A 57671-nucleotide genomic window follows, 5' to 3' on the forward strand; every position below is an offset into this window, starting at 1 on the left:
GCGATACGCCGGCCGGGAAGCAGCCCTCGGCCCGGCTATAGGCGCGGTCCCACCCATCGTCGGCGATGTCGTGCACGGTGTGCGGGGCGTGACGCAGCGGCGACGCCTCGATCGTCCAGCGGCCCTTCTCGACCTCTGCGATCTCGCCCCGGATCGCGATCATGGCGTCGCAGAAGCGGTCGATCTCGATCTTCGACTCCGACTCCGTCGGCTCGATCATCAGCGTGCCCGCGACCGGGAAACTCATGGTCGGAGCGTGGAAGCCGTAGTCGATCAGCCGCTTCGCGATGTCGTCGACGGTGACGCCGCTTGTCGTCTTCAGCGGCCGCGGGTCGACGATGCACTCATGCGCGACGCGGCCGCGGGCATTGCGGTACAGCACCGGGAAATGCGGCTTAAGCCGTTCCGCGATGTAGTTGGCGTTGAGGATTGCGACCTCGGTCGCGCGCGTCAGCCCTTCGCCGCCCATCATCAGGATGTAGATGTAGGAGATGGTCAGGATCGACGCCGATCCGAACGGCGCCGCCGACACCGGGCCGACCGGATGCACGGTCGCGCCGTCGGTCGCGGGATGGCCGGGCAGATAAGGCGCGAGGTGCGCCTTGACGCCGATCGGGCCCATGCCGGGGCCGCCGCCGCCATGCGGGATGCAGAAGGTCTTGTGCAGATTGAGATGGCTGACATCGGCGCCGTAATCGCCGGGCCGCGACAGCCCGACCTGCGCGTTCATGTTGGCGCCGTCGAGATACACCTGTCCACCATGCGCATGCACGATGTCGCAGATCTCGCTGATATGCTCCTCGAACACGCCATGCGTCGACGGATAGGTGATCATCACCGCGGCGAGATTGGCGGAATGCTTCTCGGCCTTGGCCCGCAGATCGTTCACGTCGACGTCGCCGCGCGCATCGCACGCCACCACCACGACCTCCATGCCGACCATCGCCGCCGAGGCCGGATTGGTGCCGTGCGCGGAGGAGGGGATCAGGCAGACCTTGCGGTGCGGCTCGCCGCGCGCGAGGTGATAGCCCCTGATCGCCAGCAGCCCGGCATATTCGCCCTGCGCGCCGGAGTTCGGCTGCAGCGACACCGCGTCATAGCCGGTGATGTCGCACAGCCACTGCTCCAACCGCTTGAACAGCGCATGATAGCCCTTGGCCTGATCCGCAGGCGCGAACGGATGCAGCTGGCCGAATGCCGGCCAGGTCAGCGGGATCATTTCCGTGGTGGCGTTGAGCTTCATCGTGCAGGAGCCGAGCGGGATCATCGCGCGGTCGAGCGCGAGGTCGCGGTCCGAGAGCTTGCGCATGTAGCGCAGCAGCTCGGTCTCCGAGCGATGGGTGTTGAACACCGGATGGGTGAGGAAGGCGCTGGTGCGCTTCAGCTCCTTCGGCAGCCCCTCGCGCGCGGTCGCCTCGATCTCGGCAAAGCTGAGCTTGCCGCCGAACACGCGCCACACCGCCTCGACGGTCTCGGGCGTCGTGGTCTCGTCGACCGCGATGCCGAGCGTGGTGTCGCCGATCCGCAGATTGATCCGCTCGGCCAGTGCGCGGGCGATCAGCTCGTTCCGCTTCGCGCCGGCCTCGACGGTCACGGTATCGAAGAAGGCTTCACTGGTCGGCGCAAAGCCGAGCTTGCGCAGGCCGGCGGCCAGCACCGCGGCGCGGCGATGCACGCTGCGCGCGATGTGGGTCAGGCCCTCGGGACCGTGATAGACCGCGTACATCGAGGCGATCACGGCGAGCAGCACCTGCGCGGTGCAGATGTTGGAGGTCGCCTTCTCGCGGCGGATGTGCTGCTCGCGGGTCTGCAGCGCAAGCCGATAGGCAGGCGCGCCGCGCGAATCGACCGACAGGCCGACGATGCGGCCGGGCAGCGAGCGCTTCAGCGCATCGCGCACCGCCATGTAGGCGGCGTGCGGTCCGCCGTAACCCATCGGCACGCCGAAGCGCTGCGCCGAGCCGACCGCGATGTCGGCGCCGAGTTCGCCGGGCGAGGTCAAGAGCGTCAGCGACAGCAAATCGGCGGCGACGATCGCCAGCGCGCCCTTGGCGTGGAGCGCGGCGATGGCCGGCCGCAGGTCGCGCACCGCGCCCGTCGTGCCCGGATATTGCAGCAGCGCGCCGACCACGTCGGCCTTGTCGAGTTCGGTGAGGGGATCGCCGACCACCAGCGCCCAGCCGAGCGGGGCGGCGCGGGTGCGCATCACCGCCAGCGTCTGCGGATGCACCTCCTTGTCGACGAAGAACAGTTTCGATTTCACCTGCGAGTGCCGCTCGGCGAGCGCCATCGCCTCGGCCGCCGCGGTCGCCTCGTCGAGCAGGGAGGCATTGGCGACATCGAGCCCGGTGAGATCGCAGATCATGGTCTGGAAGTTGAAAAGCGCCTCCAGCCGGCCCTGGCTGATCTCCGGCTGATACGGCGTGTAAGCCGTGTACCAGGCCGGGTTCTCCAGGATGTTGCGCTGGATCACCGCGGGCAGGATGGTGCCGGAATAGCCCTGGCCGATCAGCGAGGTGAACACCTGGTTCTGGCTCGCGAGCTCGGTCATGTGGGCGAGCGCTTCGGTCTCGCTCAGCGCGCGGCCGAGATCGAGCGGCGCTTTCTGGCGGATCGAGGACGGCAGCGTCTCGCCCATCAGCGCCGACAGGCTTGCGGCGCCCACCGTCTCCAGCATCGCGCCGATGTCGCGCGGCGACGGGCCGATGTGGCGGCGGACGAAATCGGTGGCGGCTTCGTTGCTCGGCTTGAAGGGCGCGTTCATGGCGTGATCCTCGTTTCTTACCGTCATACCCCGCGAAAGCGGGGTAGCCAGTACGCCGGGACATCAGCGCTCATGCCGAAGGGCCGCGGCGTACTGGGTCGCCCGGTCGAGCCGGGCGACGACAGCGGGGGTGTGGTCGCAATTTGCTTCATTCGCTCAGGCGGTGTGCGCGGCGTAGGCGGCCTCGTCCATCAGGCCGCCGAGCTCGCCCTTGTCCGCTATCTTCATCTTGAAGAACCAGGCCTTGCCGCCGGCATCAGAATTGACCAGCGCGGGCTCGGCCGCGAGCGCCTCGTTGACCTCGATCACCTCGCCGGTGATCGGGGCATAGACGTCGGAGGCGGCCTTGACGGATTCGACGACGGCGGCGGCTTCGGTCTTCTTCAGGCTGCGGCCGACCTTGGGCAGTTCGACGAACACGACGTCGCCGAGCTGCGATTGCGCGTAATCGGTGATGCCGATGGTGGCAACGTCACCCTCGATGCGGAGCCATTCGTGGTCGGATGTGTACAGCGTCGTCATGGAGAACCTCTAGCGTTTGTAGGTATTGGGGACGAAGGGCGTGGCGGCGACCTTGAGCGGCAGCCGCTGGCCGCGCACTTCGGCGAAAACGGTGGTGCCTGTGGCGGAAAGCGAGGTCGGCAGGTAGCCCATCGCAACCGGCGCATTGAGGCTCGGGCCGAAGCCGCCCGACGTCACCTTTCCAATCGGTTCGGCCGATGTCGGATCGGCAAACAGCACGGCGCCTTCGCGCACCGGCGCGCGGCCCTCCGGCCGCAGCCCAACGCGCCGGCGCGCCGCGCCCTGTGCGAATTGGGTGAGGATCTTGTCGGCACCCGGAAAGCCGCCGGCGCGGGCGCCGCCGCTGCGGCGGACCTTCTGCACCGACCATTCCAGCGCGCCCTCGACCGGCGTCGTCGTGGTGTCGATGTCGTGGCCGTACAGGCACAGCCCGGCCTCGAGCCGCAGGCTGTCGCGCGCGCCGAGCCCGATCGGCAGCACGTCGGGATCGTCGAGCAGCGCTGTCACCAGCGCCTCGGCCTTGTCCGATGGGACCGAAATCTCAAAACCGTCCTCGCCGGTATAGCCGGAGCGGGACACGAAGCAGTCGATGTCGGCGACGCGGCGCGGGCCGGCATCCATGAATTTCATCGAACCGATATCTGCGCAGAACTTCGCCAGCGCCGTTTCGGCCTTCGGTCCCTGCAGCGCGATCAGCGCGCGGTCGGCCAGCGACACGATCTCGCAAGTCTCGGAGAGATGCGCGCGCAAATGCGCCTCGTCTTCATCCTTGCAGGCGGCGTTGACCACCAGGAACAGATGATCGCCGAAATTCGCCACCATCAGGTCGTCGAGCAGGCCACCGTCGGCGTTGGTGAATTGCGCGTAGCGCTGCCGTCCCGGGGCGATTCCCAGAATGTCCTGCGGCACCAGCTTTTCCAGGGCGAGCGCCGCCTCTGCCATGTTGCCGGATCTGGCCTTCAGCGTGAGCTGGCCCATATGCGAGACGTCGAACAGCCCGGCATTGGCGCGAGTGTGCAGGTGCTCCTTCAGCACGCCGGCCGCGTATTGCACCGGCATGTCGTAGCCGGCGAACGGCACCATCTTGGCGCCGCGCGCCAGGTGCAGCGCATGCAGCGGGGTCTGTTTCAGCGGGGAGGTTTCGCGCGCAAGCATCACAGGGCCCTCGCGGTTCCCGTCGGGGACCCATTTCCCCTTGAGAAACCTGCAGAAAGCCCCATCTGTCGCTGTGCCTGAGAGTATTATCCCGTCGGCGGACGCATCGGGGAGAACCCCAGCGCCTCTTTCCAGATGTCAGACGTCACGCGGTCCTTTTGCCTGAGAGTTTCCGGGGCGGTTGCTCCTTCGGCGCCGGCCCAGGGCCGGTCTCTCCCGACGTGACTACTAGGTACAGGTAGGTAAGAAACACGGTGCCGCCAGCACTGTCAACGCAGCCGCAGCAACTATCCAACGGGCTTTGTGCTGCCGCGGCAAGCTTATGATTTGCCTGCACAGTTTCTGGACACCGTAGCTGGCCTTGTCTAAAAGCGTTCGGCCGGAAATGACGCCAATTTGCGCCTGACCGGCCCCTTTTTCCGGTTGGGTGAGCCATGAGCAGCGTCAACGACATCAGGTCGACATTTCTGAACTACTTCAAGGACAACGGCCACGAGATCGTGGCGTCGTCGCCGCTGGTGCCGCGCAACGACCCGACCTTGATGTTCACCAACGCCGGCATGGTCCAGTTCAAGAACGTCTTCACCGGGGTCGAGAAGCGTGCCTATCAGCGCGCCACGACGTCGCAGAAGTGCGTCCGCGCCGGCGGCAAGCACAACGACCTCGACAATGTCGGCTACACCGCGCGCCATCTCACCTTCTTCGAGATGCTCGGCAACTTCTCGTTCGGCGATTACTTCAAGGAGCGCGCGATCGAGCTTGCCTGGAACCTGATCACCAGGGAGTTCGGGCTGAAGAAGGACAAGCTGCTCGTCACCGTCTACCACGACGACGATGAGGCGGCGGGGCACTGGAAGAAGATCGCCGGCTTCCCGGACGACCGCATCATCCGCATCTCGACCTCGGACAATTTCTGGGCGATGGGCGACACCGGTCCGTGCGGTCCGTGCTCGGAAATCTTCATCGACCGCGGCGAGCACATCTGGGGCGGACCTCCGGGCACGCCGGAGGAGGACGGCGATCGCTTCCTCGAATTCTGGAACCTGGTGTTCATGCAGTACGAGCAGGTGACGAAGGAGCAGCGCGTGGCGCTGCCGCGTCCCTCGATCGACACCGGCATGGGACTGGAGCGCATGGCGTCCATCCTGCAGGGCGTCGAGAGCGTGTTCGAGACCGACCTGTTCCGCCATCTGATCGACGCCGCGTCGTCCGCAATCGGACACGGCCCGAATGAGCAGAACGTCGCCTCGTACCGCGTGATCGCGGATCATCTGCGCTCGTCCGCGTTCCTGATCGCCGACGGCGTGCTGCCCTCGAACGAGGGCCGCGGCTATGTGCTGCGCCGGATCATGCGCCGCGCGATGCGCCACGCGCAGCTGCTCGGTGCGAGCGAGCCGCTGATGCATCGGCTGGTCTGGGCGCTGGTCCGCGAGATGGGCCAAGCCTATCCGGACCTGGTGCGCGCCGAGAACCTGATCGAGGAGACGCTGCGGCTGGAAGAGACGCGCTTCCGCAAGACCTTGATGCGCGGACTATCGCTGCTCGACGAGAAGAGCGCCGGCCTCAAGAAGGGCGACATGTTCGACGGCGACACCGCCTTCACGCTGTATGACACGTACGGCTTCCCGCTCGACCTGACGCAGGACGCGCTGAAGTCGCGCGGCATCAGCGTCGACCAGGCGGCATTCACCGATGCGATGGAGCGCCAGCGCGAGAAAGCGCGCGAATCCTGGAAGGGGTCGGGCGAGGCCGCGAGCGAGGCGATCTGGTTCCCGCTGCACGAGAAACTCGGCGCGACCGAATTCCTGGGCTACGAGACCGAGAGCGCCGAGGGCGTGGTCGCGGCGCTGGTCAAGGACGGCGCCGAGGTCGACAGCCTTAAGGCTGGCGAGACTGGCGCGATCGTGCTGAACCAGACGCCGTTCTACGCGGAGTCCGGCGGCCAGGTCGGCGACATCGGCGTGCTGACCAGTGAGGGCGTCACCTTCCGCGTCACCGATACGCAGAAGAAAGCCGGCGATCTGTTCGTGCATCTCGGCACTGTCGAGCAGGGCATGCTGAAGGTCGGCGCCGCGCTGCAGCTCGAGGTCGATCACGCCAGGCGGGCGTCGATCCGCGCCCATCACTCGGCGACGCATCTGCTGCACGAGGCGCTGCGCCAGGTGCTCGGCGATCACATCGCGCAGCGCGGCTCGCTGGTCGCGCCGGACCGGCTGCGCTTCGACTTCGTGCATCCGAAGCCGATCACGCCGGAAGAGCTGGCGCGGGTCGAGGACATCGCCAACGACGTCGTGCTCGAAAATGCCGAGGTCACCACCCGCATCATGGCGGTGGACGACGCCCGCGAGGCCGGCGCCCGCGCGCTGTTCGGCGAGAAGTACGGCGACGAGGTTCGTGTCGTCTCGATGGGCAACTCCGCCCGTGAGCACGGCCAGAACGCGCTCGGCTGGTCGGTCGAATTGTGTGGCGGCACCCATGTGCGCCGCACCGGCGATATCGGCCTGATCTCGGTGACCGGCGAGAGTGCGGTGGCGTCGGGCGTGCGCCGCATCGAGGCGCTCACCGGCCGCTACGCGCGCAAGCACGCCAACGACACGATGGCGCTGGCCAAGACCGCGGCGCTGGAGCTGCGCACTACGGTCGAGGATGTGCCAGCGCGCATCGCCGCGCTGATGGAGGAGCGCAAGAAGCTCGAGCGCGACCTGTCGGATGCCCGCAAGAAGCTGGCGATGGGCGGTGGCGGCGGATCGAACGGCGCGGCCGCCGCGGTCCGCGAGGTCGGCAACGTCAAGCTGCTGGCGCGCGCGGTCGAGGGCGTCGAGACAAAGGACCTGAAGAGCCTCGTCGACGACGGCAAGAAGCAGATCGGCTCCGGCGTGGTCGCCATCGTCGGCGTCACCGAGGACGGCAAGGCCGGCATCGTGGTCGGCGTCACCGCCGATCTGACCTCGCGCTTCAACGCGGTCGAGCTGGTGCGCAAGGGCTCCGAAGCTCTCGGCGGCAAGGGCGGCGGCGGCCGGCCCGACATGGCGCAGGCCGGCGGCCCCGACGGCGCCAAGGCCAACGCTGCATTGTCCGCGATCGAAGAAGCGATGGCCGGCGCCTGACGGCGCGGTGCTCCCGTTCGCCGCGCTGCTCTATGCGATCGAGCACACGGTGCAGTCGGGAAAGTTCGCAGCATGCCGCAGGCGATGTGGTGGCGATCGTGACGCTCGGCACCGTCGGCTATGGCGATGTCGTCCCGGTGACGCCGCTGGGGCGGATCGTCACGGTGTTCGCCATCGTGGTCGGCTTTGCGATGATCGCGCTGCCGGTCGCAATCGTCTCGACCGCCTTTTGACGAGGAGGTGCGGCGCCGCGGTTTCGTCGTCACCAGGGGCATGCTGGCGCGGGTGCCGCTGTTCGCCCATCTCGGCGCGGCCGAGATCGCCGACATCATGCGGTTGTTGCGCTCGCAGACCATCGAGCATGGCGAGGTGCTGGTGCGGCGCGGCGAGGCCGCCTCGTCGATGTATTTCATCACCTCCGGCGAGGTCGAGATCGACCTGCCGAGCCAGCGGGTGCGGCTATCTGACGGCAGCTTCTTCGGCGAGATCGCGCTGCTCCGGCGGACCAGCGCTCCGGCACCGTGACGGCGACGTGCAAAACGCGGCTGCTGGCGCTCGATGCGCAGGATTTCCACGCTCTGATCGAGCGGATGCCGACGCTGGCGGCGCATTTGAAGGATACCGCGGAAGCCCGGCTCGCCGACACCGGCGCGGCCGGCGGCGATGTCGCGGCCGAAGAGATCGCGCAGGCGGCGCCGGCCGAAGTCGACGGCGGCAACCGGGATTAAGGCGGGATGGAATTAGGTTGAGCAGGCGCGGCAGCGGCGCTTCACCTCTCCATCGGGGTTTGCGGCGCAACAATCGTTCTACCGCTGCCCTGCGAACCTGTTTCTTGGTATATATCGGTCGATGCCGACACAGGCAGCTCGGCTTGTCGATGTATTGCTTCAACGGGGGGAGCGCGACCATGACGCTTCGATTCCGAAATGCAGTCGCAGCGCTGGCTCTGCTATCGGCCGAAGCGTCTGCGCAGGAGCAGCCGCGGCCGACGAATTGCGAGTCGGCGCCTCTGATGGCTGCATGGAATGAATTCGGCGAAAAAGGAAAAGTCGCGCAGTTCCTCGAGATTGCCGTCTCGCAGAAGATCGAGCCTTACAAGGCTTTCGATAACGTCTACTACGTTGGAATTTGTTGGGTCTCAGCCTGGCTTCTCACGTCGCCGCAGGGACATGTGCTGATCGATACCCTTTATGAACCGTACACCGAGCAACTCTTGGCGAATGTCCGTGCGCTCGGGCTCGACCCCAAGGACATCAAGCTTGTCGTCATCACGCACGGTCATTTTGACCATGCCGGCGGCGCAGCGCATCTTAAGTCCGTGCTGGAACCCGGGACGCGCTTCGCCATGTCGCGCGAGGGCTGGCGCGAGGCCGCAGAAGAGGCTGCACTGTCAGCCACCCGTCCCAGACCGTGGACGATGATAGAGCCTGACATCGTGCTTACGGATGGTCAGGTGGTCACCGGCGGCGACGTCACCATTCAGGCGTTCGAGACACCAGGTCATACAATGGGAACCGTCTCGTTCGCATTCGATGCGCGTGATGGCGCTCGCACCTACCGCGCGTTCACGGTCGGCGGCCTCGGGCTCAATCGCATACGTGGGCCTGATCAAGTGGAAGCGTACATCGCCAGTGTAAAGCGAATCCGCGCCCTCACGCAGGATGGCGACCGTCCCGTAGAGTTGCACATTGCCACACATGGCTTCTCGACGGGGCTCACCGAAGCGAAAGATCGGCTGAAGACGCGCAAACCTACGGATCCGCATCCTCTCGTAGACTTGCCCGGTTTCCGCGAGCAGCTCGACAATTTGCAGGCCAATGCCGAGAAGCGGCTCGTTGTCGAGCGTGAGAAGAAAGCGAACTGATGTCGATGCCGCCTATCAAAGGCCTTCAGAGATCGGGGGCGCATCAAGGGACAGGACCAATGCCCGATTGAGCATTTCTGGCGGAGATGCTGCATCTGCTCGCGGCTGCACCTGCCCCTTAGCCGACATGACCAAGCGCGCCATTTTGTCAGCTCCCATTCGTTATGCCGACGTTCGTCCAGCAGGCGGAGTTATGGATTAGACACCCCAGCTAAAGCGCGATGAGATTTGGTTGAATCGTCATCGCTTTAGCTCTTTTTGCGCATGATCTGTTCGGAAAACCGCTTCGCACTTTTCCGGATCATGCTTTAGTGTCCGTCGTTCTTGCGCAGGAAGACGTAGTCGGCGGAGTAGGGGGCGGCTTTCAGCGCGCCGGCCTTGTCGCAGGGACCCTCGAGCTGGCCGCCGGAGGTGTTGATCCGCTGCACGGTGGTGACGGCGGACAGCACGCCCTCGCCGCGGCGGGAGATCACGGATAGCTTCAGCCAGGGAACATCGGAGGCGGCGGCGCCCGCCGCGGAGCCTGCGGTGCGGCCGGTGATGGCGCTGCCGTCGACATGCTCCCAGTTCGGGCCGGCATAGTGCCGGCCGACGGTCCGGCCGCCCTCGATCAGGGTGGCGACCGGCTCTCGGAACGACCAGGCGAGCTTGCCGTCGGTGACCGGCTTGCACTCGTAGACCTGCGCCCCCAGCGCGTGGACGGTGAGCACCGCGGTCTCGCTCGACGCCGCGATCGCTTCGGGCAGCGGATCGGCAGCGAACGCCGCCGATCCCGTCAGCAACATCGATGCGAGCGTGACGGCTCTGGAATGGATCATGGTCACGCTCGCTGCTGTAGTCCGGTAGCGACAGCCGTCAGGCCATCGCCTTCACGAGATTGTCGGAGACCTTGTCGAGGAATCCGGTGGTCGAGAGCCAGCGCTGGTCGGCGCCGACCAGGAGCGCGAGGTCCTTGGTCATGTAGCCTTCCTCGACGGTCGAGACGCAGACCTTCTCCAGCGTCGAGGCGAACTTCGCCAGCTCCGGATTGTTGTCGAGCTTGGCGCGGTGGGCGAGGCCTCTCGTCCAGGCGAAGATCGATGCGATCGAGTTGGTCGAGGTCTCCTTGCCCTTCTGGTGCTCGCGGTAGTGGCGGGTCACCGTGCCGTGGGCGGCCTCGGCTTCCACCGTCTTGCCGTCCGGGGTCAGCAGCACCGAGGTCATCAGGCCGAGCGAGCCGTAGCCCTGCGCCACGGTGTCGGACTGCACGTCGCCGTCATAGTTCTTGCAGGCCCAAACATAGCCGCCGGACCACTTCAGCGCCGAGGCGACCATGTCGTCGATCAGGCGGTGCTCGTAGGTCAGGCCCTTGGCGTCGAATTCCTTCTTGAACTCGCGGTCGAACACGTCCTGGAAGATGTCCTTGAAGCGGCCGTCATAGACCTTGAGGATGGTGTTCTTGGTCGACAGATAGACCGGATAGTTGCGCATCAGGCCGTAGTTGAACGAGGCGCGGGCGAAGTCGACGATGGAGTCATCGAGATTGTACATTTCCATGGCGACGCCGGCGCCGGGGGTCTTGAAGACCTCCTTCTCGATCACCGTGCCGTCCTCGCCGACGAACTTCAGCGTCAGCGTGCCCTTGCCGGGGAAGCGGATGTCGGTGGCGCGGTACTGGTCGCCATAGGCGTGGCGGCCGATGATAATCGGCTTGGTCCAGCCGGGAACCAGCCGCGGCACGTTCTTGCAGATGATCGGTTCGCGGAAGATCACGCCGCCGAGGATGTTGCGGATGGTGCCGTTCGGCGACTTCCACATCTCCTTCAGGCCGAATTCCTTCACCCGGGCCTCGTCCGGGGTGATGGTGGCGCATTTGACGCCGACTCCGACCTTCTTGATGGCGTTGGCGGCGTCGATGGTCACCTGGTCATTGGTCTTGTCGCGGTATTCCATCCCGAGGTCGAAATAGAGCAGCTCGACATCCAGGAACGGGTTGATCAGCTTGTCCTTGATGTACTGCCAGATGATCCGGGTCATCTCGTCGCCATCGAGTTCGACGACGGGGTTGGACACCTTGATTTTTGCCATGACGGAGAGGCCCTCTTGGGAACAGCGCGCTTTTGACGGCGGGGGTGGATTCCCCCGCGCTATAGCACCGCCCGGGGGCGGGCGGAAGCGGACCGGTTATGCAGTTTCGCCCATCTTTTAGCCTGGAAAGGGGACTTGCGTCGCGGTCCCGGCGACGATGTACCAGGTCACGAGCAGGCCGGAGATCAGGGCGCCCGGCAGGCTCGATCCGGTCCGCCGCCAGGTGAAGGTCGCGATCACCGCGACGATGGCGAGCAGCGGCACGAACTGGATCGCGACGATGGTCGAGAGCGGGACGAAGCCGGGGTCGGGGACCGGGTTGAACAGCTTGCCGGTCAGCCACATGGTCCCGTATTGCAGCACCAGCAGCACGATGAAGCCGAAGGTCAGCGCGAAGATGTTGGTGAGGTAGAGCGCGCCGCGCGGGGCGTCCATGGTCGAGAAATTGCGGTGCAGGACGTGTAGCGCCACGACGAAATACGCCGTGAACGGAATCAGATAGATCAGGAAGATAAGGAATTGCTTCGCGCTCATCAGCTTCAACGCGACGATCCAGAACCTGAAGTCGATCTTGAAGGCGAGGTAGGCCAGCCACAGCGCGGCATAGCCGACCGCCACCGCGGCCAGCGCGATTACGACGGACTGCCCGATAAGGCCGCCGCGGCTGGCTCGCTTCGGTGCGAGGCGCATCAGGACCAGCGTGATCAGGCCGTTGACGATGGCCCAGACCAGGATCTGATTGGTGATGCCCTGCGGCAGCACGGCTGACGGCGTGACGAAGGTGCCGCCCAGCGCGAAGGCCGGATAGTAGGTCAGCGCCGGAAGGAACGCGGTCAGGATGAAGGCCGCGGTCCAGCGCCGGCCAGTGGCCGCCTCGTGCGGCGGCATGGTGCCGTCGGCGACCGCCGGCAATCTGAGGCGGGAGAACGCCGGCGCCTCGAGCAATCCGTCGAACGTGCCGATGACCAGCGCGATGAAGCCGAGCAGCGCAAGCAGCGTGCCGAGCTCCTTGCGGAACCAGATCTGGTCGTCGACCGGGCGCGGCGTGCCGCCCTTCAGCGTGGTGGCGAACCAGTCGAGCGCATAGCCGATCGCCTCGGAGGAGATGTGCTCGGCCGGATGGGTGATCGCGGGCGTGTAGAGCACCCGGGCGGTGCCGGCGGCCGGATCGCCATAGACCTTGCCCGGCTCGACCGCGCTCTGGGTGCCGAACAGCGCCCACAGCTTCGGGCTTGCGGTGACATCGCGGGCGCGCTGGACACCCCACATCAGGTCGGGAAATTCCTCGTACTGCGCGAACACCAGCGCGGTGTTGCGCGGCCAGCTCGTGGTGCCCTCGGCGGCGAACGGTTTTCCGGTCGAGGAGCCCTCCAGCACCATCGATTTGTAGTCGTTCGGCATCGCCGCGGCGGCAGCCAGCACCGTCCAGCCACCCATCGAATGGCCCTCGAGGCCGATGTTCTCCTTGTCGACGATCTCGAGGCTGCGGAGATAGGCGAGGCCGTCGGGCCCGCCAAAGCCGTTGGCGAAGGACGGCGGATCGCTGTAGCCGTGGCCGGTCTGGTCGAGCGCCAGCACGACATAGCCGCGGCGGGCGAACTCGATGGCGAAGCCGTCCTGGGTCTCGCGCGAATTGATGTAGCCGTGGACGGCGAGGATGCCGGGCACCGGAATCTGCGGCGTCGCGTTCGGCGGGATGTAGAGCAGGGCGCTCATGGTGTTGCCCTTGGCGCCCTTGAAGCGGACGTCCTGGATCCGGATGCCGCCAGCCGTCTGGGTGACGTAAGCGAGCAGTCCGCCCGCCACGATCAAGACGATCCCCAGCATCGCCAGCGTCCATCTGCCCCGCATCGTCGTCACTCCCCAGCACCTTGCCGTTCGACCGGCGTCGCAAGCGTGCCTTTACAGCTTCGCTTTGGTTGTGGTTGATAGCCTATCCGAGGGCAAAGCGCGCGCAAGGCGCGGTCCTGCGCGGGCTCCATTGCGATTCCGGTTGAGGATTCGCAAACGCCGCTAACCCTGTTATCTCCTTGGAGAAATTGCCTGTGGGCAAGTCCGGTGCGGAGCCGGTGCCCGCAAGCCTGCATGAGGTGTTGAATCAGTTTCCTCGGAAGCTGATTCAAAGTCTTCAGATGTTGAATCAGAAAGTGAAGTGAGATGTCCGGCACCGACAAGACCAAGACAGGGCACGACCTTGCCGGTCCCGTCGTCATCCTGGTCGAGCCGCAGCTTGGCGAGAACATCGGCATGGCCGCGCGCGCGATGGGCAATTTTGCGCTGACCCGGATGCGCATCGTCAACCCGCGCGACGGCTGGCCGAACATCGCCGCGCAGCGCGCCGCCGCCGGCGCCGATCACATCGTCGGTTCCGTCGAGCTGTTCGACACCGTCGAGCAGGCGATCGCCGACCTGACCCTCGTGTTCGCCACCACCGCTCGCGCCCACGACCAGGCCAAACCGGTGGTCGGCCCGGAGGCCGCGGCAAGCGAGATCGTCCGCCACGTCGCCGCCGGCGGCGGGGCGGGCATCCTGTTCGGGCGGGAACGCTCCGGGCTGACCAACGAGGAGGTGGCGCTCGCCAACCGCATCATTACTTACCCCGTCAATCCGGGTTTCGCCTCGCTCAACCTCGCGCAGGCGGTGCTGCTGATGGGGTACGAGTGGTTCAAGCTCTCGACCGCGGGCGCGCTGCCGTTCGCGATGCCGGAAAGGTCCGAGCCGGCCTCCCAGCACCAGATGCAGGCGTTCTTCGATAATCTCGTCGCCGAACTCGACAAGGTCGAGTTCCTGCGCCCGGCGGAGAAGCGCGACACCATGCTGGTGAACCTCCGCAACATCTTCACCCGGATGGACCCGACCAAGCAGGACATGCACACGCTGCACGGCGTGGTGATGGCGATCGCCGAGGGCCGCAAGGGTCCGGCCAAGGGCGGCGTGCTCGACGGCGCCCAGGCCACCCGCCTGCGGGCGCTGCTCGCCGAGCAGGGCCAGGGCGGCGCCACCGCCGACAACAGCTCGACCGTCCGCGGCCTCGCCCGGCTGCTCCGCCGCAATCCCACCGACGCCGAGCGGATGCTGTGGCAGGCGCTGACAAAAGACCGCCGCTTCGCCGGCCTGTTCAAGCGCCAGACCCCGGTCGGCCGCCACATCCCGGATTTCGTCTCCTTCGTTCACCGCCTCGCGATCGAGCTGGTCAATCCCGGCGAGAGCGATGCCATCGCCGCCGACCGCGCCAAGCGCCGCGCCTGGCTCGAGGCGCGCGACTATCGCGTGGTCGACATCCAGGTGGCCGACGTCGAGCGCGATCTCGACGGCGAGCTGGTGCGGCTGGAGGCGGGACTGACGCGGGGGCGGTGAGCTTTCGATGGGAGGCAGCTTTTTGCGCGAGATGCGCAACTGCCGAATCCGTCACCCTGAGAGAAAGTGAATGTATTCACCGTCGTCCTGGCGAAAGTCAGGACCCATTACCCCAATCGCTTGCGGCGCTGGAGTCACTATCCCGCTCTCAATCGAATTCGGTGGTTATGGGTCCTGGCGTTCGCCAGGACGACGACGTGGGCAAGGCTGTTCGCTACAATTCTCACACCGTCATCGTGCGAGGGCGTGAAGCTTTGTCCTCACCCACCGCTGTCATTGCCCCGGCCTGTGCGCAATTGCGCACATGGACCGGGCGACCCAGTACGCCGCGGCCTATCGGCTCAATCACGACTGTCTCTGGAATACTGGATCGCCGGTCGAGCCGGGCGATGACACCGACCATACCCTGAGGGCGCGCATGGCGCGGAGGGACTAGACCGCGGCGAGTTCTGCCGCGCTGCCCGCGCGCTTCGCTTTCCTCGCCTTCGCCGGCGCAAGCAGATTGCTGGCGGCGAGCCCCGCAGTGTCGGCGACATCCGGGTCGCAGGACACCATTGCGGCGACGATGGCGCCGTCGATCAGCAGTGCGAGCTGATGCGCAAGCACCGCGGGCTCGGCGGCGCCCATCTCGCCTGCGAGCTTCTCGATATGCGCCAGCACCACCTTCTTGTGCTTCATCGCGATATTGCGAAACTGCTTGGCATCCTTGTCGTGCTCGGCGACCGCATTGATGAAGGGGCAGCCGTAGAAGCGTTCTTCCGCGAACCAGCTCTTGAGCGCCGGGAAAATGCGCGACAGCTTGGTCTGGGCGTCGCCGCCGCCGGCCTCGATCGCGCCGATGAACCAGTCCCGCCACTGCCTGCCTTCGCTTTCCAGCACCGCGTGGACGAGGTTGGTCTTCGAGCCGAACAGCTTGTAGAGCGTGGTCTTCGCGGTGCCGGCCTCGTTGATGATCGCATCGATTCCTGTCGCGTTGATGCCGTTCTTGCAGAACAGCCGGGTCGCCGCGTTCAACAGGCGCCCGCGCGCCGATTCATCGTCGCCGGCGGAAAATGCCGCGGCAGGTTTTTTCTTCGCAGGCGATTTGCTCATGCGCGGCAGTAAATCGAACCGCGGCACAATCATCAAGCCGCATCTTCACGGCGCCGGCGATCGGCCAGTCTTGCGCTCAAAATAATCGTGTCCTCGCGGCAGATGCATCGCGCTTGAGCAGTGGTGCAGTGGTCAATCGGTGGGCAGCCCAGGCTAAGCGCCTGCGCGCCTTCGCCTTTTGAATCGGCCGAAATCTGGCACGGCTTATGCAGGAAACAGACCGTTCGGTATCCTGAAATCCACCGCTCCAAGGGAGAAAACTGATGACTGCTGTCGCTCAAAAAACCGCTCTGACCGGCTGCCTCGCGCCGATCGACAAAGGCGGGCTCGAGCAGCTCATTGCCAACGGCAAGGCCAACCCGAAGGTGATCAAGACCCTGAAGTGCAAGACGGTGGCCGAGGGCAAGTTCCGTCACGCCAACTACATTCGCAACCTCGCGCCCTACATCGTCGACGAGCCGCCGGGCCTGCTCGGCGACGACACCGCGCCCAATCCGTCCGAAGCCTCGCTCGCCGCGCTCGGCTCCTGCCTTGCGGTCGGCCTGCATGCCAACGCCGTGCACCGTGGCTGGATCGTCAACAAGCTCGAGCTGGAGCTTGAAGGCGATCTCAACATCACGGCGGTGTGGGGCACTGGAGATGTCAGCGAGAAGCCGGTCGGCTTCACCGACGTCCGCGTCAAGGTCGACATGGAATGCGAGGGCATCTCGCAGGGCGAGATCAACGCGCTGGTGGCTCACGTGAAGAAGTGGTCGCCGGTCGCGAACACCTTCACCCGTCCGGTCAATCTCGAGGTCGGCGCGTAGCGTTCGACCGGCAATTCAAGGTGCGGAGATCATCCATGAGTTCACTGGCTCTATCGCGGATCGCAGCTCAAGATCCCGCACCGACCATTGCGGACGAGGTCGCCCGCCTCGCGCGTCAGGAGCTGGCGCCGCTCGCATCCGCGATCGATGCCGGCGAGGTCTATCCCAGCGACTTTCTGCGCCGGCTCGGCAAGGTCGGCGCGTGGAGCAGCCACGTGCCGCAGGAGGGCCCGGCGGACCTGCGGTGGGCCATCCAGTCGATGGTTGCAATCGGCGAGGTCTGCGGCGCCACCGCCTTCATGGCCTGGTGCCAGAACACGCTGGTCTGGTACGTCGCCAATTCCACCAACATGAAGCTCGCCGCGCGCTTCGGCAACTGCTTCTCCAGCGGACGTGCGCTCGGCGGCACCGGGCTTTCCAACCCGATGAAGAGCTTGTTCGGCATCGAGCGGCTGAAATTGAAGGGACGCAAGGTCGAGGGCGGCTACATCGTCCGCGGCACGCTGCCCTGGGTGTCGAATCTGGGGCCTGACCACTACTTCGGCACGATCTTCGAGTGCCAGGACGACGGCGCCAAAGGCGAGGCGGGCGCTACCGTCATGTTCCTCGCAGATTGCTCCGATCCCGCGATCACACTAACGCCATGCAAGCCGTTCCTGGCGATGGACGGCACCGGCACCTATGGCGTCCAGTTCCGCGACGCGTTCGTGCCGGACGAATTGATCCTGGCCGCCCCGGCCGCGCCGTTCGTCAAGAAGATTCGCGCCGGCTTCATCCTGCTGCAGGCCGGCATGGGCCTCGGCCTGATGAAGGATTGCATCAACATCATGGACGAGGTCCATGCGCCGCTCGGCCACGTCAACCGCTATCTGCCGCAACAGCCGCAGCAATTCCGCGAGCTCTATGCCGAGCTCGAGAAGGAAGCGATGGCGCTGGCAAGCGATCCCTACAACGCCGATGACAGCTATTGGCGGCGCGTCGTCGCGCTGCGCCTGCGCATCGGCGACGCCAGCGTCGCGGTCGCGCATGCCGCGATGCTCCATTGCGGCGCGCGCGGCTACCTGGTGAGCCACCGCGCCCAGCGCCGGCTGCGCGAGGCGTATTTCGTCGCCATCGTCACGCCCGCCACCAAGCAGCTGCGCAAGATGCTGGCGGACGGCTGAGGAGTTCGGAACCACCAAGACTGCAACCACAGACAGGAGAGGCTGCCATGACGGACGTTCTGATCACCGCCGGCGAACTTGCCGAGCTCGTCACGAAAGAACCATGTGTCATCATCGATACGCGGAATCCGGATGCCTATGCGGCGGGACATCTGCCCGGCGCCGTCAACGTGCATGACGTCTTCACCTACCTCGCGACCTCGACGCCCGAGGGCATGCACGAGCTGAAGACCAAGTTCGCCGACGCGTTCGGCGCCGCCGGTCTCTCCGGCAAGGAGACCGCCGTGATCTACGAGCAGTCGATGAACTCCGGCTTCGGCCAGTCCTGCCGCGGCTACTATCTGCTCACGATGCTCGGCTATCCCAAGATCAAGGTACTGCATGGCGGCTTCGACGCCTGGAAGGCGGCCGACCTGCCTGTCACGACCGAAGTGCCGGTGCCGGCGAAGGCGGCGTTCGCGATCGTGCCGGAAGCCGGCGACATCATGATCGATGCCAAGGCAATGCTGGCCGCGGTAGGCAAGCCCGGGGTCGCGATCCTCGATGTGCGCGATGTCGACGAGTGGATCGGCGAAAGCTCCTCGCCCTACGGCAAGGATTTCTGTCCGCGCAAGGGCCGCATCCCCGGTGCGGTCTGGCTGGAATGGTACCGCATGATGAAGCCGACCGCGGAAGGCCAGCGCTTCAAGTCGAAGGACGAAATCCTTGCGGAATGCGCCACCGTCGGCATCTCGCAGACCACGCCGGTCTATCTCTACTGCTTCAAGGGGGCCCGCGCCTCGAACACCTTCCTGGCGCTGAAGAACGCCGGCGTGAAGGATGTGCGGATGTATTTCGGCTCTTGGAACGAGTGGTCGCGCGATCCGGCGCTGCCGATCGATGAAGGGTTGCCCACCGCTGCCGTCGTAACAGGCAAAGCGGCATAGAACCTGCATGCATGTCACCATCCGGCGGCGCAAAACGCGGCCGGATGGTGATCAATTGACCGGATCGCAGCGTGCTCTGCGGCTCGGTGCGACAATGGGGCGCAGCATGTCCACCTTCGACGATCCGTTCGATGCCGACCGCGAACTCACCCGATCGGCTTGCGTGTGCGGTCGGCACCGCTCCACTGCCGAGCACGAGCATGCCGAGCGCGTGCTGCGCTGCGAACCGGTCGCGGTGAGTGAGGAGCAACGCTACGAGGGCGTCGTCGCCTCCGCCGTGATGCGCGCCGTGTTTCCGCAGGACGCCGCGCGCCGCGCGTTCCTGAAATCGGTCGGCGCGTCGACGGCGCTCGCCGCGCTCTCGCAATTCTTCCCGCTGAAGAGTGCGACGGAAGCCTTTGCCGACGCCGGGCCGCCCGAGAAGAAGGACCTCAAGGTCGGCTTCATTCCGATCACCTGCGCGACCCCGATCATCATGGCGGCGCCGCTCGGCTTCTACGCCAGGCAGGGATTGAACGTCGAGGTCGTGAAGACCGCCGGCTGGGCCGTGATCCGCGACAAGACCATCAACAAGGAATACGACGCCGCCCACATGCTGGCACCGATGCCGATCGCGATCTCGCTCGGGCTCGGCGCCAATGCGATCCCGTTCACGGTGCCGGCGATCGAGAATATCAACGGACAGGGCATCACGCTCGCCATCAAGCACAAGGACAAGCGCGATCCGAAGGACTGGAAGGGCATGAAGTTTGCCATTCCGTTCGACTATTCCATGCACAACTACCTGCTCCGCTATTATCTCGCCGAGCACGGGCTCGATCCGGATACCGACGTGCAGCTCCGCTCGGTGCCGCCGCCGGAGATGGTCGCGAACCTGCGCGCCGACAACATCGACGGCTTCCTCGCGCCCGACAATATCTGCCAGCGCGCGATCTATGACGGCGTCGGCTTCCTGCACATCCTGTCCAAGGAGATCTGGGACGGACATCCGTGCTGCAGCTTTGCCGCCAGCCGCGAGTTCATCACCACGGCGCCGAATTCGTTCGCCGCCCTGACCCGCGCCATCGTGGACGCGACGGGCCATGCGGCGAAGGCCGAGAACCGCAAGCAGATCGCGGAAGCAATCGCGCCGGCCAACTACATCAACGCCCCGGTGACGGTGCTGGAGCAGGTGCTGACCGGGACCTATGCCGACGGCCTCGGCGGCGTGAAGACCGATGCCAGGCGGGTCGATTTCGATCCGTTCCCCTGGCAGTCCTTTGCAGTGTGGATGCTGACGCAGATGAAGCGCTGGGGCCAGATCAAGGGTGATGTCGACTACAAGGCCGTGGCCGAACAGGTCTATCTCGCCACCGATACCAGGAAGGTGATGGCCGAGATGGGGCTGACGCCGCCGGCGACAAGCTACAAATCGTTCGCGGTGATGGGCAAGACCTTCGATCCGGAGAAACCCGACGATTATCTCGCGGGCTTCAAGATCAGGAAGTCGTCGTGATGGGAGAGGCCGCTGTCTCTTTGCCTCGCCCCGCTTGCGGGGAGAGCAGTAGGCCGCCTTCGGCGGCCTACTTTAAGAACGCCGAAGCGCTGCTTCGGCTATGTCGCACCGCACGATGCGATACGGGTGAGGGGGAGCCTCCGCGAGTCCGACTCCCTGCGTTCTCGCGGAGAGCCCCCCTCACCCCGACCTTCTCCCCGCAAGCGGGGCGAGGGAGATGAGCATGCCCCTCCGCCTGCGCGCGGCGATCGTCTCCCTCGTGCTGCTCGCCGTCTTCCTCGGCGCCTGGCATCTCGCCACCCGCAGCACGGGCACGGCCGCCAGCATGAGCCCGGAATATGCAAGGCTGATGGGGCTGACGGCGACCCAGGGCAAGTCGGCGATGCCGGGTCCGCTCGATGTCGGTGCCAAGCTGTGGGAGCATCTGAAGCGGCCGTTCTACGACAACGGGCCGAACGACAAGGGACTGGGCATCCAGCTCGCGTATTCGATCGGGCGCGTCGGGCTCGGCTACCTCATCGCCGTCGTCGTCGCGATCCCGCTCGGTTTTTTGATCGGCATGTCGCCGCTGATCAGCAAAGCGCTCGATCCATTCATCCAGGTGCTGAAGCCGATCTCGCCGCTAGCCTGGATGCCGCTGGCGCTCTACACCATCAAGGATTCCTCTGTTTCGGCGATCTTCGTGATCTTCATCTGCTCGGTATGGCCGATGCTGCTCAACACCGCGTTCGGGGTCGCCGGCGTGCGGAAAGAATGGATCAACGTCGCACGGACGCTCGAGGTCGGCACGGTCAGGCGCGCCTTCACGGTGATCCTGCCGGCGGCGGCGCCGACCATCCTGACCGGCATGCGGATCTCGATCGGCATCGCCTGGCTGGTGATCGTCGCTGCCGAGATGCTGGTCGGCGGCACCGGCATCGGCTACTTCGTCTGGAACGAGTGGAATAATCTGTCGATCACCAACGTGATCATCGCGATCCTGCTGATCGGCATCGTCGGCATGCTGCTCGACCAGGTGCTGGCGCGCATCACGCGCCTGGTGACGTTTCCGGAGTGATGATGTTGTTCACAAGTGTCGCCGTGTCTTCACCTCGCCCCGCTTGCGGGGAGCGGTCGATCGCGCAGCGATCGGGTGAGGGGGGCTCTCCGCGAGTCCAACTCTCACCGACATTGCGGAGAGTCCCCCTCACCCCGACCCTCTGCCCGCAAGCGGGGAGAGGGGGAAGGGGGCGTCCGCGATGACCGACAGGTTCATCTCGATCGAAGCCATCGCGCGGCGCTATCCGGCGGCGGGCGGCGGCAGCACCACGATCTTCGAGAACCTCTGGCTGTCGATGGCGCGCGGCGAGTTCGGCTGCGTGATCGGTCATTCCGGCTGCGGCAAGACCACGGTGCTGAACATCCTCGCCGGGCTCGACGAGCCGAGCGAGGGGACGGTGATCGTCGACGGGCAGGCTATCGACGGCACCAGCCTCGACCGCGCCGTGATCTTCCAGAGCCACGCTCTGCTGCCGTGGCGCACTGTGCTCGGCAACGTCGCCTACGCCGTCAGCTCGAAATGGCGCAAATGGGACCGGGCAAGGGTGAAGGCCCACGCGCAGAAATTCATCGATCTGGTCGGGCTGGCCGGCGCCGAGCACAAGTATCCCTCCGAATTGTCGGGCGGCATGAAGCAGCGTGTCGGCATCGCGCGGGCGCTGTCGATCACGCCGAAGATCATGCTGATGGACGAGCCGTTCTCCGCGCTCGACGCGCTGACGCGCGGCACGCTGCAGGACGAGGTACGGCGCATCTGCCTGGAGACCGGCCAGACCACGTTCATGATCACCCACGACGTGGACGAAGCGATCTTCCTCGCCGACAAGATCTTCCTGATGACCAACGGCCCCGGCGCGGTGCTGGCCGAGATCGTCGAGAATCCGCTGCCCAAGGAGCGCGGCCGGATCGATCTGCACCGCCATCCCTACTACTATGCGCTGCGCAACCACATCGTCGATTTCCTGGTCAGCCGCAGCAGAAGCTTTGCCAGCGACGTGACCGATCGCGATCCGCGCCACGTGCCGACGGTACGGCCCGGCGTCGGCGAGCCCGTCATCGTCTCACCGCCGCGCGTCGTCGACCCCAATCCCGCGCAGAGTGCTGCGCGCTGAAACCTCAAGAAGGAACCACATGAAACGCGAAGACCTCACCGAGAAGCTGCTCGACATCAAGCGCGAGAAGGGCTGGAGCTGGAAATACATCTGCGAACGGATCGGCGGCTATTCCGAGGTCTTGATCGTGGGCGCGATCCTCGGCCAGATGAAGCTGACGAAGCCGCAGGCGGCCAATGCCGGTGAACTGTTCGCGCTGTCGAAGGCCGAGACCGCGATGCTGAACGAGGTGCCGATGCGCGGCACCGGCACGCCGATGCCGCCGACCGATCCGCTGATCTACCGCTTCTACGAGATGGTGATGGTCAACGGTCCGGCCTGGAAGGCGCTGATCGAGGAAGAGTTCGGCGACGGCATCATGTCGGCGATCGACTTCGACATGGGAATCGAGCGCGTCGCCAATCCGAAAGGCGATCGCGTCAAGATCACGATGTCGGGCAAATTCCTGCCCTACAAATACTACGGCGCCAGCGGCAACGTGCCGGAGTACGGATTCAAGGAAGAGTGAGAGCGCGAATAGCGAGTGGCGAGTAGCGAATCGGATCACTTCTCTACTCGCCATTCCCTATTCGCTACTCCCTATTCGCTCCTTGCTGCCGCGAACGCTTCGCGCACCTCCTTCACCGGCGCCATGTCGCGGACGAAGCTGAATCTGCCCTGATCCTTCATCTCGTGGGCACAGCGCAGAAACGCCACCAGCGCGTGGCGCTGCATCGCGCCGCCGACACTGATGCGCTTGACGCCGGCGGCCGAGAGCTGCTCAAGCGTCAGGGTCGGGTCGGCAAAGCCCATCACGAGGTTGAAGGGCTTGTTCAGCGACGACACCACGGTGCGGATGGTCTCGATGTCGTACAGGCCGGGCGAATACAGCACGTCGGCGCCCGCGGCCTCGAACGCCTGCAACCGCCGGATCGTGTCGTCGAGATCCTTGCGGCCCCAGAGAAAATTCTCGGCCCGCGCCGTCAGCGTGAACGGAAAGGGTAGCGCCCGCGCGGCCTCGACTGCGGCCTGCACGCGCTCGAGCGCATGCTGGAATTCGTAGATCGGCTGCCGCGGATCGCCGGTGGAATCCTCGATCGAGCCGCCGACGGCCCCGGCCTCGGCGGCGCGCGCGATCGCCTTCGCCGCGGTCTTCGGATCGTCGGCGCCGCAATTCTCGAGGTCGGCATTGACGGGCAGATCGGTGGCCGCAGCGATCGCCCGGCAGTTCTCGATGATGGCATCGAGGCTGACGCTGCTCTGTCCGAGCGTATTGGCGAGCCCGAGACTCGTGGTGGCGAGCGCTTCAAAGCCCATCGCCGCGAGCAGCCTTGCGGTGCCGGCGTCCCACGGATTTGGAATGATGAAGGCGCCGCGTCTTTGATGCAGTTCGCGAAACCGTGCCGCCTTGTCCGCCTGGGTGCGCATGTGAACTCCTGTTGTGGCGCAATCGACGGTCTTGGAGGGTAGGGTGGTTTCGCCCATCAGCCAAATCTGTTATTTCTCTCGACAGCATCAGTTTTTTGCATGGACGGAAATGGACAGCGACGCGCTCAACACCTTCCTGGTGGTGCACCGTCTTGGCGGCATTTCGAGCGCCGCGAGGGCGCTGCACCGCTCGCAGCCGGCGATCTCCCGCCGCATCGCGCTGCTCGAGCAGGAGCTAGGCGTGCCGCTGTTCGAATGGATCGCCGGCAAGACCCGGCTGAGCGATGCGGGGCGGGTGATGGTGCCCTATGCCGAGCGCGCGGTGGCGGCGGCGCAGGATGCCGAGCACGCGGTGCGCGCGCTTCTGCGCGACCATTCCGGCCCGGTGGCGCTGGCGGTGACCGGCACGCTTGCCGGCATGCAGCTCTCGAAGGTGCTGAAGCGCTTCGCCCGCCAGCATCCGGATGTCGAGCTGTCGCTGCGCACCGCGACCAGCGCCGAGGTCAGCGACCTCGTCCGGCGCGGCGAGGCGACGATCGGACTGCGCTACGATCGCGACCGCTCGCGCGAGCTCGACTGCGAGCTGCTGTTCGCCGAGCCGCTTGCCGTGGTCTGCGCGCCGGATCATCCGCTGGCGCGACGGCGGGTCGCGAAGCTGGCGCGGTTGCGCGACGAGCGCTGGATCGCATTCCCGATCGTGCCGGGACGCCGCGAGATCACCGCATCGCATGTCTTCGCGCTGTTTCAGACCCACGGGTTGGGCGAGGCGTCCTGGACGCCGGTCGACAGCCTGACCGCGCAGAAGCGCCTGGTCGAAGCCGGATTCGGCATCGCGCTGCTGTCGGAAAGCAATGCGGCCGAAGAACTCGGCCGCTCCACGATTTCAACCATCGCCGTCGGCGATCTCGCCGCGAGCCACGACGTCGTGACGGTGACGCGACGCGGCGGCTTTCTGAGCGCGGCATCGCGGCTGTTGCTGGAGATGATCCGTGCCGAACTTGGTAGTTCGAAGCCAGGGGCTCGGTAACGAGATCGGGAAGGCCCAAGGAGTTTCTCGCGAAGCGGGCGCCGCGGTATTAGCTGGACCTGTAGCGCATCAACCCCGTCATCCTGAAGGTGCGAGCTCTTGCGAGCCTCGAAGGATCGACGGCCACCAGCCGGGCCAACGCATCCTTCGGAGGCTCGCAAGAGCTCGCACCTCAGGATGACGGAACTGATAGCAAGCTCTGTTAGCGAACCGAGCGCCGACGCCGGCCTACGCCCACAAACGAGGCGCGCCGGAACGGTGTCCGGCGCGCCTCGTCGAGTTCGATATGGATCTTGCGAGACGTTGACGTTCCAGCCCTTACGTCCCCGCCTTGACTTGGGCCGCGGCCACCGCCAGCAGCTCGTCCATCTTGGCGCGGATGTCGCGTTCGGTGACGGACTGGCCCTTGGCGGTGAGGTCGCTCAATACCTTCTTGAGCACGTCGCTGTCGCCGGCTTCCTCGAAGTCGGCGGCCACCACTTCCTTGGCATAAGTGTTGGCGGCATCGCCCGAGAGGCCGAGCTTCTCGGCCGCCCACAGGCCGAGCAGCTTGTTGCGGCGAGCCTCGGCCTTGAACTTCTGCTCCTCGTCGAGGGCGAACTTCTTCTCGAAACCTTCCTCGCGCTTGTTGAATTCGCTCATGCCGAAGTTCCAATCCCCTGGTGAATGGTAAGCTGTGGTCTAAGGCCTTGATGTAACGCCTTGACGTCGGTTGCGGTCGTCCGATCACTGCCTAGATAAGTAGACGGAAACGGCAAGACAACGAGCCGTTAAGCCGCAGTCGAAATCGGCCAAATCCGGCCCCGGCTCTCCCTGGCGATAGGGCCGGTATAAGTGCCCGCAAAGGGGCGGTATCGATTGTGCTGGATAGGCCAATCGGATAGGTTGCCGTCAGGCGTGGTTCTTGTTCTGTTTCCAATTGGGATTCTGAAGGTTCCAGGCCTCCGCGGCAGCTCCGTCGTGGGTCGTAACCCAAGTCATCCGGAGCACCCAAATCCATGGATTTCAACAAAACACGGTACATCCCAATGAGCCGTCGACGCCGTATCTATGAAGGCAAGGCCAAGGTGCTTTACGAAGGCCCCGAGCCGGGAACCCTGATCCAGCACTTCAAGGACGACGCGACCGCGTTCAATGCCAAGAAACACCAGGTGATCGAGGGTAAGGGCGTCCTCAACAACCGGATTTCGGAGTACCTGTTTCAGCACCTCAACGATATCGGGGTGCCGACCCATTTCATCCGCCGCCTCAACATGCGCGAGCAGCTGATTCGCGAGGTCGAGATCGTGCCGCTCGAGGTGGTGGTGCGCAACGTCGCCGCCGGCTCGCTGTCGCAGCGCCTCGGCATCGAGGAGGGCACCCAGCTGCCGCGCTCGATCATCGAATTCTATTACAAGAACGACCAGCTCAACGACCCCATGGTGTCGGAAGAGCACATCACCGCCTTCGGCTGGGCCACGCCGCAGGAGATCGACGACATCATGGCGCTGGCCATTCGTGTCAACGACTTCCTCACCGGCCTCTTCCTCGGCATCGGCATCCGCCTCGTCGACTTCAAGATGGAATGCGGCCGGCTGTTCGAGAACGAGATGATGCGGATCATCGTCGCCGACGAGATCTCGCCGGACAGCTGCCGTCTGTGGGACATCAAGTCGAACGAGAAGCTCGACAAGGACCGCTTCCGGCGGGATCTCGGCGGCCTGCTGGAGGCCTACACCGAAGTCGCCAAGCGGCTCGGCATTCTGATCGAAAATGAGCGGCCGGCCGGCAGCGGCCCGGTGCTGGTGAAGAGCTAGACCTGAGGGGCTGTCGTGAAGGCACGTGTGACTGTGACGTTGAAGACCGGCATCCTCGATCCGCAGGGCAAGGCGATCGAGGGTGCGCTGAAATCGCTCGGCGTCGATGGCGTCGCCAGCGTTCGCCAGGGCAAGGTGTTCGACATCGAACTCGCGGCGACCGACAAGGCCAAGGCGGAGGCGGCACTGAAGGCCGCCGCCGACAAGCTGCTGGCGAACACCGTGATCGAGAACTACCGGGTCGAACTGCTCTAGGCCGCATCACCATGAAATCAGCCGTCCTCGTCTTCCCCGGCATCAACCGCGAGCGCGACATGGCGCGCGCGCTCAAGCTGGCGTCGGGCAACGACGCCGCGATGGTCTGGCACGCCGACACCGCGCTGCCGTCAGGCACCGACCTCGTGGTGGTGCCCGGCGGCTTCTCCTATGGCGACTACCTGCGCTGCGGCGCGATCGCCGCGCGGGCGCCGGTCATGGACGCGGTGCGCGATTTCGCCGCCAAGGGCGGGCTCGTGCTCGGCGTCTGCAACGGCTTTCAGATTCTCTGCGAGTCCGGGCTCCTGCCGGGCGTCTTGATGCGCAATGCGCAGCTCAAGTTCGTCTGCCGCGACGTGCACATGAAGGTCGAGCGCTCCGACACCCCGTTCACCCGCGGCTACAATGCCGGCCAGGTGATCCGCGTGCCGGTGGCCCATGGCGAAGGCAATTACGAGGCCGATGGGGAGACGCTGAAGCGCCTCGAAGGCGAGGGGCGGGTGCTCTACCGCTATTGCTCGCCGGAGGGCGTGGTCGATGAGGCCTCCAATTTCAACGGCGCCGCCAATTCGATCGCCGGCATCGTCAACGAGCGCGGCAACGTGCTCGGCATGATGCCGCATCCGGAAAACCACGTCGAAGAGATCATGGGCTGCACCGACGGCCGCGGCCTGTTCGCGGGTCTGGCTCAGCATCTGAAGGCGGCGTGAGGCATCGCGTTTTCAAGCGAAGTGGGGGCCGGTTCGCGTGAAGAAAACGCGCCAAAACAGTAATGCGCTGGTTCGTTGGTTTGCCGCAACCGCGGCGCTCCTGCTTGCGACGGCAGCCCAGGCGCAGGACTTCCCGAAACGCCCGATCACGATGATCGTGCCGTTCGCGGCCGGCGGCACGTCGGACGTGATCGCCCGCGCGGTGGCCGACCAGATGGGCATAGCGCTCGGCCAGAGCATCATCATCGAGAACGTCGCCGGCGCCGGCGGCTCCACCGCGCTGACGCGCGCGGCGCGCGCCGAGCCGGACGGCTACACCATCGCGATCGGCAATGCCGGCACCAATGCCGCCACCTACACGATCTATCCGAAGCTTGCGTTCACGCCCGACTCCTTCGCGCCGATCGCTGTCGTCGCCAAGACCTTCGGCATCGTCGCGTTGCGCAAGGATTTTCCGGCCAAGGACCTGAAAGAATTCATCGACTACGCGAAGAGGAATCCCGGCAAGGTCAATCTCGGCCATGCCGGCGTCGGCTCCTCGAATTACCTGATCTGCAAGAGCTTCGTTCATGCCGCCGGCGTCGACGTGACGCTGGTCGGCTATCGCGGCGCGGCGCCGGCGCTGACGGACGCGATCGGCGGCCAGATCGACGGCGTCTGCGATGCCGCTGCCTCGGTGTCGCAGGCGATCGACGACAAGCTGGTGAAGGCCGTCGTGGTCGGCTCGACCGTGCGGCTTGCGAGCCTGCCGGAGCTGCCGACCTCGGCCGAAGCGGGCCTGCCGGAGTTCGAGGCGCAGGGCTGGAACGGCCTGTTCGCGCCCAAGGGCACGCCGGCGGAGATCATCGCCAAGCTGAACGCGGCGGCGCGCAGCGCGGTCGCGAGCGAGCCGGTGAAGAAAAGGTTCGCCGATCTGTCGACAGTCGCGCCCGACGCGAACGAGCTGCAGCCCGAGGTGCTGCAGCAGCTCGTCACGCGCGACGTCGCGAAATACCGGACGCTGCTGGCGGACGACAAGAAATAGCGCGTCGCGACGTGCCCTCAGGGAATTCGGACCGTGAACCTGATCCGCTCCGAGCGAGACCAATGCGGTGTAGCCGCTGCCGTTTTACGATCGCTTCACGCTAGCATCGGTCCCATCGCTACCGGGGATTGTCGCAGCGCATAGGGCGCGTTATGACGGAGGCGATTTGGATGATCCGTCCGGTTCGCAGGGGTCCGCATGCCCGTCGCGTTGGTCGTGTTGCTGCTCGACATCACCCTGATCTACCACGCCGCGCGCACCGGGCGATTGCAGCCATGGGCCTTCATCATCTTGATGGTGCCGCTGATCGGCGCGCTCGCCTATATCGTCGTCGAACTGGTGCCGGAATGGTGGGGCGGGCCGGGCGGTGCGCAGGCGCGCAAGCGGGCCGCCAACCGGCTTGATCCGGAGAAGCAGTATCGCGACCTGTCGGATCGCCTTGCCACGTCGGACACCATCGCCAATCGCGTGACGCTGGCCGCGGAGTGCCAGAACGTCGGCCGCTACGAAGAAGCGGAGAACCACTACGACCATGTCATGCGGCAGCCGCAGGGTGACGATCCGGCCTATGCGCTCGCCAAGGCGCAGGCCCAGTTTGCCCGCAAGCGGCCCGACGACGCGCTGGCGACCCTCGATGCCTTGCGCGAGCGCTGGCCCGATTTCCAGTCTGCCGACGGGCATCTGCTCTATGCGCGCGCGCTCGCCGAAGCCGGCCGGATCGACGAGGCGCTGGAGGAATATCAGGCGGTCTCGCAATATTTTCCCGGCGCGGAGGCGCGCGTCCGCTATGGCCTGCTGCTGCAGGTGGTCGGCCGCAGCGCCGAAGCGCGCATGGTGTTCAACGAACTCCTGATCCAGATGCGCCGCGCCCCGCGCTATCTGCGCAACGCGCAGGCCGAGTGGCTCTCGATCGCCGAGAAGCAGCTGTCGGCGTGAGCGGTGCGGGCCGTCCGGCAACGATTCTGTTTCACTTCGTCCAGATCGACTGGCTGCCTTGCCAGCGTAAGGAGCGCGCTGGCGGAAGGGGTCCTTCCGGAACGTTAGGGAGAGGGGTGGCGCGCGATGCGCTCTCTCGATGCGATCGCCGATGGCGCGATATCGAAATTGCGAGCACGGCGCCTTCAATTGATCATCTCGCCCCGGGGCCTACCCCTCTCCCCAGTCCTCCCCCTCAAGGGGGGAGGGAGCTCTACCGGCGCGTTCACCTTACGTGGCTGCGCTATCGCTTGCGCATCCGACTCACCGCGCGCTTGAATGCCTCGCCAGGCACGGTCATCGCGGCGACGCCGGCCATGACCAGCAAGAGGCCGAGCGCGAGGTTCGACGGCACGGCTTCGCCGAGCAGCAGCACCGATAGCGCGACGCCGATCGGAATGCGCAAATAGCCCTGCGCGTTGGTGGTCAGCGTGCCGAGCCGCGTCAGGCACATGTAGAACAGCATCAGGCCGAACGCGCTGGAGAAGATGCCCATCGTGACGGTCGCGGCCAGTGCCTGCGGCGTCGGATGCAGCGTCCAGGGCCGATCGACGATCAACGCGAGCGGCAGCAGCACGGTGCCGCCGAACAGGAGCGAGCCGGCCGCGACCACCATCGGATCATAGTCCGACAGCCGCAGCCCGAAGATCGTGGCGCAGGCGAACGAGATCGTTGCCAGCAGGATCGCGATCTCGGCGAAGATCTCCTTGCCGAAACCTGCGAGCGCATCGAGGCCGATGATCGCGACCGTGCCCGCAAGGCCGAGGATCGCGCCGGCCAGCTTGAGCAGAGAGGCCGGCTCGTGCCGCGTGATCGCCCAGGTGATCAGGAAGGCGAAAATGGGCGTCGTCGAGGCCAGCACCACGGTGTTGGACGCCGGCACGTAGAGCTGCGCCCAGGTGATCACCAGGAATGGGATCGTCGAGTTGATGGTCTGCTGGACCGCGAACAGCTTCCATGCCTTGATGTCGGTCGGGATGCGCAGGCCGCGGATGCGCAGCACGATCAGCAGGAAGGCGGCGGCGACAAGCGAGCGCGCCGAGATGAAGGTGATCGGCGGGATCGAGCCCAGCCCGATCTTGGTCAGCGGATAGGTCGAGCTCCAGCAGCAGGCCAGCGCCAGCAGCAAGGCATAATCGCGCCAGCTCCGCGCGCCCGGCGCGGTGGATGGAGTGGGCGTCTGCACGGCAGCCATCACGCCACCCGTCTTCGCTGTGCTCTTCGGCACCTTGTCTGGTTCTCCCCGCGCATCGGCGCACGATGGCGAATGTAACGTGGCAGCGCGGCGAAAGGCTAGGGCGTCGCATTGATGTGTTTGCTCAGCGATGCCGTGTTGCGGAATTTCCGGCGCGGAAGCGACATGCGGGAGCGGAGTCGGTTGACGAATCGGCCCTGGGTGTCGCTTCGCTCATCCGGGCCACGTTCTGGGTCAACGCGTGGACTCATCAACGCGATGCGTCCACGCCCTAACCCGGCAAGCGCTCAGTAGTCCCAGTACACCGGCACCCAGCGGAAGTTGTCACCGTCGGCCGCCACATGGCCGACCGATGGGAACGGCAGGTGAGTGGCCACCAGCAGCCCGCCAGTCGTCGCCACTTCCCGCAACAGCTTGACGCGAACGCGGGCCGCCTCCTCGGGGTCGTGCTCGAAGCCGTTGTACCACTCGGGGTGTTCGAACCCGACCTGGAAGACGAGATCCCCCGCGAACGTCAGGCGATCACTCCCGGACACAACGCGGACCACGCTGTGCCCGGGGGTATGGCCGCCGGTGCGCGAGACGATCACGCCCGGCGCGACCTCGTGCTCCTCGTCGAACAGCCGCAGGTGGCTCTGGTACTCTTTCCTGAAACGCTTGGCAGCCGATCGCAGCGCGTCCGGGAATCCCGGCGGCATCGAGACGTGGGAGAAGTCGGGCGACTCCCAGAACTTGACCTCGGCGGCCGCCACGTGGATCCGCAGGTCCGGACTCAACTGCTCCTTCACGCCGTCGACCAACAGGCCGCCGACATGGTCCATGTGCATGTGGGTCAGCACCACGTCGGTCACCGACCCGAGATCGATGCCGGCGGCCTCGAGGCGCTTGATCAGCTGCCCGGCGCGCGGCAAGTGCAAATCCGGGTCGAGGCCCAGCCCGGCGTCGACCAGGATGGTCTGGCTGCCGCTGCGCACCACGACCACGTTGAGCGCCCAATCGAACGCGTCCGGCGGCAGGAACATGTCCTTCAGCCAGGTCGCCCGGACCGACGGGTCGACGTTATGCGCCAGCATCGCGGTCGGCAGCGGCAGCACGCCATCGCTGACCACCATGACGTCGATCTCACCGATCTTCAGCGCGTAGCGCGACGGAACCAGCTCGTCGGGCTGCGACCGGCCAGCGTGTACGGTGTTGTCCTGTCTCGTGGCAGGGTTTGTGGCAATCATCGTTTGTCTCCATCCGTGGTGAGGATGGCGATGGTGTAACGGATCGGCTCTGCGGCTGCCCCAGCGCGGTTGCCGTCGCTATAGAGCAATTGCTGCGAACGCAAGTCCCCCAAGTGTATCGATCAGTGCGTAGCCCGCATGAACGCAGCGACATGCGGGAACGGCGGCGGCGGCTAGAGCGGTCCCGGACATCGCTACCCTCATCCGGGCTGCGTGGGCCGATGTCCGTCAGTAGGGCAATGCAGTCTCGAGATCGGCGAAGCCGAGCGGCCGCCAGCCAGGCAGACCCCAGACGCTACTTGAATCCGATCACCATCGAATCCGGACCAACGAGAGGCTCGAGCTGCGTCCTCGAGAATCCGGCTTCACGCATCCAGGCTTGACAGTCCGCGCCCGTATAGTCGAACCCACCTTCGGTTTCGATCAGCATATTCAGGCTCATCAAGAGACCAAACGCGTTTTCGCGGCGGTCATCATCGATGATGGCGTCATAGACAATCACCGCGCCACCCTTCGGCAGCGCAGCAAATGCCTTGGCGAGCAGCGCCTTCTTCTCGGCGAGGTTCCAATCATGCAGGATGTGACCCATGATGATGACGTCGGCCTGCGGCAGCGGGTCCTCGAAGAAATTCCCGCCGCGAAACTTCACGCGATCCTGCACGCCGCGCTGCGCGATAAACTCCTCGAAGACCGGCTTGACCACCGGAAGGTCGAAGCCGATGCCGATGAGGTGCGGATGGGCAGATGCGAGCGTGGCAGGAACCATGCCTTGCGCCGACCCGAGATCCATGAAAGTCTTGTAGTCGCGCCATGGAAACTTGCCGGCAATGGCCTGGGCCGCACCGGCGCTGATCGCGCTCATTGCGGCCAGAAAGCCGCGCAAACGTGCCGGATCGGCATAGAGCGCGGCAAAGAAGTTTTCGCCGCCCTTGCCCTCGTTCTGCAACTCGCCGCTGCGCAGCGCCTCGGTGAGTGAACCCCAGAAGCGATAGAGCCGGGCATTTGCCATCTCCAGGATGCCGCCGATATAGGACGGCTTGGCGCTATCGAGATAGAGATCGGTCTCGGCGGTGTTGCGGTAGATGCCGTTGTCGCGCTCCAAGAGCTTGAGCGCCACCAGTGTATCGAGGAAGTCGCGGGCCGATCGCGGATGCAGCGCAAGCTTCTTCTGCAGTGTCGGCAGGTCGGCGCCGCCATTGGCCAAGGTGCTGAACACGCCGAGCTCGACGGCGCTCAGCAGCGTCTTGGAAGCCCAGAAGCCCATGCCGATCTGCATGATATGGTCGGGTGTTGCTGTGCTCATGATGTGATCCCAAATTGGCTGTCGCCGCTGTTGCAGCGTATGAAAATTTCGATCTGGATTCGGACCTGTACGCCGGAAGGTGGCAGGGACGTGCCACGGCGTCATTTCAAATAACGGCAAACAAATTTGATCGTAACATGTTGAACCGGTGAACGCCATCGGCGAAAAACCAGCGAAATAAATGATCGATGGATGCCAGTCCGGCATCCATCGATCATGTTTGGCTAAAGCGCGATGAGATTTGGTTGAATCGTCATCGCGCTTCAGCTCTTTATTTGAGCATGGTCTTTTCGGAACTCCGCTCCGCACTTTTTCCGGATCATGCCTTAGCGCAGGACCTCGCGCAGCACGTCGCCGTCGACCTGATGCGGTGCGGCGCCCAGGATCCGCATGATGGTCGGCGCCACGTCGATATTGCGCATCCGCCGCACCACCGTGTTCTGGCGGATCTGCGGCCCGGCGGCGATGAACGTCGCGCTCATCACCGGGAGCTCCGGATCGTGGCCATGGGCGCCATAGAAGTTCGGCATCGACAGCGTGGTGGTGGCCGCGTTGAATGCGGCGTCCCCCTTGCGCGCGACGCCGGGATTCTGCACGCCGTCGAAATTGTAGCCGGGAGCCATCAGCGCGAACACGTCGCCATAGTCCTGGCCGATGGTCTTGCTGAGGCACTGGCCGGTGCCGGCGTCGCATTGCAGCGGCCGGGTCTCGACGACAGTGAAGATGCGCTGGTCATTGAGCGAATAGTTGAAGCGCACATTGGGGTCGACCGCGTTCTTCACCGCATCGGTAATCTGCGTGACGAGGGCCCGGTAGGTCGCCAGATCGACGGTGCCGCCGAGCTCGCGGTTCTGCAGGTTGACATAGATGTCCGCAGCCGGACCTGAGGTGCGGATCGCGATCTTGCTGGTATCGATGCCAGCGTTGCGCAGGATGTTGGTGAGATTGACCGAGGTGTGGAACGGCGCGAAGCCGTGATCCGACACCACGATCACGTTGCTGTCGCGGCCCGCCGCATCGGCGATCCGCTTCACCGCCTTGTCGGCGGTCTGGTAGGCGAAGCGGATGTAGGAGGCGTAGCGCTTGACCTTGTCAGCATCCTGGTTGGCGCCGATCGAATTCGGGTCGGCGGGGTTGGTGCCCTGGCGGGGATCGGTCAGCAGGAACTGGTGCTCGGAGCCGTCGGGTTGTTCGATATAGACCATGACCAGATCGGCGTCGGGGTGGGTCTTGATCGCGCGCTCGCCGATGTCAGCCTGGTAGCGCACGAAGGTCTTCACCATGTCCTCGTACATCGTCTCGATCTCGATATCCGGGAAATTGGTGAACCCCGGGCTCAGGCGCTCCGGGATGCGGAAGTCGGCCTGCGGACGCCAGAACCCGATGTTGTTGTTGATGTCGTCGACATCGGCGAGAACCGGCGTGTTGCGCGGAATGAAGTTGGCACCGTAGCGGGCGAAGCGCACCGTCGAGAGGTCGGGCGCCAGCGCCGAGACGAAATACGCGGCACCGACCTTCGCGCCGCTGCCTTCGAAGAAGAACGGCGCGTTCTCACCGCCGAACTTGGCATAGGCCGGTCCGGTCGACGGCGCGTGGAACGGTCCCGCGGTGATGCCTCTGATAGCATCGAAGAACACCAGCGTGTCGTAGTTGACCTTGCGGTCATTGGTGGTGTCGATCGCCGCGACGCGGATCGAATATTTGACGTCGAGCGTCGAGGCGTTGGTGCAGGTCGCGGTCGCCGCCGAGGAGCAGGAGAACGTCTCGATCGGATTTGTCGTCACCAGCACCGGGCTGTAGGAGAAGCGGCCCGCAGCCTGCAGCGCCGTCACAATGCCCGGATCGTTCGTGAAGTCGCTGCGCGACAGCGAGAAACCCTGGGCCCCGATGCCGCCGAACGCACCGAACGGCACGGTGAAGTCGGTGGTGCGGATCGGCTGTGCCGCCTGCACCACGGTGTTGTTGATGGAGATGGTGGCGCCGTCGCCGCGCCGCTGATGCTGCCGGAGATCGGCCCGACGATCGGCTGGAACGTGTTCGAGGGGATGTCGTTATGGACCGCCGTCGAACCAGTCGCGATCGCGATGTGCGACACCGCGGTGAGCGACGGCGATGCCGTCACGTTCTGCAGCGCCACTGCGCCGCGGCGAGAGAGCCGGGCGAGGCCGCCGTCACGCGGCAGCACGCCTTCCTCGATGTATTTCTGGATGAAATCGGGCTTTGCGCCATCGAGCGAGATCATCACCACGCGCGGCTTGCGGCCGTGATGGCCGCCGTCATGGTCCTGATCGTGATCATGACCGCGGGAATCGCCGCCGCGATCACCATTGTCGCCGTCCTGGCCGGCGCACGCCGGAGTTGCAACGCACGCCAGGGATGCGACAAGCGACATCGCCGACGTGATGGAAAGGAATGTCTTCAAGTTCATCAGAAAGCCCCTCGTGGTCGCTGCGCAAATGCGGAAATGCTCAGCAATCTTCGAGGGCCTGGCTGACGCGCATGTGACGCGCGTGCGACGAGGCAACGACAGGGCGTCGTTGTGTCACACGCGCCATGTGGGCTCACGCGAAGAACCTTCGTGAACACAATGCGCTAGTGCATGATGCGGAAAACTGTGAAGCGGGTGTCGCTCGCGACAAACGCAAAGTGTTTGCGCGGAGACCAGGTTCAAAGAGCGGGCCCAAGCGCGATGACGATGGTTCATCGCGCATTTCAACCTGTGTTTTCGTATCGAGTCGGCCGATGTAACGGCTGGATGACGACGCGTTACGGCGTCGGTGCCGGCGCCTTCCGCCGCACTCGCTTGATGGTGCCGGAGAAAGAGAACAGCGGCCGCGTGCCCGACATCAGCATGCCGCGCACGAAGATCAGCGACATGCCGGCACGCATGACTTCGCCCACACATTCGATCAGCTCGCCCTTGCGGGCGGCGTCGAGGAATTCCGAGGCGAACGACACCGTGACGCCGGAACCCTGCAGCACCGGGGTGGCGAGGGCGAACAAGCAGTAATCGGCGAATGTCATAAAGCAGCCGCCATGGACGTTGCCGGAGCCGTTGAGGTGCTTCTCGACGACCCGGAACGCGCAGGTCACGCGGCCGTTCTCGTCGACCCGATGGTAGAACGGCCCGGTATGGGTCTCGAAATTGTCGCGCCGCCAGGTTCGCCAGCCGGCGAATTCGCCGTCGGTTTCGATCTGGATGCCGTATTTGTCGAGGGATGCAGTCTGGGACAGGTCGTTCACGAAAATGGGCCTTCAATCCGGAGTTTCGGTCCTTAAATCCGATCCGTCCTCAATGTGCAAATCCGGCGCCCGGTGGCGGGCGGCCGCAAAGCTCTGGACAGGGGCAAAATGCCCCCTAAAAGGCCTTTTCGCCCCCGTTCGATCTACCTATTAAGGGTCCCATGACCGCGCCCAAGAATGAGCCCCAGATCACCCCCGAACTCGTCGCCGCCCACGGGCTGAAGCCGGACGAGTACGAGCGCATCCTGAAGCTGATCGGGCGGGTTCCGACCTTCACCGAGCTCGGCATCTTCTCGGCGATGTGGAACGAGCACTGCTCGTACAAGTCCTCGCGCATCCATTTGCGCGGGCTGCCGACCAAGGCGCCCTGGGTGATCCAGGGCCCCGGCGAGAATGCCGGCGTGATCGATATCGGCGACGGCCAGGCGGTGGTCTTCAAGATGGAGAGCCACAACCACCCGAGCTACATCGAGCCCTATCAGGGCGCGACGACAGGCGTCGGCGGCATTTTGCGCGACGTCTTCACGATGGGCGCGCGTCCGATCGCCTGTCTCAACGCGCTGAGCTTCGGCGCGCCGGAGCATCCGAAAACCCGGCACCTCGTGTCCGGCGTGGTCGCGGGCGTCGGCGGCTACGGCAATTCGTTCGGCGTGCCGACGGTCGGCGGCCAGGTGCGCTTCCACACCCGCTACGACGGCAACATCCTGGTCAACGCGATGGCGGTCGGCCTCGCCGACGCCGACAAGATCTTCTACGCCGCGGCTTCCGGCGTGAACATGCCGATCGTCTATCTCGGCTCCAAGACCGGCCGCGACGGCATTCACGGCGCCTCGATGGCCTCGGCCGAATTCGACGACGCCTCCGAGGAGAAGCGCCCGACCGTGCAGGTCGGCGATCCCTTCGCTGAAAAACTGCTGTTGGAAGCCTGCCTCGAGACGATGGAGCAGGGCTGCGTGATCGCGATCCAGGACATGGGCGCGGCGGGCCTGACCTGCTCGGCGGTCGAGATGGGCGCCAAGGGCGATCTCGGCGTCGAGCTCGACCTCGACACGGTGCCCACGCGCGAGACCGGCATGAGCGCCTACGAGATGATGCTCTCGGAGAGCCAGGAGCGCATGCTGATGGTGCTCAAGCCCGAGAAGGAGAAGCAGGCCGAGGCGATCTTCCGCAAATGGGGGCTCGATTTCGCCATCGTCGGCTACACCACGCCGACCAAGCGCTTCGTCGTCAAGCATGGCGGCGACGTGATGGCCGATCTGCCGATCAAGGAGCTCGGCGACGAGGCGCCGGTCTATGACCGCCCGCACGTCGCCTCGAACGCCCTGCCTGTGATCCGCGGGCAGGACGTCAAGCCGCCGTTCGGCATCGCGGAGGCGCTGCTGAAGCTGATCGGCACGCCCGAACTGTGCTCGAAGCGCTGGGTCTGGGAGCAGTACGACCACGTCATCCTCGGCAATACCGTGCAGCGGCCCGGCGGCGATGCCGCGGTGGTGCGCGTCGAGGACGGGCCGAAGGGACTCGCGCTCACCGTCGACGTCACGCCGCGCTATTGCGAGGCCGATCCGTTCGAGGGCGGCAAGCAGGCGGTGGCGGAAGCCTGGCGCAACATCACCGCGGTCGGCGGCCGGCCGCTCGCGATCACCGACAATCTCAATTTCGGCAACCCCGAGCGCCCCGAGATCATGGGCCAGTTCGTCGGCTGCCTGAAGGGCATTTCGGAAGCCTGCCGCGCGCTGGATTTCCCGGTCGTCTCCGGCAACGTCTCGCTCTACAACGAGACGAACGGCCGCGGCATTTTGCCCACGCCCTCGATCGGCGGGGTCGGCCTGCTCGACGACTTTACGAAGTCGGCGACGCTGGCGTTCAAGGCGGCGGGCGAGGCGATCCTCCTGATCGGCGATGCCCAGGGCTGGCTCGGCCAGTCGGTCTATCTGCGCGACGTCTGCGGCCGCGAAGAGGGCGCTCCGCCGCCTGTCGATCTCGCCGCCGAGAAGCGCAACGGCGATGTTGTCAGAGGCATGATCCATGCCGGCACCGCGACCGCGGTGCATGACGTTTCCGACGGCGGCCTCCTGATCGCGCTTGCCGAGATGGCGATCGCCAGCGGTATCGGCGCGCAGCTGCTCGCCGCACCCTCGTCGATCGTGCCGCATGCCTACTGGTTCGGCGAGGATCAGGGCCGCTACATCGTCACCGTGCCGGCGGCCGACGCGGGTCTCGTGCTGGCGAAGATGAAGGGCGCGGGCGTGCCCTGTGCGCGCATCGGCACCACCGGTGGCGATGCGATCGCGGTCGCCGGCGAAAAGCCGGTCGCGATCGAAGACCTCTCCCGCGCCTTCGAGCACTGGCTGCCGAATTATATGCGCGGCGCCGCCGCCTGATCCGGCAGGAATTTACCTCGCCCCGCTCACGCGGAAGGGAGTATCGACCGCTTTATCTGCCGCGGATGGCGCGCCACAGGAAGATGATGATGCAGGCGCCGATGAAGCCGGCGACCAGGTAGGCGATCCAGCCGCCGCCGAGCGACACGCCGATCAGGGCCAGCAGCCAGTTCGCCAGCGCCGCGCCGACGATGCCGAGGATGATGTTCATGAGGATACCGGTTCCGGACTTCATGAACATCTCGGCAAACCAGCCAGCCAATCCTCCGACGATGATGGCGGCGATCCATCCGATTTGCGGGTCGTTCATCTGACACTCCCTGGGTCAAGCAGTATCGAGAGCATAACCGAGAATCACCGACCGGCATGTGTCAATCGTCACCTGTCCCCCGCTTGTCGGGCGTGGCCGGCTTGATTCGTTGCGCCGAATCGGGACGCGCGAGGCTGGGTCTCAGCGCTGCCGCTTGCGGGCGCGCCTCCGCTCGGCGGCGGTGATCAGGATGCGCGGGCCCGCGCCCTGCGCCCCGAGCCTGTCGTCGGCGTTGCGCAGCGGGCAATCGGTGACCGACAGGCAGCCGCAGCCGATGCACTTGAACAGCTTGTCGCGGAGGTCGGTGAGGTCGTCGATCCGCTGTTGCAGCGTCTCGGTCCAGGCGCTCATGGCGCGCGACCATTCGCGCATGGTCGGGGCGCGGTCGAGCGGGATCGCCGCGAAGGTCCGCCTGATCTCCTCCAGGGGAATTCCGGCGCGCTGTGCGATTCTGATCACGGCGATCCGGCGCAGCACACCGCGCATGTAACGCCGCTGATTGCCGCTGGTGCGCCGGCTCGCGATCAGTCCCTTGCTCTCGTAGAAGTGAAGCGTGGAGACCGCGAGCCCGCTGCGCCGCGCCACTTCGCCGACCGAAAGCTCCGCTGCCAACGCCATTGTTAGAAGTCCTGCAAGCCGCCCGCCTTGACCTCAACTATACTTGAGGTTCTATATCATCGGCCGGCTTGCAGGGGCAAGCTTCCGGCGGCATTCCGTCGGGTTCGCTGTTCTGGATTGGAAATGCCGTCCGCATCATCAGATTCGCGCGGGTCGCTGCGCGCTCGCGCAATGCCGTTCGGCATTGTTCTCGTGTTGATCATCGCAGCCGCGGCCGCGCTGTTCGCCTCGCGCGGCGACCGCGCCGCGGCCACGACGACCGCCGAGCCGCCGCCGACACCGGTCGCGGCGATGATGGTGCGCAGCGAAGCCTTGCCGCGCTCGATCGAGGCGATCGGCTCGCTGCAGGCGGTGCGCCAGGTGACGCTGGCGCCCGAGGTGGCCGGACGCGTCACCGCGATCAATTTCGAGGCGGGCACCGATGTCGCCGCCGGCACCGCGCTGGTGCAGCTCTATGACGCGCCGCTGCGTGCCTCCCGCACCGTTGCGGTCTCGAAGGGACGCTTCGCGCAGTTGCAGGAGAAGCGTTCGCAGGGGCTCGCGCCGTCGGGCTTCGTCACCCAAGAGGTGTTGCAGCAGCGGCAGGAGGATCTCAAGCAGGCCGACGCCAGCGTCGAGCAGCTCGATGCGCAGATCGCGCAACTGACGATCCGGGCGCCGTTCGCCGGCCAGATCGGCCTGCGCAAGGTCAATCTCGGGCAATACGTCAATGCCGGCGACGCGCTCGCCACGCTGACCGCGCTCGACCAGCTCTACGTCAATTTCACCGTTCCGCAGCAGCGCCTGTCAAATCTGAAGGTGGGAGGCGCGGTGACGATCCGTACCGACGCTTTCCCCGATCGGGAGTTCGAGGCGAAAATCAATGCCATCGAACCGCAGGTCGCCGAGGACACCCGCAATGTCCTCGTGCAGGCCCTGTTCGACAATCCCGACCGGCTGCTGCGGCCGGGCCTGTTCGTGATGGTCAATGTCGTGCTGCCGCCGCAGCCTGACGCGATCGTGGTGCCGGTCACAGCGATCCAGACCTCAGCATCCGGCGAGAGCGTGCTGGTGGTGCGCGACAGCAAGGCGGTCGCCGTCGCGGTCAGGACCGGCCAGCGCATCGGCGAGCGCGTCGTGGTCGAGCAGGGGCTGTCGGCGGGCGACCATATCGTCACTGCCGGCCAGCTCCGCGTCATGCCCGGCGCGACCGTGCAGATGACGATGGCCGAGGAGAAGGGGCGCTGACATCAGCGCCGGGTCAGCATCATGCATTTCACCGACATCTTCATCCGGCGGCCGATCCTGGCGACCGTCGTCAGCCTAATGATCCTCTTGATCGGCTCGGCGGCATTGCTGTCGCTGCCGGTGCGGCAATATCCCAGCATGGAGAGCGCGACCATCCAGGTCGACGTCTCGTTCCCCGGCGCGACCCAGGATGTCATGCAGGGCTTTGTCACCTCTGTCATCGCGCAGTCGATCGCGACCGCCAACGGCATCGAGTACATGACGTCGAACTCGACGCTCGGCCTCAGCCAGATCAAGGCCAAGCTGGTGCTCAACGCCAATGCCGACCGCGCCATGACCGAAGTGCTGGCCAAGGTGCAGCAGGTCAAGTACCGGATGCCGGCCGGCGTGTTCGATCCCGTCATCACCAAGATCACCGACGGCGCCTCCGCGGTGCAGTACATCGCCTTCACCAGCGACACGCTGACGCCGGCGCAGATCACCGATTTTGCCACCCGCGTGGCGCAGCCGCTCTTGACCTCGGTGCCCGGCGTGGCGTCGGCCGATACTTCGGGCGGATCGTCATTGGCGATGCGGGTGTGGATCGATCCGTTCAAGCTCGCCGCGCGCGGCCTGATCCCGGCCGACGTCGCGGCTGCTCTGCGCTCCAACAACGTGCAGGCCGCCCCTGGGCGGCTGCGCGGCGAGATGACCGTCACCAACATCACCGCGGCGACCGACCTGCGCAATCTCGATGACTTCCGCCGGATGGTGATCAAGACCAGCGCGGGCAGCGGCGGCCTGGTGCGGCTCGGCGACGTCGCAACGCTCGAGATCGGTGGCGAGAACTACGATTCCAATGCGCGCGACAGCGGCAAGCCGACGGTCTACATCGCGGTGCAGCCGACGCCCGACGGCAATCCGCTGGAGATCGTCGCCGCCACCGGCAAGGTGATCGAGGACCTCAACCGCGTGGCGCCGCCCGGCCTGAAGATTGCCGACGTCTTCAACATCGTGCATTTCGTCAAGGCGTCGATCTCCGAGGTGCAGCACTCGCTGGTCGAGGCGATCGTGATCGTCGTGGTGGTGATCCTGCTGTTCCTGGGCTCGTTCCGCTCGGTGCTGATCCCTGTCGTCACCGTGCCGCTGTCGCTGGTCGGCACCGCCGCGATGATGCTGGGGCTCGGCTTCTCCATCAACCTTTTGACCTTGCTCGCCATGGTGCTGGCGATCGGGCTCGTGGTCGACGACGCCATCGTCGTGGTCGAGAACATCCATCGCCACATCGAGGAGGGCCTTCGCCCCGGCGAGGCGGCGCTGATCGGCGCCCGCGAGATCGTAGGTCCTGTCATCGCGATGACGATCACGCTCGCCGCGGTCTATGCGCCGATCGGCCTGATGGGCGGGCTGACCGGCAGCCTGTTCCGCGAATTCGCCTTCACGCTGGCCGGCTCGGTGGTGGTGTCGGGTGTCGTCGCGCTGACGCTGTCGCCGATGATGAGCGCGCAGCTGCTCGGGGAGGCGAGCACGCATGGCCGCTTCGCCCGCTTGGTCGAGCACCAGTTCTCGAGGCTGTCGCGCGGCTACAGCCGGCTGCTGGCGGCGACGCTGAAGATGCGCGCCGCGGTGCTGCTGGTCGCCGTCAGCGTGCTGGGGGCGATCGTGGTGCTGTTCTTCGGCAGCCAGCGCGAGCTCGCGCCACAGGAGGACCAGGGCTATGTGTTCACCGTGCTGCGCGCGCCGCAATATGCCAGCGTCGACTACACCACGCGCTATACCGACCAGATCGAACAGCTCTATCGCTCGTTTCCGGAATATCATGCGAGCTGGGTCGTCAACGGCACCGACGGCCAGAACCATGCGTTCGGCGGCATCACCCTGACCGATTGGGACAAGCGCAAGCGCTCCGCCAACGACATCCAGAACCAGCTCTACGGCATGTCCTACGGCGTGCTCGGCGCGTCGGTGACGCCGTTCCAGCCGGCGGCGCTGCCGGCGGCGACCGGGGGCCTGCCGTTCCAGATGGTGGTGCGCTCGGCCGGCAGCTTCGCCAGCATCTATCAGGAGGTCGAGGGCCTGAAGCAGGCCGCCTGGAAGAGCGGGCTGTTCGCCTTCGTCGACAGCGATCTCGCATTCGACAGCCCGACCGCGCGGATCACTATCGATCACGCCAAGGCCGCCGAATCCGGCGTCAGCATGCAGACTATCGCCGACACGCTCGCGGTGCTGGTCGGCGAGAACTACGTCAACCGCTTCAACTTCTTCGAGCGCTCCTATTCGGTGATCCCGCAGGTGCGGCAGGCCGACCGCGTGACGCCGGAAAATCTCGGCAGCTTCAACGTGCGCTCGAGCGCGGGGCGGATGTTCCCGCTGTCGACGGTGATCAAGGTCAACGTCAAGCCCGAGCCGAACCGGCTGCCGCAGTTCAACCAGATGAATGCGGCGACGCTCTCGGCGGTGCTGAAACCCGGCGTGACGATGGGGCAGGCGGTCGCCTTCATGCAGGGGCAAAAGCTGTCGCCGGGCATGACGATCGACTGGCTGTCGGACAGCCGGCAATACGTCCAGGAGGGCAACCGCCTGATCGTGACCTTCGGCATGGCCTTGATCGTGATCTTCCTGGTGCTGGCGGCGCAGTTCGAAAGCTTTCGCGATCCGCTGGTCATCATGGTCACGGTGCCGCTCGCGGTCTGCGGCGCGCTGCTGCCGCTCTATTTCGGTTTCACCACGCTGAACATCTACACCCAGATCGGCCTCGTCACGCTGATCGGGCTGATCTCCAAGCACGGCATCCTGATGGTCAGCTTCGCCAACGAGATCCAGCACAATGAGGGACTCGACCGCGTCGCCGCGATCCAGAAGGCCGCCGCGGTGCGGATGCGCCCGGTCCTGATGACGACGGCCGCAATGGTCGCGGGTCTGGCGCCGCTGCTCTATGCCGACGGCGCCGGCGCAGCGAGCCGCTTCGCGATCGGCATCGTGGTGGTGATGGGCATGCTGATCGGCACGCTGTTCACGCTATTCGTGCTGCCGACTTTCTACATCCTGATCGCCCGCGACCACCGCGCCGCAGCTGCCCCGAAGCTGGAGCGCGTGACGGCGCGGGGCGAGATCGCGGCGTAGACTACAGCACGTATTTGGCGCCCGGAATCTTGCGCAGCACGGCGGTGGCGGCCCAGCTCAGCGCCACCGTGGCGAAGAACGCGATCGCCGCCTTGGCGATCGCCGGCAGATCCATATCGAACAGCCAGTATTGCAGCCACAGCACGATCGGATAGTGCACCAGGAACATGCCGTAGGCATCGGCCTGCATGCGGTCCAGCAGGGTTGGGCCGGATGCCTTCGATTGCAGGAAATAGGCCAGGATCGCGAACAGGATCGAGGCGCTGAACAGCACGAAGAAGGTACCGTAGATCGCGAGATACCAGGACGGCAGCGGATCCGGATTACCGATCACCTGGCGCTTGACGTAGATCATGACCCACATCATGGCGTAGGGGATCAGCGTGACGCCGGTCCAGAACCAGCGCCGCTCGGTCAGCCGTCCGTGCGCGCTGAGCACGCCGCTCTCGAGCTGTGCCGCGCCGATGCCGGCACCGATGAAGAAATAGGACGCGTACAGCAGCACGCGGCTCGCCTGCACCGAGAACGGCCCGAATTCGAACCAGCGGTTCTGGCCGAAATAAACCAGCAGCGGCAAATAAAGCAGCGCGCTGCCCACCACGAGAAACAGCCAGAACTTCGAGGGACGTTCGAATCCCTTCAACGAGAGGCGGTTGATCGGATCGAGCAGGCGCGGCGAGATGCGGTAGAGCAGGCTCGCGGTGACGTCGAACGCCATCAGCACCCAGACGAACCAGATCGGTCCGGCCGGCCAGGGACCGACGGTCATGGTCTTGCGCCAGAACTCGCCGAAGCTGGTGCCCGGCGTGTGGCGCAGCTCGATCGCCCAATAGGCGAGCGGGATCACGGTGACGGCGCAGACCACGAACGGCAGGCCGAGCCGCAGCAGCCGGTCGCGCAGGAAGATCAGCCACGGCTTGTGGCCAAGCCCGGGCCAGACGAACAGCCCAGACAGGAAGAAGAACATCGCCATGAAGAAGCTGTCGGTCGCCAGCACCACGCCGTCGAAGCCGATCCAGGACGTCGGGTCGGTGTGGCCGAAATAGGTGTAGGGGATCACCGCGTGGTGGAGCAGCACGACCAGTGTCAGGAAGGTGCGCGCCCGGTCCAGCGCTACGTTGCGCTTGTGGAGCTTCGGTGCTGCCTGGACGTCGACGTCCGGTGCCGCATGCGCAATCGATTTCATGGTGTCCCCAGCCGGGTCCGCAGCCGGATGTTGCAATCGGGCGCCGGATTCAGCAAGGCCCAATCGTCCCGCTTGGCGGGCATCGAGGTCGAGGTTGGTCATTCCGCGGGTCTGGTTCGTTTTGGAACTGTGGTTGGTAACGGGCGTTATCGGAGGAATTGGCAACGCGCGGGGCGCGGCCACGAGGAGCAAGCAATGACGATTCTGAAATGGGCGCTGATCTTCCTTGTCGTGTCCATTATTGCGGGCCTGCTCGGCTTCACCGGCATCTCAGCCGCCTCTGCCGACATCGCGCGCTTCCTGTTCTATGTGTTCGTCGTGATCTTCCTGGTGCTCCTGATCCTCGGGCTCACAATATTCCGGGCCTAGCGGGAGACCGCGCTCAGCTCCCTTCTTAGTGCCCGGCTGCCCCGGGCACCCAGGTCCAGATCGAGCGGCGTGGAGGGCCGGGACGCCCCGTCGTAACAGCAATAAGCGAGGTCTGACCCTAGGCCACTTCCTCGATCTTCACCTTGTCCGGATAGAACGCCAGGTGACCTGTGATCTCGGCCATCGCCGGGAAAGGCGTCTCATAGGTCCAGATCGCGTTGTCCAGCGTCTTGCCGTTGGCCTTGACGCTGAAATAGTTCGCATCGCCCTTGTAGGGGCAGTGCGTGGTCCGCTCCGTGCGGACCAGCAGCTCCATCTTGGCATCCTGGCGCGGCACGTACTGCACCGCCGGATAGCTCGCTTCCTTCAGGGTCAGCGCGTGCGTGGTCTCGGCGATCACGACGCCGTCGGCGGTGACGCGGACGCGCTTCGGATTGGGGGTGATGGTGATCGGATGATCGGGGCCGGGGAGCTTCATCGGGCTGCGCCTTTTCTGGTCATTTCGGCGTGAATACTTGTGACCGATTGATGCAGGTTTCAATCGCTGCGAATGGGCATATAGTGACGCCCGGGATGACCTAGAAGACCGCAGGGACTAGGTTTTATCCTGTCACGGCCGCGTGAGCGGGCCCGTGATTCGCATGGCTTGATGGAGGTTGACTGGGATGCCGATGGACGCCCGTGATATCGAATCGATGATCAAGGCCGCGATCCCGGATGCCGAGGTAACGATCCGCGATCTGGCCGGCGACGGCGACCACTATGCGGCCACTGTCATATCCGAGTCCTTCCGCGGCAAGTCCCGCGTCCAGCAGCACCAGATCGTCTACCAATCGCTGAAGGGGCAGATGGGCGGGGTGCTGCACGCGCTGGCATTGCAGACCGGGGTGCCGGGAGGCTAGCCCCCGGCAAGCTGAGGGGCTGGGCGATGGCGGACAATCCGCGCGGCGCGATGTTTCGCGTCATCGTGCCGAACCAGCACAGCCGGGTCACCAACGCCGAGCTGTTCTTCGACCTCGTCTTCGTCTTTGCCGTCACGCAGCTGTCGCACACGCTGCTGCACCATTTTACCCCGCTCGGCGCCGTCCAGGTCACGGTGCTGTTCCTGGCGGTATGGTGGGTGTGGGTCTTCACCACCTGGGTCACCAACTGGCTCAATCCCGAGCTCACGCCGGTCCGCCTCCTGCTGTTCGTGCTGATGCTGGGCGGATTGCTGCTGTCGACCTCGATCCCGGCCGCATTCGAGGGGCGTGGCCTGTGGTTCGCCGCGACCTATGCGGCGATGCAGACCGGCCGCACCCTGTTCTGGCTGCTGGCGACGCCGCGGCGGCGGACGGCGGTGCGTCACAATGCGATCCGGATCCTGACCTGGCTCTGCTGCTCGGCCGTGCTCTGGATATCAGGCGGCCTCGCCGAGCACGAGACGCGGCTGTGGCTCTGGATCGCGGCGCTGACCATCGAATACATCGCGCCGGCGGCGCGGTTCTGGACACCGCGGCTCGGCCCGTCCTCGATCGAGGCCTGGTCGGTCGAGGGCGGCCACATGGCCGAGCGCTGCTCGCTGTTTGTCATCATCGCGCTCGGTGAGACCATCGTCGTCGACGGCGCGACCTTCGCCGAATTGACCTGGACGCCGGAAAACATGGCTGCGTTCGTCTGCGCTCTGGTCGGCAGCATCGCGATGTGGTGGATCTATTTCCACAAGGGCGCCGAGGCCGGCTCGGAGATGATCTCGAAGTCCGAAGAATCCGGCCGCGTGGCGCGGCTCGCCTATACCTATCTGCACATGCCGATCGTCGGTGGCATCATCCTCACCGCGGTGGCCGACGAACTGGTGCTGAAACACCCGGGCGGACATGCCGACCTCAAGACGATCGTCAGCTCGGTCGGCGGCCCGATGTTGTTTCTGGTCGGGACCATCCTGTTCAAATACGTGATCCGCAATTTCCTGCAGCTCTCGCACGGCGTCGGCATCATCGCGCTGGCGGCGGCGGCCTGGTTCGCCAGCGAGATGTCGCCGCTGATGCTCTCGCTAGTGACGACCACGATAATGATCGTGGTCGCAGCGTGGGAATCGCTCTCGCTGCGGTCAGGTACGGTCGAGGAATAGCGGCGCAACTCCATCCACGTCATTGCGAGGAGCGAAAGCGACGAAGCAATCCATCTGTCCGCGCATGTGGAACGATGGATTGCTTCGCTTCGCTCGCAATGACTGCGGAGAGACCTGCGCTGCTACTCCGCCGTCAGCGCATGCACCGAGAACATCCCATCCGCGTCGGTCCAGCTCTCGCGTACCGACCATCCGGCGCTGCGGGCCAGCGCAGTGAAACGCTCGAGCGAATATTTGTAGCTGTTCTCGGTATGAATGCTCTCGCCGGGGCGGAACGCGAAGGTGTTGCCGAGGATGCGCACGGTCTGCGCCTTGCGGCTGATCAGGTGCATCTCGATGCGATGCCGGTCGCGGTTGTAGATCGAGCGGTGCATGAAGCCCGAGAGATCAAAGTTGCCGCCGAGCTCGCGGTTGATGCGCGCCAGCACATTGAGGTTGAAGCGCGCGGTGACGCCGGCGGCGTCGTTATAGGCGTCGTACAGCACGCGCTCGTCCTTCTCGAGGTCGACGCCGATGATCATCTGGGCACCGTGACCGAGGATGTTGCGCGCGCTGCGCAGGAACGCGGCGGCCTCGTTCGGCTCGAAATTGCCGAGCGTCGAGCCCGGGAAGAAGCCGACCTTCGGCATGGCGGCGACAGCCTCGGGCAGCGCGAACGGCGCCGTGAAATCGGCGGCGACCGGATAGATACCGAGAGCGGGGAAATCCTTGCGCAGGCCGTCGGCCTGAGCCTTGAGGAAATCGCCTGAGATATCGACCGGCACGTAGGCGCCGAACTCGCAGTGCTCGAGCAGGAGGCGCACCTTAGTGGTGGCGCCGGCGCCGAACTCGACCAGCGCCGCGCCTTCCGGAATGATCGCGGCGATCTCGGCTGCGCGATCGCGCAGGATGCCGAGCTCGGTGCGCGTCGGATAGTATTCCGGCAGCACGGTGATCTGCTCGAACAGCTCCGAGCCGGCGGCGTCGTAGAAATATTTCGGCGACAGCCGTTTCGGATGACGTGCGAGATCGCCGATCACGTCGCCGGCAAACGCCGAAGTCGCCTCGTCGAACGGATACGCTTTGGTCAAAGCGGCGGCATGCACATTCATGATACTCTCCCGAACGCGCTTACCGGCGCGCTATTGATGTCGACAGGGCTCAATCAGGCGTAGTCTGCGAGGCGTAACCCCGTGAATTGCCAGCGATGGAACGGATAAAAGAAATTGCGATAGGTGACACGGCTATGACCTTCCGGCGTCGCCAGCGATGAGCCGCGCAGCACCAGCTGGTTGACCATGAACTTGCCGTTGTATTCGCCGAGCGCGCCCTCGATGGCGCGATAGCCCGGATAGGGCGAATAGGAGCTGCGGGTCCACTGCCAGACGATGCCGTAGGCGTCGTTGAGTAGGCCGGCGCGCGCGGCGACCTCCCATTCCGTCTCGGTCGGCAGATGCTTGCCGGCCCAGCGGGCGAAGGCGTCGGCCTCGTAATAGCTGACGTGACAGACCGGTGCCGACGGGTCGATCGGCTGCAAACCGCCCAGCGTCATGATCTTCCATTCGCCGTCGATCTCGCGCCAGTGGCCGGGCGACTGCCAGCCTTCATTGGTGACGGCGCCGAAGCCGTCCATCAGCCACAGCGTCGCGGTGGAGTAGCCGCCGTCCTTCATGAAGGCGAGCCATTCGGCATTGGTGACGAGATTTTTCGCCAGCTTGACCGGTCCAACGAGGGCGCGATGCGCCGGCTTCTCATTGTCGAAATGGAAGCTGTCGTCGCCATGCCCGACGGTGTGGATGCCTTCGTTGAGCGTCACCCATTCCTCGCCGCCGCGATGCGAGGCCGGGAAGCGCCACGCCGGATCGTAGGCCGGCGGAATCGGATTCTGCGCAAAGGCGTGCAGGATGTCGGTGTACATCAGTTCCTGATGCTGCTGCTCGTGATTGAGGCCGACCTCGACCAGCGACACCAGCGCCTGGAGCTTCTCTTCACCCGCAGTCTGGAAGAATTTCACCACCTCGGCGTCGACATGGCGGCGGTAGGTAGTGACCTCGTCGGCACTCGGACGCGTCAGATGGCCGCGCTGATGGCGGGCATGCCGCGGGCCGGCGCTGACGTAATAGGAATTGAACAGATAGGCGTAGTCCGGATGGAAGGGCGTGTAGCCGGCGACATGCTCGCCGAGCAGAAACTGCTCGAAGAACCAGGTGGTATGGGCGCGGTGCCATTTGGCGGGGCTCGCATCCGGCATCGACTGGATCAGCTGGTCTTCCGCCGACAGCGGTGCGGCGCGGCGCTCCGTCTCTCCGCGGACCGCGAGATAGGCATCCATCAGCCGCTGGGCGAGCGGGCCGGATACGGAGGGGCGTGACGGGGAAGCGGTGGCCATGGCGGCCGCGGCAGAGGCTGGTTTCGTCACGATGGTCTCCGGTTCAGGGGGAGAACGTTGCTTCGGCGAACTGGTTCCTTGACGGACAGTTCGTCCTAGATGGGGGCTCGGTTACGGAAAAAAAGCCTCACCGGTGATGATATTAGCCCCATCAGATGATCCGCAGCAGCGGCGCCCGGCGCCCGCCGCATGCCAGATTTCCGCCATTTTGCTTTGGATGCACAATGGTTTGAGTTACATATATAGCCAGTCACGGGTTAGAAGGGCGGGCCGGCCGAACAGGCTTGAGAGCGCCGCCCGAAAAGGAAGCGAAAATGAGCATCGAGCAATTCATCGACAACGAAGTGAAGTCGAACGACGTCGTGCTGTTCATGAAGGGCACGCCGCAATTCCCGCAGTGCGGCTTTTCCGGCCAGGTCGTGCAGATCCTCGACCACATCGGCGTCGGCTACAAGGGCCTCAACGTTCTCGAATCGGCCGAGCTGCGCAACGGCATCAAGGTCTATTCGAACTGGCCGACTATTCCGCAGCTCTATGTGAAGGGCGAGTTCGTCGGCGGTTGCGACATCATCCGCGAGATGTTCCAGGCCGGTGAATTGCAGCAGCTGTTCGCCGACAAGGGCATCCCGGTCGACGTTGCCGCCTGATTCCGGCCGCCTGACCTTGTCCGCGCGCCAGATCGGCAAGGCACGGCTGGAAGCGATTGTTGCCGACATCACCACGTTGCGCGTTGACGCCATCGTCAACGCAGCCAATTCATCGCTGCTCGGCGGTGGCGGCGTCGACGGTGCGATCCATCGCGCCGCTGGGCCGGAGCTCTTGGCCGAGTGCCGTACGCTGAAGGGCTGCAAGACCGGCGATGCCAAGATCACGAAGGGATACCGGCTCCCGGCCAGGCACGTGATCCACGCCGTCGGTCCGATCTGGCACGGCGGTACGCAGAACGAGGATGCGCTGCTCGCCTCCTGCTATCGCCGCGGCATCGAGCTCTGCCAGGCCCATGGTCTGGGGTCGGTGGCATTTCCCGCCATTTCCACCGGCGTCTACCATTTTCCGCCCGATCGCGCCGCCGCTATCGCGGTCAAGACCGTTGTCGACGCCCTGACGGCGGCTTCAGGCGTGACGCATGTCACCTTCTGCTGCTTCTCGGCGGCCAGCGGCCAACTGCACGCGGCCGAATTGGCCAACTTTGGCAGCCCTTGTGCCTGATGCCGCGGCGGCTACACTTCCCCGTGATCACCGGAGGGGGAGTTTCATGAATTCATTTCGATTGCTGTGCGCCGCGGCGGTTGGCGCGGTGCTCCTGGCCGCGCCCATGGCGCGGGCCGAGGGCACCTACGAAATTCCGGCAGGTGCGCATTTCAACAAGGACAAGCTCGCCAGGATCGGCGAGTTTTTCAAGAACGAGGTCGCGACCGGCAAGATCCCCGGTGCGATCGTGCTGATCCAGCAGCACGGGAAGCCGGTTTATCACGAATTCTTCGGCGTGCAGGACGTCGTCAGCAAGGCGCCGATGACCGACAAGACCATCTTCCGCCTGGCGTCGATGACCAAGGCGATCACCGCCGTGGTGTCGATGCAGCTGTTGCAGGACGGCAAGTACAAGCTCGACGATCCCGTTTCGAAATACATTCCCTCCTTTGCCAACATGAAGGTCGGGGTCGAGAAGAAGGCCGACGACGGCAGCAAGACGCTTGACCTCGTGCCGCTGAAACGGCCGATCACGATCAAGGATCTGATGACGCATACGTCGGGCGTGACCTATGGCTTCTACGGCGACAGCCTGGTCCGCAAGGCCTACAAGGAAGCCAATATCTATGCCGGCGATTTCGATCTTGCCGAGTTCGCCGAGCGGATCGCCAAACTGCCGCTGCACAACCAGCCCGGCGAGCTCTGGCAATACGGCCATTCCACCGACATCCTGGCGCGGGTGATGGAGATCGCTGCCGGCAAGCCGCTGCTTGCGATCGAGCGCGAGCATCTGCTTGATCCGCTCGGGATGAACGACACCCGCTTCTTCGTCACGGATCCCGAGAAGCAGAAGCTGATGGCCGAGCCGATGCCCAATGACAGCGACTTCCGGGTCGGCCGGGTCAACGATCCGACCAAGGTCAAGAAATGGGAATCCGCCTCCGGCGGCATGGTCTCGACCATGGCGGACTATTCGCGCTTCGCGCAGATGCTGCTCAACGGCGGCACTTACGACGGCAAGACCTATCTGACGCCGGAGACGTTCAAGCTGCTGACGACCGACTATGTCGGGCCCGACTCCGGGGTCGAGCGCGACTATTTCTATTTTCCCGGCGACGGGTTCGGCTTCGGGCTCGGGATCGCGGTGCGGACCGATCCGGGCAACGCGAAGCCGCCGCCGCCCGGCAACCTCGGCGAGCTGAAATGGGACGGCGCCAGCGGCTGCTATTTCGTGATTGACCGCAAGCAGGACATGTTCTTCATCCTGCTGGAGCAGACGCCGACCGAGCGTCAGCGCATCCAGCGGACGTTGAAGCTGCTGGTCTATGAAGCCATGGAGAATTAAAGCGGTTTCGAGCGCAGTGGATGCCGGTTCGCGTGAAGAAAACGCCTCAAAACAGAGGACTCGACATGCGTGGGTGCCGCGCGGTCGTCGCGGCACTCGTGCTCGCGCTCGGCGCAACAGGTGCGAAGGGTGAAGGCGAGAAGCGTGCCCCGCACAGCTTCTCGCCGGAAGGATTGGCGAAGGTCTCGGACTACATCAGGAACGAGATCGCAACCGGGAAGATTCCCGGCGCGATCCTTCTGCTGCAGCAGCACGGCAAGCCGGTCTACTACGAGAAGTTCGGCGTGCGCGACATCGCGACCGAATTCTCGATGAGCGCGGACACCATCTTCCGCCTCTATTCGATGTCGAAGCCGATCACCACGGTCACGGCGATGATGCTGGTCGAGGAGGGCAAGCTCGCCCTCAGCGATCCGGTCTCGAAATACATTCCGGCCTTTGCCGACATGAAGGTCGCAGCGGACAGGCGCGGCGAGGACGGCAAGCCGGTGATGACGCTGGAGCCGCTCAAGCGTCCCGTCACTATCGAAGACCTGATGCGCCACACCGCCGGGCTGCCTTACGGCTATTACGGCGGCGGCCTCGTCAACAAGGCCTATGCGGATGCCGGCCTGTTCAAGAACGATCCCAGCAACGCCGAACTGGTGGCGCGCATCGCGGCGCTGCCGCTGGCCGAGCAGCCCGGCACGCAGTGGGACTACGGTCATTCCACCGACGTGCTCGGCCGCATCATCGAGGTCATTACCGGGAAATCGCTGTTCGAGTTCGAGAAGGAGCGGCTGCTCGGCCCACTCGGCATGAACGACACCGCATACTATGTCGCGGACCGCGCGAAATGGCCGCTGATCGCGGAGCCGATGCCGAAGGATCGCGTCATCAGTCCCGTCGCCGAGGTCCGCGATCCCCGAAAGCCGCTGCGATGGGAATCCGGCGGCGGCGGACTGGTCGGCACGATCGGCGACTACGCGCGCTTTGCGCAGATGCTGCTGAACGGCGGCACCTATGACGGCAAGCGCTATCTGAAGGCTGAGACCATCGCGCTGATGACGTCGGATCATATCGGCCCCGAGACCGGTGTGGTGCGCGATCAGAACTTCTATCCGGGTCCGAATTCGGGCTTCGGCCTCGGCTTTGCCATCCGCACTTCGGTGCCGCCGAACACGGACTGGCCGGTCGGCGAATATCGCTGGGACGGCGTCGCTGGCACGTTCTTCTTCATCGATCCCCAGGATGACCTGTTCGGAATCCTGATGATGCAGACGCCGACGCAGCGCGGCCGGATCCAGCTCGAACTCAAGACGCTGATCTATCAGGCGATGGGACGGTAGAGGCGTGGGGTGACCGATCGTTCATCGCCAGGCGTTGGCGTAAGCCACGCTCCAGGCAGAGGAAATCAATCCCGGTTGTGACGGCATTGGCCCAAAATTAACATCGGTTGTGGGACGAGCCCATTCGCTAAGAGATTGCAAACGGCATTCGTCCGATGCTGGCCCGATCCACATTCGGAGGTGTCACATGGACGCCAGACTCATTTCCACGCTGGGCGCTCTAGGTCTGGCCGGCGGCTACATCGCCTACGATGCATCGAACTCCGATCCGACGATTTATCCCTATTCCAGGCAGCAGGCCCAGACCATGCTGGTGGCTGCGAAGACCACTCTTCCAAGGCGAGACAACAGCGGGCAGATCGAGATCTGGAGCACCGGCCGCTCGAGCAAGGGCGTCATGCTCAACATGAAATATTCAAGCCGCGCGCCGCTGATCACGTGCGACGTCGCGATCACGGATGCCGGGCCCGACAAAGTCCGCGTCGTTCCGGATTGCGGCGCTGATCCGAAGCAGGAGTCCGCGATAAATCGGACGTCCAATGAACTACGCGTTCCCATGTTCGCAGAGCATGTCGAGGCGACGCTCAACAAGCGAGAATTCAGCCGAGAGCGGGTCAGCCGGAAGGAAGTTGCGATCACGTTCAAGAATCTGAACGAAATGCAGAAGGAAGCGCTGCAAACATATGCCGATGAGCAGCGATTGCTGCACGACGCGTATTCTACGAAGCGGTAAGGCTGGTTTTCGCACGTGCGTAGCCCGGATGGAGCGCAGCGTAATCTGGGACAGCATCCCGGATTGCGCTTCGCTCCATCCGCGCTACAGGACGTCACGCCCCGCGCACGATGTCCCTGACGTGGCCGATTGCCTCCTCGATCATTGCAGCTGTGACGTCGAGATGGGTGCAGGCTCTGATTCTGCCGTCCATCATCGCCAGCGCCACGCCGCGCTTGCGCAGCTCGGTGACCATCTTCTCGCCGGGCACACCGGCTCCGTCGGGCTTGAAGAACACGAGGTTGGTCTCGGGCGTCTGCACCGTGATGCCGTTGATCTGCGACAAGCCGCGCGCCAGTGCGCGCGCATTGGCGTGGTCGTCGGCGAGGCGGTCGACGTGATGGTCGAGCGCATGGATGCAAGCGGCAGCCGCGACACCGGACTGCCGCATCGAGCCGCCGAGCCGCTGCTTCCAGCGCCAGACGTCATCGATGAAGGCGCGCGTGCCGGCGATCACGCCGCCGATCGGCGCGCCCAATCCCTTCGAGAAATCCATCCAGGCCGAATCCCAGCCCGCCGTCATGTCGCGCGGCGAGATGCCCGAGGCGACGGTGGCGTTGAGCAGCCGCGCGCCGTCCATGTGGGTGGCAAGGCCATGCGCCTTCGCGATGCTCGCGATCTCGTCGAGCGCGGCCTTCTTCCAGATCGTGCCGCCGCCGATATTGGCGGTCTGCTCGACGCTGACCAGCACCTGCGGCGGCTGGTAGCGGGTGCGCGGATGCAGCGCGGCGCGGAACGTCTCCGGCGCGAACTGGCCGTCATCGCCCGGCAGCGGCGTGATCTGGAAGCCACCCAGCGCGGCATGCGCGCCGCCCTCGCGGGCAATGATATGCGCGGTCGCATGCGCCAGGATCTCGTCGCCGGGGCGGCAATAGGCCAGCGTCGCGGCGACGTTGCACATCGTGCCCGAGGGCATGAAGACGGCCGCCTCCTTGCCGAGCAGGTCGGCAACGCGGGCGTTGAGCTCGTTGGTGGTCGGATCGTCGCCGACCTGCTCGTCGCCGACCTCCGCGCGCGCCATCGCCTCGCGCATCGCCGGCGTCGGCCTGGTCTGCGTGTCCGACAACAGGTTGATGCGGACGGCGGGAGCCTTCGGATCGGGCGGGGCAGGGGTGTAGTGCATGAGGTCTCTCTCGTTCGGTGTGCGCGGACTTTAGCCAAACAAAAAGGCCCCGGCAAAACCGGGGCCTTTCAATCTCGCAATACTTGTCACGATCAGCGCGAATAGAATTCGACGATCAGATGCGGCTCCATCTGCACCGGGAACGGCACGTCGGAGAGGCCGGGGATGCGCGCGAACTTCGCGGTCATCTTGCTGTGGTCGACCTCGATGAAGTCGGGCACGTCGCGCTCCGGCAGCTGGCTCGCTTCCAGCACGGTGGCGAGCTGCTTGGAGGCTTCCTTGACCTCGATGATGTCGCCGACCCGCAGCATGTAGCTGCCGATGTTGACCTTGCGGCCGTTCACCTTGACGTGGCCGTGGTTGATGAACTGGCGCGCCGCGAACATGGTCGAGACGAACTTCGAGCGATAGACCACGGTGTCGAGACGGCGCTCGAGCAGGCCGATCAGGTTCTCGCCGGTGTCGCCCTTGAGGCGGCTGGCCTCGACATAGATGCCGTGGAACTGGCGCTCGGAAATGTTGGCGTAGTAGCCCTTGAGCTTCTGCTTGGCGCGCAGCTGCACGCCGAAGTCGGAGAGCTTGCCCTTGCGGCGCTGGCCGTGCTGGCCGGGGCCGTATTCCCTGCGGTTCACGGGGCTCTTCGGGCGGCCCCAGATATTCTGGCCCATGCGGCGATCGATCTTGTACTTCGCCTCACTACGCTTTGTCATCGCGGTCCTCTTTGGATAGCCGTCGCGAACAGCGCCGGCGTTTTGTCAGTTTCAGGTTGAGGAGACGCGCCCTCCTGTGTACCGGCCAAAAGGCCTGTACCGACAGATCCGCCTCGAAAGCTCGAGGACGAACCACGGGTCGCGAAACGCATCGCGGGCCGAAACCGGCCCGCGAGCAAGGGTGGTCTTAAGGACAAAGCACGGCCCTGTCAAACGAAACGACCGGCTTTTTCGGCTGTTTAGCGGGCAAAATGGCAGTTTTCGCCCGCAGGACCGGTTCCCGAGCGCCCGAACCCGCCGGATGCCGGTTTGCCGGGTGAGATCCGGGAAATCCTGCAGATCGGTGGTTGGCGGGCTAGGAAACTTCAGCGTTGAAGTTTGTTGAGGCGGTGGGCCTAGGATCCCTGATCCGGGCCTGCACGGTCCTCGCCACAGCCCCCAACCCCCAAGGGCGGGACCGTGCCCCGGACAGGGCCGGGACCACGGAGATTTCCATGATGAAGCTCGTTGCGATTGCCACCTTTGTGCTGATCGGCGGCCAAGCCTTCGCTGGGGAAACTGGCCCGCTTCCGCAGGCCGGGATGGAGCGGCCGGAAAACACCAATGGCGCCACGGAAAAGGGTTCGATGGATACCACCGGCATGAACGTTAACCGCGCCAACAAGTCCGAGAAGGACAAGGCCAGCCGGGAGCAGCGGAAGAACGGCGATGCGAAGAAGTAGGTGACCGCGCATTCACGCCGTCAGGTCCGTGGCTTCAGCGCTTCGGGCCTTGCCCTCCCGGCTCGGATGTCCCGCGCGCCGGGTCATCCGTGGGCACGGCGGCTTCCACGAATTGCAGCACAAGTTTCCGCTTGTCGGGATCCTTAATCTTCGAGAATGCCCGAATGAGTCGCAGTGTCT

At 65.0% G+C, this 57671-nt stretch carries 50 protein-coding genes, 2 pseudogenes and 1 riboswitch (1 of these 53 cut by a window edge); of the genes and pseudogenes, 29 read left to right on the plus strand and 23 right to left on the minus strand.

Annotated elements, in window-relative coordinates:
* The 3 genes from gcvP to gcvT all read right to left on the minus strand — a co-directional run.
* A protein-coding gene (gcvP, locus tag J6500_RS20045) for an aminomethyl-transferring glycine dehydrogenase (RefSeq protein ID WP_225714414.1) crosses the window boundary here: on the minus strand, positions 1-2764 show its 5' portion. It extends 110 nt beyond the left edge of the window; the window shows 2764 of its 2874 coding nt (coding positions 1-2764); its start codon is at positions 2762-2764; its stop codon lies off the left edge, out of view.
* Between the two features lie 156 nt (positions 2765-2920).
* A complete protein-coding gene (gene gcvH / locus J6500_RS20050) occupies positions 2921-3286 on the minus strand; it encodes a glycine cleavage system protein GcvH (RefSeq protein ID WP_225714415.1) in 366 nt (121 codons plus the stop codon).
* A 9-nt stretch (positions 3287-3295) separates the two neighbouring features.
* The gene (gene gcvT, locus J6500_RS20055) at positions 3296-4441 is read right to left on the minus strand and encodes a glycine cleavage system aminomethyltransferase GcvT (RefSeq protein ID WP_225714416.1); all 1146 of its coding nucleotides are present in this window, start codon (positions 4439-4441) and stop codon (positions 3296-3298) included.
* A 141-nt stretch (positions 4442-4582) separates the two neighbouring features.
* A riboswitch (glycine riboswitch) is annotated at positions 4583-4670 on the minus strand.
* 205 nt (positions 4671-4875) lie between these two features.
* On the opposite strand from gcvT, the gene alaS reads away from it, so the two are divergent.
* The 3 genes and pseudogenes from alaS to J6500_RS20070 all read left to right on the plus strand — a co-directional run bounded on the left by alaS (position 4876) and on the right by J6500_RS20070 (position 9412).
* Positions 4876-7548 carry an alanine--tRNA ligase gene (alaS, locus tag J6500_RS20060; RefSeq protein WP_225714417.1) on the plus strand — a complete coding sequence of 891 codons (2673 nt, stop codon included), beginning with the start codon at positions 4876-4878 and terminating at the stop codon, positions 7546-7548.
* Position 7549: 1 nt separating this feature from the next.
* Positions 7550-8276: pseudogene (locus J6500_RS20065) on the plus strand (cyclic nucleotide-gated ion channel); the annotation flags it as partial.
* A 284-nt stretch (positions 8277-8560) separates the two neighbouring features.
* Positions 8561-9412 (plus strand): MBL fold metallo-hydrolase, encoded by an 852-nt coding sequence (locus J6500_RS20070; RefSeq protein ID WP_225714418.1) that lies wholly within the window; start codon positions 8561-8563, stop codon positions 9410-9412.
* Between the two features lie 308 nt (positions 9413-9720).
* On the opposite strand, the gene J6500_RS20075 is transcribed toward J6500_RS20070, so the two are convergent.
* From J6500_RS20075 to J6500_RS20085, 3 genes are all read right to left on the minus strand, one after another.
* Positions 9721-10230 carry a DUF3455 domain-containing protein gene (locus J6500_RS20075; RefSeq protein ID WP_225714419.1) on the minus strand — a complete coding sequence of 170 codons (510 nt, stop codon included), beginning with the start codon at positions 10228-10230 and terminating at the stop codon, positions 9721-9723.
* A 37-nt stretch (positions 10231-10267) separates the two neighbouring features.
* Positions 10268-11479 (minus strand): NADP-dependent isocitrate dehydrogenase, encoded by a 1212-nt coding sequence (locus J6500_RS20080; protein WP_225714420.1) that lies wholly within the window; start codon positions 11477-11479, stop codon positions 10268-10270.
* Positions 11480-11596: 117 nt separating this feature from the next.
* On the minus strand, positions 11597-13330 hold the full coding sequence (locus tag J6500_RS20085; protein WP_225714421.1) for an alpha/beta hydrolase family protein: 1734 nt from the start codon (positions 13328-13330) through the stop codon (positions 11597-11599).
* Between the two features lie 306 nt (positions 13331-13636).
* On the opposite strand from J6500_RS20085, the gene J6500_RS20090 reads away from it, so the two are divergent.
* Positions 13637-14836 (plus strand): TrmJ/YjtD family RNA methyltransferase, encoded by a 1200-nt coding sequence (locus J6500_RS20090; protein ID WP_225714422.1) that lies wholly within the window; start codon positions 13637-13639, stop codon positions 14834-14836.
* Between the two features lie 432 nt (positions 14837-15268).
* Here J6500_RS20090 and J6500_RS20095 read toward each other — a convergent pair whose 3' ends face one another.
* Entirely contained in the window at positions 15269-15928 is a 660-nt protein-coding gene (locus J6500_RS20095; RefSeq protein ID WP_225714423.1) for a TetR/AcrR family transcriptional regulator, read from the minus strand.
* A 263-nt stretch (positions 15929-16191) separates the two neighbouring features.
* On the opposite strand from J6500_RS20095, the gene J6500_RS20100 reads away from it, so the two are divergent.
* The 7 genes from J6500_RS20100 (at position 16192) to cynS (ending at position 22976) form a co-directional block, all read left to right on the plus strand.
* Positions 16192-16734 carry an OsmC family protein gene (locus J6500_RS20100; RefSeq protein ID WP_225714424.1) on the plus strand — a complete coding sequence of 181 codons (543 nt, stop codon included), beginning with the start codon at positions 16192-16194 and terminating at the stop codon, positions 16732-16734.
* A 35-nt stretch (positions 16735-16769) separates the two neighbouring features.
* Positions 16770-17897, plus strand: a complete 1128-nt coding sequence (locus tag J6500_RS20105; protein ID WP_225714425.1) for an acyl-CoA dehydrogenase family protein — start codon at positions 16770-16772, stop codon at positions 17895-17897.
* Between the two features lie 47 nt (positions 17898-17944).
* Positions 17945-18823 carry a sulfurtransferase gene (locus J6500_RS20110; RefSeq protein ID WP_225714426.1) on the plus strand — a complete coding sequence of 293 codons (879 nt, stop codon included), beginning with the start codon at positions 17945-17947 and terminating at the stop codon, positions 18821-18823.
* Between the two features lie 106 nt (positions 18824-18929).
* Positions 18930-20318, plus strand: a complete 1389-nt coding sequence (locus tag J6500_RS20115; protein ID WP_225714427.1) for a CmpA/NrtA family ABC transporter substrate-binding protein — start codon at positions 18930-18932, stop codon at positions 20316-20318.
* A 217-nt stretch (positions 20319-20535) separates the two neighbouring features.
* Entirely contained in the window at positions 20536-21375 is an 840-nt protein-coding gene (gene ntrB, locus J6500_RS20120) for a nitrate ABC transporter permease (protein ID WP_225714428.1), read from the plus strand.
* 181 nt (positions 21376-21556) lie between these two features.
* Positions 21557-22468 (plus strand): ABC transporter ATP-binding protein, encoded by a 912-nt coding sequence (locus J6500_RS20125; protein ID WP_225714429.1) that lies wholly within the window; start codon positions 21557-21559, stop codon positions 22466-22468.
* Between the two features lie 19 nt (positions 22469-22487).
* On the plus strand, positions 22488-22976 hold the full coding sequence (gene cynS, locus J6500_RS20130; RefSeq protein WP_225714430.1) for a cyanase: 489 nt from the start codon (positions 22488-22490) through the stop codon (positions 22974-22976).
* A 71-nt stretch (positions 22977-23047) separates the two neighbouring features.
* Here the strand turns inward: cynS and J6500_RS20135 are convergent, their stop codons facing one another.
* Positions 23048-23875: an isocitrate lyase/PEP mutase family protein gene (locus J6500_RS20135; protein ID WP_225714431.1), complete on the minus strand. Its 828-nt coding sequence runs from the start codon at positions 23873-23875 to the stop codon at positions 23048-23050.
* Positions 23876-23984: 109 nt separating this feature from the next.
* Here J6500_RS20135 and J6500_RS20140 point away from each other — a divergent pair, with 109 nt between their 5' ends.
* Complete coding sequence (locus J6500_RS20140) at positions 23985-24902, plus strand: LysR family transcriptional regulator (RefSeq protein ID WP_225714432.1); 918 nt, start codon at positions 23985-23987, stop codon at positions 24900-24902.
* Positions 24903-25220: 318 nt separating this feature from the next.
* Here J6500_RS20140 and J6500_RS20145 read toward each other — a convergent pair whose 3' ends face one another.
* The gene (locus J6500_RS20145; protein ID WP_225714433.1) at positions 25221-25544 is read right to left on the minus strand and encodes a DUF1476 domain-containing protein; all 324 of its coding nucleotides are present in this window, start codon (positions 25542-25544) and stop codon (positions 25221-25223) included.
* Positions 25545-25930: 386 nt separating this feature from the next.
* Between J6500_RS20145 and purC the strand changes: the two genes are divergently transcribed.
* The 5 genes from purC to J6500_RS20170 all read left to right on the plus strand — a co-directional run bounded on the left by purC (position 25931) and on the right by J6500_RS20170 (position 29623).
* Complete coding sequence (gene purC, locus J6500_RS20150; RefSeq protein ID WP_016843454.1) at positions 25931-26698, plus strand: phosphoribosylaminoimidazolesuccinocarboxamide synthase; 768 nt, start codon at positions 25931-25933, stop codon at positions 26696-26698.
* 15 nt (positions 26699-26713) lie between these two features.
* Positions 26714-26953: a phosphoribosylformylglycinamidine synthase subunit PurS gene (gene purS / locus J6500_RS20155; protein WP_139484622.1), complete on the plus strand. Its 240-nt coding sequence runs from the start codon at positions 26714-26716 to the stop codon at positions 26951-26953.
* An 11-nt stretch (positions 26954-26964) separates the two neighbouring features.
* On the plus strand, positions 26965-27663 hold the full coding sequence (purQ, locus tag J6500_RS20160; RefSeq protein ID WP_225714434.1) for a phosphoribosylformylglycinamidine synthase subunit PurQ: 699 nt from the start codon (positions 26965-26967) through the stop codon (positions 27661-27663).
* Positions 27664-27700: 37 nt separating this feature from the next.
* Positions 27701-28687 carry a tripartite tricarboxylate transporter substrate-binding protein gene (locus J6500_RS20165; RefSeq protein WP_376707832.1) on the plus strand — a complete coding sequence of 329 codons (987 nt, stop codon included), beginning with the start codon at positions 27701-27703 and terminating at the stop codon, positions 28685-28687.
* 198 nt (positions 28688-28885) lie between these two features.
* Positions 28886-29623, plus strand: coding sequence for a tetratricopeptide repeat protein (locus J6500_RS20170; protein ID WP_225714435.1), 738 nt, complete (start codon positions 28886-28888; stop codon positions 29621-29623).
* Positions 29624-29906: 283 nt separating this feature from the next.
* Here the strand turns inward: J6500_RS20170 and J6500_RS20175 are convergent, their stop codons facing one another.
* From J6500_RS20175 to J6500_RS20200, 6 genes and pseudogenes are all read right to left on the minus strand, one after another.
* Positions 29907-30890, minus strand: a complete 984-nt coding sequence (locus tag J6500_RS20175) for a DMT family transporter (protein WP_225714436.1) — start codon at positions 30888-30890, stop codon at positions 29907-29909.
* Between the two features lie 254 nt (positions 30891-31144).
* Positions 31145-32083 (minus strand): MBL fold metallo-hydrolase, encoded by a 939-nt coding sequence (locus J6500_RS20180; RefSeq protein ID WP_225714437.1) that lies wholly within the window; start codon positions 32081-32083, stop codon positions 31145-31147.
* A 295-nt stretch (positions 32084-32378) separates the two neighbouring features.
* Positions 32379-33386: a methyltransferase gene (locus J6500_RS20185; RefSeq protein WP_225714469.1), complete on the minus strand. Its 1008-nt coding sequence runs from the start codon at positions 33384-33386 to the stop codon at positions 32379-32381.
* A gap of 326 nt (positions 33387-33712) precedes the next feature.
* Entirely contained in the window at positions 33713-35338 is a 1626-nt protein-coding gene (locus tag J6500_RS32100) for an alkaline phosphatase family protein (RefSeq protein ID WP_225714438.1), read from the minus strand.
* 137 nt (positions 35339-35475) lie between these two features.
* Positions 35476-35814, minus strand: a pseudogene (locus tag J6500_RS32105) (alkaline phosphatase family protein); the annotation flags it as partial.
* Positions 35815-36152: 338 nt separating this feature from the next.
* Positions 36153-36629 carry a PaaI family thioesterase gene (locus J6500_RS20200; RefSeq protein ID WP_225714439.1) on the minus strand — a complete coding sequence of 159 codons (477 nt, stop codon included), beginning with the start codon at positions 36627-36629 and terminating at the stop codon, positions 36153-36155.
* Between the two features lie 161 nt (positions 36630-36790).
* Here J6500_RS20200 and purL point away from each other — a divergent pair, with 161 nt between their 5' ends.
* Positions 36791-39010 (plus strand): phosphoribosylformylglycinamidine synthase subunit PurL, encoded by a 2220-nt coding sequence (gene purL, locus J6500_RS20205; RefSeq protein ID WP_225714440.1) that lies wholly within the window; start codon positions 36791-36793, stop codon positions 39008-39010.
* Positions 39011-39062: 52 nt separating this feature from the next.
* Here the strand turns inward: purL and J6500_RS20210 are convergent, their stop codons facing one another.
* Together J6500_RS20210 and soxR are read right to left on the minus strand one after the other, a co-directional pair.
* Entirely contained in the window at positions 39063-39320 is a 258-nt protein-coding gene (locus J6500_RS20210) for a GlsB/YeaQ/YmgE family stress response membrane protein (RefSeq protein WP_225714441.1), read from the minus strand.
* A gap of 141 nt (positions 39321-39461) precedes the next feature.
* The gene (gene soxR / locus J6500_RS20215; RefSeq protein ID WP_225714442.1) at positions 39462-39938 is read right to left on the minus strand and encodes a redox-sensitive transcriptional activator SoxR; all 477 of its coding nucleotides are present in this window, start codon (positions 39936-39938) and stop codon (positions 39462-39464) included.
* A gap of 192 nt (positions 39939-40130) precedes the next feature.
* Between soxR and J6500_RS20220 the strand changes: the two genes are divergently transcribed.
* Together J6500_RS20220 and J6500_RS20225 are read left to right on the plus strand one after the other, a co-directional pair.
* On the plus strand, positions 40131-41165 hold the full coding sequence (locus J6500_RS20220; protein ID WP_225714443.1) for an efflux RND transporter periplasmic adaptor subunit: 1035 nt from the start codon (positions 40131-40133) through the stop codon (positions 41163-41165).
* A gap of 21 nt (positions 41166-41186) precedes the next feature.
* The gene (locus J6500_RS20225; RefSeq protein ID WP_225714444.1) at positions 41187-44267 is read left to right on the plus strand and encodes an efflux RND transporter permease subunit; all 3081 of its coding nucleotides are present in this window, start codon (positions 41187-41189) and stop codon (positions 44265-44267) included.
* Position 44268: 1 nt separating this feature from the next.
* On the opposite strand, the gene J6500_RS20230 is transcribed toward J6500_RS20225, so the two are convergent.
* Positions 44269-45453 carry an acyltransferase family protein gene (locus tag J6500_RS20230; RefSeq protein ID WP_225714445.1) on the minus strand — a complete coding sequence of 395 codons (1185 nt, stop codon included), beginning with the start codon at positions 45451-45453 and terminating at the stop codon, positions 44269-44271.
* Between the two features lie 195 nt (positions 45454-45648).
* Between J6500_RS20230 and J6500_RS20235 the strand changes: the two genes are divergently transcribed.
* On the plus strand, positions 45649-45822 hold the full coding sequence (locus J6500_RS20235) for a DUF1328 domain-containing protein (RefSeq protein ID WP_044541507.1): 174 nt from the start codon (positions 45649-45651) through the stop codon (positions 45820-45822).
* A 118-nt stretch (positions 45823-45940) separates the two neighbouring features.
* Here the strand turns inward: J6500_RS20235 and J6500_RS20240 are convergent, their stop codons facing one another.
* Positions 45941-46300 (minus strand): DUF427 domain-containing protein, encoded by a 360-nt coding sequence (locus tag J6500_RS20240; protein ID WP_225714446.1) that lies wholly within the window; start codon positions 46298-46300, stop codon positions 45941-45943.
* 187 nt (positions 46301-46487) lie between these two features.
* Between J6500_RS20240 and J6500_RS20245 the strand changes: the two genes are divergently transcribed.
* Both J6500_RS20245 and J6500_RS20250 read left to right on the plus strand, forming a co-directional pair.
* On the plus strand, positions 46488-46724 hold the full coding sequence (locus J6500_RS20245) for a BolA family protein (RefSeq protein ID WP_212015434.1): 237 nt from the start codon (positions 46488-46490) through the stop codon (positions 46722-46724).
* Positions 46725-46750: 26 nt separating this feature from the next.
* A complete protein-coding gene (locus J6500_RS20250; RefSeq protein WP_225714447.1) occupies positions 46751-47932 on the plus strand; it encodes a low temperature requirement protein A in 1182 nt (393 codons plus the stop codon).
* A 122-nt stretch (positions 47933-48054) separates the two neighbouring features.
* Here the strand turns inward: J6500_RS20250 and egtD are convergent, their stop codons facing one another.
* Entirely contained in the window at positions 48055-49023 is a 969-nt protein-coding gene (gene egtD / locus J6500_RS20255) for an L-histidine N(alpha)-methyltransferase (protein ID WP_225714448.1), read from the minus strand.
* Between the two features lie 53 nt (positions 49024-49076).
* Positions 49077-50300 carry an ergothioneine biosynthesis protein EgtB gene (gene egtB / locus J6500_RS20260; protein WP_225714470.1) on the minus strand — a complete coding sequence of 408 codons (1224 nt, stop codon included), beginning with the start codon at positions 50298-50300 and terminating at the stop codon, positions 49077-49079.
* Between the two features lie 314 nt (positions 50301-50614).
* On the opposite strand from egtB, the gene grxD reads away from it, so the two are divergent.
* From grxD to J6500_RS20285, 5 genes are all read left to right on the plus strand, one after another.
* A complete protein-coding gene (grxD, locus tag J6500_RS20265) occupies positions 50615-50947 on the plus strand; it encodes a Grx4 family monothiol glutaredoxin (protein WP_016843475.1) in 333 nt (110 codons plus the stop codon).
* Between the two features lie 10 nt (positions 50948-50957).
* Positions 50958-51509, plus strand: coding sequence for an O-acetyl-ADP-ribose deacetylase (locus tag J6500_RS20270; RefSeq protein WP_225714471.1), 552 nt, complete (start codon positions 50958-50960; stop codon positions 51507-51509).
* Positions 51510-51555: 46 nt separating this feature from the next.
* Entirely contained in the window at positions 51556-52836 is a 1281-nt protein-coding gene (locus J6500_RS20275) for a serine hydrolase domain-containing protein (RefSeq protein WP_225714449.1), read from the plus strand.
* Between the two features lie 65 nt (positions 52837-52901).
* Complete coding sequence (locus J6500_RS20280) at positions 52902-54164, plus strand: serine hydrolase domain-containing protein (protein WP_225714450.1); 1263 nt, start codon at positions 52902-52904, stop codon at positions 54162-54164.
* 187 nt (positions 54165-54351) lie between these two features.
* Positions 54352-54897: a hypothetical protein gene (locus tag J6500_RS20285; protein ID WP_225714451.1), complete on the plus strand. Its 546-nt coding sequence runs from the start codon at positions 54352-54354 to the stop codon at positions 54895-54897.
* Between the two features lie 94 nt (positions 54898-54991).
* Here J6500_RS20285 and J6500_RS20290 read toward each other — a convergent pair whose 3' ends face one another.
* Positions 54992-56059: a threonine aldolase family protein gene (locus J6500_RS20290; RefSeq protein WP_225714452.1), complete on the minus strand. Its 1068-nt coding sequence runs from the start codon at positions 56057-56059 to the stop codon at positions 54992-54994.
* Positions 56060-56151: 92 nt separating this feature from the next.
* A complete protein-coding gene (gene rpsD, locus J6500_RS20295) occupies positions 56152-56769 on the minus strand; it encodes a 30S ribosomal protein S4 (protein WP_225714453.1) in 618 nt (205 codons plus the stop codon).
* Between the two features lie 494 nt (positions 56770-57263).
* Here rpsD and J6500_RS20300 point away from each other — a divergent pair, with 494 nt between their 5' ends.
* Entirely contained in the window at positions 57264-57491 is a 228-nt protein-coding gene (locus J6500_RS20300) for a hypothetical protein (RefSeq protein ID WP_225714454.1), read from the plus strand.
* The last annotated feature ends 180 nt before the right edge of the window (positions 57492-57671 follow it).

This window comes from Bradyrhizobium semiaridum (assembly GCF_020329505.1).
Taxonomy (GTDB): Bacteria; Pseudomonadota; Alphaproteobacteria; order Rhizobiales; family Xanthobacteraceae; genus Bradyrhizobium; species Bradyrhizobium semiaridum.

Coding starts and splice junctions, on each gene's coding strand:
- J6500_RS20100 (WP_225714424.1), top strand. CDS start 16,192: ATGACTGCTGTCGCTCAAAAAACCGCTCTGACCGGCTGCCTCGCGCCG.
- J6500_RS20250 (WP_225714447.1), top strand. CDS start 46,751: ATGGCGGACAATCCGCGCGGCGCGATGTTTCGCGTCATCGTGCCGAAC.
- egtB (WP_225714470.1), bottom strand. CDS start 50,300: ATGGCCACCGCTTCCCCGTCACGCCCCTCCGTATCCGGCCCGCTCGCC.
- J6500_RS20110 (WP_225714426.1), top strand. CDS start 17,945: ATGACGGACGTTCTGATCACCGCCGGCGAACTTGCCGAGCTCGTCACG.
- gcvT (WP_225714416.1), bottom strand. CDS start 4,441: ATGCTTGCGCGCGAAACCTCCCCGCTGAAACAGACCCCGCTGCATGCG.
- purC (WP_016843454.1), top strand. CDS start 25,931: ATGAGCCGTCGACGCCGTATCTATGAAGGCAAGGCCAAGGTGCTTTAC.
- J6500_RS20125 (WP_225714429.1), top strand. CDS start 21,557: ATGACCGACAGGTTCATCTCGATCGAAGCCATCGCGCGGCGCTATCCG.
- J6500_RS20170 (WP_225714435.1), top strand. CDS start 28,886: ATGCCCGTCGCGTTGGTCGTGTTGCTGCTCGACATCACCCTGATCTAC.
- J6500_RS20070 (WP_225714418.1), top strand. CDS start 8,561: ATGGCTGCATGGAATGAATTCGGCGAAAAAGGAAAAGTCGCGCAGTTC.
- J6500_RS20080 (WP_225714420.1), bottom strand. CDS start 11,479: ATGGCAAAAATCAAGGTGTCCAACCCCGTCGTCGAACTCGATGGCGAC.
- J6500_RS20085 (WP_225714421.1), bottom strand. CDS start 13,330: ATGCGGGGCAGATGGACGCTGGCGATGCTGGGGATCGTCTTGATCGTG.
- J6500_RS20105 (WP_225714425.1), top strand. CDS start 16,770: ATGAGTTCACTGGCTCTATCGCGGATCGCAGCTCAAGATCCCGCACCG.
- soxR (WP_225714442.1), bottom strand. CDS start 39,938: ATGGCGTTGGCAGCGGAGCTTTCGGTCGGCGAAGTGGCGCGGCGCAGC.
- J6500_RS20135 (WP_225714431.1), bottom strand. CDS start 23,875: ATGCGCACCCAGGCGGACAAGGCGGCACGGTTTCGCGAACTGCATCAA.
- J6500_RS20290 (WP_225714452.1), bottom strand. CDS start 56,059: ATGCACTACACCCCTGCCCCGCCCGATCCGAAGGCTCCCGCCGTCCGC.
- J6500_RS20095 (WP_225714423.1), bottom strand. CDS start 15,928: ATGAGCAAATCGCCTGCGAAGAAAAAACCTGCCGCGGCATTTTCCGCC.
- purQ (WP_225714434.1), top strand. CDS start 26,965: ATGAAATCAGCCGTCCTCGTCTTCCCCGGCATCAACCGCGAGCGCGAC.
- J6500_RS20145 (WP_225714433.1), bottom strand. CDS start 25,544: ATGAGCGAATTCAACAAGCGCGAGGAAGGTTTCGAGAAGAAGTTCGCC.
- J6500_RS20225 (WP_225714444.1), top strand. CDS start 41,187: ATGCATTTCACCGACATCTTCATCCGGCGGCCGATCCTGGCGACCGTC.
- cynS (WP_225714430.1), top strand. CDS start 22,488: ATGAAACGCGAAGACCTCACCGAGAAGCTGCTCGACATCAAGCGCGAG.
- egtD (WP_225714448.1), bottom strand. CDS start 49,023: ATGAATGTGCATGCCGCCGCTTTGACCAAAGCGTATCCGTTCGACGAG.
- alaS (WP_225714417.1), top strand. CDS start 4,876: ATGAGCAGCGTCAACGACATCAGGTCGACATTTCTGAACTACTTCAAG.
- J6500_RS20280 (WP_225714450.1), top strand. CDS start 52,902: ATGCGTGGGTGCCGCGCGGTCGTCGCGGCACTCGTGCTCGCGCTCGGC.
- J6500_RS20275 (WP_225714449.1), top strand. CDS start 51,556: ATGAATTCATTTCGATTGCTGTGCGCCGCGGCGGTTGGCGCGGTGCTC.
- J6500_RS20210 (WP_225714441.1), bottom strand. CDS start 39,320: ATGAACGACCCGCAAATCGGATGGATCGCCGCCATCATCGTCGGAGGA.
- J6500_RS20300 (WP_225714454.1), top strand. CDS start 57,264: ATGATGAAGCTCGTTGCGATTGCCACCTTTGTGCTGATCGGCGGCCAA.
- J6500_RS20180 (WP_225714437.1), bottom strand. CDS start 32,083: ATGATTGCCACAAACCCTGCCACGAGACAGGACAACACCGTACACGCT.
- purL (WP_225714440.1), top strand. CDS start 36,791: ATGACCGCGCCCAAGAATGAGCCCCAGATCACCCCCGAACTCGTCGCC.
- rpsD (WP_225714453.1), bottom strand. CDS start 56,769: ATGACAAAGCGTAGTGAGGCGAAGTACAAGATCGATCGCCGCATGGGC.
- J6500_RS20230 (WP_225714445.1), bottom strand. CDS start 45,453: ATGAAATCGATTGCGCATGCGGCACCGGACGTCGACGTCCAGGCAGCA.
- J6500_RS20185 (WP_225714469.1), bottom strand. CDS start 33,386: ATGAGCACAGCAACACCCGACCATATCATGCAGATCGGCATGGGCTTC.
- J6500_RS20240 (WP_225714446.1), bottom strand. CDS start 46,300: ATGAAGCTCCCCGGCCCCGATCATCCGATCACCATCACCCCCAATCCG.
- gcvH (WP_225714415.1), bottom strand. CDS start 3,286: ATGACGACGCTGTACACATCCGACCACGAATGGCTCCGCATCGAGGGT.
- J6500_RS20140 (WP_225714432.1), top strand. CDS start 23,985: ATGGACAGCGACGCGCTCAACACCTTCCTGGTGGTGCACCGTCTTGGC.
- J6500_RS20245 (WP_212015434.1), top strand. CDS start 46,488: ATGCCGATGGACGCCCGTGATATCGAATCGATGATCAAGGCCGCGATC.
- J6500_RS20075 (WP_225714419.1), bottom strand. CDS start 10,230: ATGATCCATTCCAGAGCCGTCACGCTCGCATCGATGTTGCTGACGGGA.
- grxD (WP_016843475.1), top strand. CDS start 50,615: ATGAGCATCGAGCAATTCATCGACAACGAAGTGAAGTCGAACGACGTC.
- J6500_RS20115 (WP_225714427.1), top strand. CDS start 18,930: ATGTCCACCTTCGACGATCCGTTCGATGCCGACCGCGAACTCACCCGA.
- J6500_RS20285 (WP_225714451.1), top strand. CDS start 54,352: ATGGACGCCAGACTCATTTCCACGCTGGGCGCTCTAGGTCTGGCCGGC.
- J6500_RS20090 (WP_225714422.1), top strand. CDS start 13,637: ATGTCCGGCACCGACAAGACCAAGACAGGGCACGACCTTGCCGGTCCC.
- J6500_RS20235 (WP_044541507.1), top strand. CDS start 45,649: ATGACGATTCTGAAATGGGCGCTGATCTTCCTTGTCGTGTCCATTATT.
- ntrB (WP_225714428.1), top strand. CDS start 20,536: ATGAGCATGCCCCTCCGCCTGCGCGCGGCGATCGTCTCCCTCGTGCTG.